Raw genomic sequence first — 57,671 nt, forward strand, 5'->3', positions numbered from 1 at the left:
ATAGCGTCGACGAGAGCGGCGTTGGATCGTGCCGCGGAGGAGGATCCCCGCAGCAGCGCGGCGTTACCGGACTTGAAGGCAAGACCGAAGGCGTCGACCGTCACGTTCGGCCGCGCTTCGTAGACCATTCCGACGACGCCCAGCGGAACGCGCTGTTGACGAATCTCCAGACCGTTCGGCAGCGTCGAGCCCCGAACGACCTCCCCGACCGGGTCCGGTAGGCCGGCGACCTGGCGCAGACCGGCGGCGATTCCGTCGATGCGAGCGTCGGTCAACCTGAGGCGATCGAGCAGACCCTCGTCGGTGCCGGCGGCACGTGCGGCCTCGACGTCCGCAGTGTTGGCTTCGATGACCTGTGGAGCTGCGGCGAGCACTGCGTCCGCCGCTGCATGGAGCGCAGCATCCTTCTCGGCGGTGGTGAGGAGGGCCAGGGTGCGGGAGGCGATCCTCGCTCGCTTGGCCGCGGCATGAACGAGTTCACGCTCGTCCACCTGTTCGTGGGTGGGTGCTGCAGTCATGCACTACACACTAACCGTCCTGCACGGACGTTCCTGCAGTCGGTGAGTCGGCGCAACGGAGTCGGGAATGACGACGCCGTCGCGTCGGTTGCCACGCTTCGAGGGTCTGCACTTCGACCGGCAGCCCGTCTCGTGAACGACGAAGGAGAAACCTTTGAGCGCCTTGTTCGAGCCCCTGACCCTGCGGGGCGTCACGTTCCCGAACCGTGTGTGGATGGCGCCGATGTGTCAGTACTCCGCGGCAAAGGAGGGTGGCGACGTCGGAGTCCCTCACGATTGGCACCGCACGCACCTGGTCAGTCGTGCCATCGGCGGCGTCGGGCTCGTCCTCACCGAAGCCTCCGCCGTGAGCCCGGAAGGCCGTATCAGCCCGGCCGACCTCGGGATCTGGAACGACCGCCAGGCCGACGCATTCGCGGACATCGTGTCGCAGATCCACTCCTTCGGATCGGTAGCCGGCATCCAGCTCGCGCACGCCGGGCGCAAGGCGTCGACGACCGAGCCGTGGGCCGGTGGCGAGTCGATCCCAGCCGACGAACCGCTCGGCTGGACGACAGTCGGGCCGAGTGCACTCGCCTTCGGCGACTACTCGACGCCGGTGGAAGCAACCACCGAGGACATCGCCGGCATCGTCGCGGACTTCGCCGCCGCTGCCGAGCGGAGCCTTCGCGCCGGATTCGAGGTCGTCGAAATCCACGCAGCGCACGGATACCTCATCCACCAATTCCTGTCTGCCGCCAGCAACAAGCGCACCGACGAGTACGGCGGCGACTTCGCCGGACGTACGCGCCTGCTCCTCGAGGTCGTCGACGCGGTACGCGCGGTGTGGCCGGCGGATCTGCCCGTGTTCGTTCGTGTGTCCGCTACCGACTGGCTCGGCGACGACGAAGGGCTGGAGGCTCCGAGCTGGACTGCGGATCAGACCGTCGCGCTCGTTCAGCTGCTGCAGGATCACGGCGTCGATTTGATCGACGTATCGAGCGGCGGAAACGTACGCGCTCACATTCCCGTCGGTCCGGGGTATCAGGTGCCTTTCGCGAAGCGGGTCCAGAACGAGACGACCATCCCGGCTGCTGCGGTGGGGCTCATCACCGAGCCGAAGCAGGCCGAGGACATCGTGTCCACCGGTGAAGCAACAGCGGTTCTGTTGGGCCGTGAGCTTCTGCGTGATCCGTACTGGCCTCGCCGTGCCGCCCGCGAGTTGGGTGCGGAGATGAGCCCACCGGTCCCGAATCAGTACGCGCGAAGCTGACCGGCACCGCACAACTTCCAACAGTGACGGGTAGAGAAGACGAGAAGTGGTGATTCAGCCTACGAAGCCCAATTTCTTGTCGACCACGTTGACGAGGTCCGCGGACCGGGAGTAGTTGTCGAAGTTGGCGACGAACAACTCGGACAGTCTTTCTCGCCACCCGCGCGCGTCACCGCTCATGTGCGGTGTGACCACGAGGTTCTCGGTGGTCCAGATCGGGCTGTCGGCCGGCAGCGGTTCGATCTCGAACACGTCCAACGCGGCCCCTGCTATGTGCCCTGCCCGGAGTTGCACCAGCAGCGCTTCGGTGTCGAGCAGTTCTCCCCTACCTACGTTGATCACTCGCACACCGGGTTTCGTGGCAGCCAACACGTCGGCGCTGACCAGACCTCGCGTCGAGTCGGTCAGCGGAGCAACGAGCACGAGGTAGTCCACGTCGGACACGACCTGGCCCAGGTCCGAACTGGCGTGCACCACACCGAAGTCCGCGTCGCTCGATCTGGCCGTACGACCCACACCGGACACCTTCATTCCGACGGCTCTCAGCACACGGCCGATCTCGCGACCGATGGCACCGGTGCCGACGACCATGGCATGAGCGTCGTCGATGCGTTCGGTTTCCCTGTGCCTCCACTCCTTTCGCTGCTGGAGCGCAGCGGAACCAGCTGCATCCTTCGCGAAGGCGAGCACCTGCCCGAGAACGTACTCGGCGATCGGTCGGTCGAAGATTCCGCGTGAGTTCGTCACCACGACGTCGGAATCGGCCAGATCGTCGAACATGAGCGAGTCGACTCCGGCGGCTGCGATGTGAATCCATTTCAGCGAGTCGCACCTGCTCCACACCTGCTCGACCGCGGACGAGAAGAAGTCCCACAGCAGCAGCACGTCCGCCCCGGGGACGGCATCCGCGAGAGTGTCGGCGGTGGCGTATCGGACTTCCGCCGCCGCGGACACCGTCTCCATGCCGACAGGCAGATCGTCGGCATGGAGAACGACGACAACAGGCTTGTCCACCACTACTTCTTGTACCCCACGAGTTCCACACCGGACGCCGCGACCTCGTCGTCGTTGTCACCCGGGCACTGACTGCCCCGCAGCGAACGTCCTGCTGTTTCCGGCATCAGCATGATCGGCACGAACGCAATGGCCGCGGCGAGCATCATGTACCAGCCGGGGATCAAGTTCGATCCGGTCCTGTCGATCAGGAACGTCAGGATCAGGGGTGCAGTACCACCGAACAGCGACGTCGAGACGTTGTAGCCGATGGCGAACGCGCCGTAACGCACCTGCGTCGGGAACAGTGCCGGCAGGGTCGAGGAGACGCACGAGCACATGATCACCAGCAGGATGCCGAGTCCGAGCAGTCCGATGGACTGACCGACGAGGCCGGTGTTGATGATGAGCAGGAACAGCGGAACGCTGAACACGAAATACCCGACGCATGCGGCCAGCAACAGCGGTTTCCGGCCGATTCGATCGGACAGAGATCCGATCGGGTTGATGATGGCCATCATGATCAACATGATGATCACGAGAGTGAAGTTGGACTGAGTTGTGCTGTGGCCCAGAGTGTCGCTGAGATAGGACGGCAGGAACGTCAGCACCGTGTAGTACGCGATGTTGAGCAGCAGCACGAATCCCATCAGGATGAGAATGCGCTGCCAGTACGTCATCGTCGTCTTCAGCGACGCGATGGCACCGCCGCCCGATGCACCCTCGGAGACCGTTTCGCCGTCTGCCTTCGCTTCGGAGAACACCGGAGAGTCCTCGAGCCGCGTCCGCAGCCACAGCGCGACGATGCCGAGCGGCAAGGTCAGAAGGAACGGAATGCGCCAGCCCCATGCCTCCATGGTGTCGTCGCCGAGACCGAGGTTGAGCAGGGTGCAGAGAGTAGCACCGGCGACAGTGCCTGCCAGAGTGCCGAATTCGAGGAACGAACCGAAGAATCCTCGGCGACGGTCCGGTGCGTACTCGGCCATGAACACGGCCGCGCCGCCGTACTCGCCACCGGTGGAGAAGCCCTGGACCAGTCGGCAGACGAGCAGCAGGATCGGGGCGAGGATTCCGATCGTGTCGAATGTGGGGAGAATGCCGATGGCCGCTGTGGCGATCGACATCATCGTCACCGTCAGGACCAGGACCTTCTGCCTGCCGATGCGGTCTCCCAGTGGGCCGAGCACGATGCCACCGATAGGCCGGATGATGAACGATGCCGCGAGCACTGCGAAAGTGGACAGCAGGCTCGCTCCCCCGTCCTCCGACGGGAAGAAGTTTGCCGCGATGTACACCGCGAGGTAGCCGTACACTGCGTAGTCGAACCATTCGACTGCGTTACCGAGTGCCGAACCGCCGATGGCACGGTGCAGGATTTTGGTCTCCTCCGGATTCAATTCGGAGGTGTCGGGCGGATAACCGGTAGGACTTCCGTGTCCCCCTGTTCTGGCTTTACTACTGTCGGACCCACTGCTGTCGGACCCACTGCTGGACGACTGTGTCACGGCCGGAATACCTCTCGCTTTGTGTACAAACGTGGAGCGTCGGGTTGGTACTTCGCAGCGTTTCACACTACGGAAGCTGATGTTCGCGTTTTCGCACTACCCCTTGGACCTGGACAAAACTGCAGGTAGCGCAACGATTCTGGACGCCATCAATGCGTACGCCCTTGCGCTGTCGCACAATTGCTGGACCGACACCGATTCGTCGGGTTGATGAGCCTGCGTTTCGATCTCACCCGGTCCCAACACGACGACCGGCGTACCCAGATCTCGGGCGACGAAACCTCCGTCGCACGATGCGGTCCACACGTCGGTCCCGCGAGAGCCGACGGCGTCGGTCACCGCAGCGACCGCCGCGACTGCTGTGTCACTGTTCTCGCTGGTCAGAAAGCCAGGCATCTCCATCGAAACGCCAACGGAGACTTCGATGCCGTCACCGGTGATACCGGCGTCGTCGATCGAGAGGCGCAGCTCGCGGGCGATCTCGTGTGCGTCTTCGCCGGGCAGAAGCCGCCGATCGACGGTGAGGACGCACCGATCGGCGACCATCGAGGTTCCGGTACCACCGTCGATCGTGCCGACGTTCCAGGTCGCGGGACCGAGGACAGGGTGCGGGTTCTGCCGCATCCGAACTGCGGACCTCTCGACGAGTCCGACGATCTTCGCCGCGGCCGCGATCGCGTTGCGACCGTTGCTCGGCCTCCCGGCGTGCGCGGATCTGCCCGTCACCACGATCTCCAGGTTCGCCGCACCCCGGCACCCGGTGATCGTCACGAGGTCTGTCGGCTCCGCGACAATGCAGTGCGAGTACCTCGGCGACGGTCGACTCGGTGCGTTGCCCCTCTGCACGAACGCTCTGATCCCGAGACCGGTGTCCTCCTCGTCGACGAGGCAAGCGAGCGAGATCGGTGCAGTGAGTTCGCTTGCACTGCGCTCGATCGCGGCCATCGCCACGACCACGGCGGCCAGACCACCCTTCATGTCGCACGCGCCGCGGCCGTACAGTCGACCGTCCCGTGTCGTTGCACGAAACGGGTCCGTCGACCAACCACCCCCGGCGGGAACGACGTCGGAGTGGCCGACGAACAGAACACCCGAATCCCCTGATTTCCCTGATTCTCCTGATTCCCCTATCGAGACAATCACATTCGGGCGACCTGGCGCTACCTCCACCATTTCCACTCGAAATCCCAGATCGCGACACCGTGAGGCAAGAACATGCGCGACGCCGCCCTCGGTACCACCTGGGTTCTCACCACCGGCATCGATCAACGCCGAAGCCAGAGAGACGATCTCGTCGGTGTCGATGGATCGGAGCAGAGAGTTCTCGAAGTCGGTGACTTCCTTCGTGGTCATCGAGTGGGATCGCTGGACATGGTGTCCACCGCCCGGTCCACTGCTGCGGCCAGTCTTTTCACACCTTCGTCGATCCGCTCGGGAGTCGAGGACGCGAAACACAACCTCAGCGAGTCGTGGAACTTGCCGCCGACGGACAACGCGGGACCGGGAATGTAGGCGACACCTTCAGCCAGAGCTACCTCGAACAGGTCCTGCGTGGACACGGCGGAGGCTGTGCCGCGCAACGTGGCCCAGAGGAAGAAACCACCCTCGGGATCCGTCGTCTCGATCCTGTCGCCGAAGTACTTCTCCAGGCTTCGCTGCATCGCGATCTTCCGCGGCCGATAGACCGCGGCGAGCGATCGTAGGTGTTCGGTCAACTGTCCCCTGCGGATGAACTCGGCGATCATTCGTTGGTTGGGCAGATTGGTGCACGTGTCCATTGCCTGCTTCGCATTGATGAGCAACTGCCTGGCCTGCGGTGCGGCGTCGACCCATCCGACCCGCAGACCGGGTGCGATCATCTTGGAGAACGTACGTACCGAGAAAACCAGCGGGTCCCCGGGACTCAGCGCGGCAAAACTCGGGATGTTCTCGCCCTCGAACCGAAGCAGCCCGTACGGATCGTCGTCGAGAATCACCGATCCCCACTTGTGCGCGAGCTCGAGCAGCAGAGTGCGTCGTGCCAGCGACATGGTGGTGCCGGACGGGTTCTGGAAGTTCGGAATGACGTAGATCATCTTCGGCGGGCGTCCCGCTCGGGCCACGAGTTCGGGCAACGCTTCGACTATCAACCCGTCGGAATCCATCGGCGCTTCGAGCACTTCGCCGCCGTAGCTCAGTACCGTCGCGGTTCCGTTCGTGTACGTCGGACTCTCGACGATGACGAGGTCACCGGGATCCACGAACAGCTTGCAGGCAAGATCGAGCCCCTGCATCCCGCCCGAGGTGATCACGATTCGGTCGGCCGACGTCGGCTCCCCTACCGAGTCGAGGTACTCCAGCAGGGCGTCGATCAGCCCGGGATCGCCTTCGGTGGCGGCGTAATCCATGGCGTCCGTCGTCATCACCTGCGCCGCGATCTCGGAGAACGCCGCCGCTGGAACCGTCTCTGCAGCAGGCGAACCCATCGCGAATCGAACGATGTCGTGCTTCTGCGCAGCGAGGAGGGAGGTGGACGAGTCGATGACCGATCCGACGAGTTTGTCGGTCCGCAGTGCCCACGGGATGGCAGGAGTGGAGCCTGCGGAATGACCCGGGGTGGCAGGAGTGGAGCCTGCGGAATGACCCGGGGTGGCAGGAGTGGAGCCTGGGGATTCAGGAGTGGAGCCTGCGGAATGGTTGAGCGAGGTGGCGTGCATGTTCACTCCTTCGTCAGTAGACGGCGGGGGTACGAGGTGAAGGTTTCCACTCCGCGGTCGGTGACTCTGACGGCTTCGGAGACTTCGTATCCGTAGTCGTCCATCCACATTCCGCCGATGATGTGGAAGGTCATGTTCTCGGCGAGGACGGTGTCGTCGTCGGTTCGGATGCTGACGGTGCGTTCGCCCCAGTCCGGTGCGTAGGCGATGCCGATGGAGTATCCGATGCGGGACGGTTTGTGCAGGCCGTGTTTCGCGAGGCCGACGTTCCAGATCTGCGCGAGTTCGGTTGTCGTCGTTCCCGGTCGAACTTCGGCGAGGACTCCGTCGAGCGCTTCTCCGGTGGATCGCGCGAGGTAGTCGAGTCGCTTGCTGGGCTTTCCGAGCACGATGGTGCGTGCCATGGGTACGTGGTATCGACGGAAGACGCCTGCGAGTTCGACGACCGTGGTCTCCCCTGCGATGAACCTCTGGTCGGACCACGTGAGGTGCGGTGTGTCCGCGCCGGCGCCGGTGGGAAGCATCGGGACGATCGCGGGGTGGTCGCCGCCGAAGTCGTCCGTTCCGCGTACCTGTGCGTTCATGATGGCCGCGGCTGCGTCGCACTGTCGTCCTCCGACGACCACTGCGTCGTAGGCTGCCGACATCGCGGACTCGCAGACCTTGGCGGCACCGCGCATCAGGTCGATCTCGGCGGGTGACTTGATCACGCGCACCCAGTTGATCAATTCGTAGGAGTCGGTGAATCGGTACTCGGGAAGGGATTTGACCAACGCTTCGAACGCTTTGGGGCTGAAGTAGTACGAGTCCATCTCCAGACCGACTTGGCCGTGCGAGAAGTTGTTCACCACACCGAGTTCCCGGAGGCGCTGCGCGACCCACACGAACGGGTGGGTGTCCTTGCGCTGCACGAAGGTCTCGGGATAGCCGAACGTCTGCTCCTGTGGAAGCCACGACGTCCGGAACGCTCCGTTCGCGTCCATTTCTCGGGCGAAGAAGTACAGTTCGCCTTCCAGCGGCACGTAGAGCATCTGTGGGGTGTAGAACGACAGGGCGTTGTAGCCGAGCAGGTAGTACAGATTGGACGGATCGGTGACGATGAGCGCCGTGAGGTTCTGTGACGCCATCGATGCCCGTACCGCGGCGAGGCGGGCGGAGTACTCGTCGTCGGTGAACGTGATGGGCGTGCTGTTGGGCAGGTCCGCGTATTCGGCGAGGCCCTCGGAGTGGTTCGGTCCGACCGCACTGGTGAGTTCGGCTGCGAAGTAGTCGTTCACTGGTACCCCCTTTCGAGGCATTGTCAGGTGTGTCCGTTCAACCGATCTGCAGTTTGCAGATTGTTGACAATCAGGCTAAATGCCAGGTCCACTCCGCCGCAAGGAAATCCGTGTTACTTCTTCGTTTCGGCTCGTGCACGCGGGCGATTCATCACCGATTCACCCGCGCGCACGTGCCTCGACCAGCTATTGAGCGATACCAGTTGCCTCGTCGGCCATCGCACGCGTCAGATCGTGGATTGCGGTGTCCATGTGCTCGTGCACGCCGGCCTCCAACGCAGACCAGTCCCCGCCGACCAGCAGGTTCACCAGCAACTGGTGCTCCTCGACCAATGCCTCCGGCCGGTAGTACGCGGTTTCGAGGTTGGCCATGCAGATGCGCGCCTCCGCCGCCAGCGTCGCGTACATCCGCGACATGCGACTGTTCGACGTCGCGGACACGAGGGCGGTGTGGAACGCGAGGTCACGCTCGGCCAGTCCGAACCAGTCCGCGCGATCGATGTAGGGCTGCATCTGGTCCACGATCGCCGACAACCGAGCAGCAGTTGTCGTCAATGTCGATTCGTCGCCGTGCACGAGAGTCCACGCGGCGCCCACCTCGATCGCCGCGCGAGCCTCGTAGATCTCCGCGACGTCGTCGCTGCTGAGTTCGACGACGAACACTCCGCGGTTGCGGTAGCTGACCAACAGCCCTTCCTGGTTGAGCCGTTGCAGCGCTTCTCGCACCGGTCCGCGGGAGATCTCCAACTCGGCAGCAACATTCGCCTCGTTGATCTGCTCACCGGGCGCGTAGGAGCCGTCGATGATGCGGTCGCGGATCTGATCGGCGATCACCATCGACGTGTTGCGCGCGTTGATCGGCGTCAGTCTTCTTGATCCTGGCACTGGTCTCTCCTCCGCTAGGACCTCGGGATGGCAAAATACTTGTACTCGAGGAACTCGTCGATACCGACCCTGCCGCCCTCGCGGCCCAACCCCGATTGCTTGACCCCGCCGAACGGCGCCGCCGGGTTGGACACGAGCCCCGTGTTCAACCCGACCATCCCTACTTCCAGCCGCTCCCCCATCCGGAGCGCTCGATCGATGTCCTGGGTGAACACGTATCCGACGAGTCCCCATTCGGTGTCGTTGGCCAACGCGATCACCTCGTCCTCGGTGTCGTACGGAACCACAGCGGCCACCGGCCCGAAGATCTCGGTCGACATCAGATCCGATGCGGGATCCACCGAATCGAGCACCGTCGGCGGGTAGAAGTACCCCGGGCCGTCGTCCGGCGCACCTCCGACGACTGCGCGGGCGCCTCGCTCCAGAGCGTCGTCGACGAGGCGCTGCACCTTGGCCCGGCCGTCCTCGTCGATGAGCGGCCCGACCTCCACTCCGTCACCGTCGCCGGGGCCGACGTTCAGTGCGTCCATTCGCGCGCCCAGCTTCTCGGCGAACTCGATTGCCACGGAACGATGTACGAAGAACCGGTTGGCCGCGGTGCATGCCTCGCCCATGTTGCGCATCTTCGCTACCATCGCGCCGTCCACGGCCCGATCGACGTCGGCTCCCTCGGCGACGACGAAGGGTGCATTGCCACCGAGTTCCATCGACGTACGCATCACCGTCGGTGCAGCCTGCGCCAGAAGAATCTTCCCTACTTCGGTCGAACCGGTGAAGCTGATCTTGCGCGCGTCTCCGCTCGCCATCCACGAACCGACGACGCTCGCAGCGTCGGTCGTCGGTACGACGTTGACGACTCCGTCCGGCACTCCCGCCTCGACCAGAATTGCGGCCAGGGCCAGAGCGGTCAGAGGTGTCTGTTCGGCCGGTTTGAACACCACGGTGCACCCGGCGGCCAATGCTGGGCCGATCTTTCGCGTACCCATGGCGAGCGGAAAGTTCCACGGGGTGACCAGGATGCACGGGCCGACGGGTTCGCGGGTGACGATGATGCGGTTCTTCCCGTCGCCGGTCAGGGTGTGATCACCTGAAATCCGCACCGCTTCTTCCGAGAACCAGCGAAAGAACTCGGCGCCGTAGGCGACCTCACCGCGCGCATCCGCCAGCGGCTTTCCCATCTCGGCGGTGATGATCGCGGCGAGTTCCTCGGTGCGCTCGACGATCAACTCGAAAGCCCGACGGAGGATGATGCTGCGTTCACGAGGAGCCGTCTGCGCCCACGACTTCTGGGCTTCCGATGCGGCTGCCATGGCCGCCTCCGCATCGGTGACGCCGCCGTCGGCGACGGTGGCGATGGTCTCACCTGTCGCAGGATCGACGACGTCGAACGTCTTTCCGCCGTGTGCGTCGCGCCAGTGGCCGCCGATGAACACCTGGGTCGGTGAATCGATCTCGGGTCGGGTCAGTGATGTGGTCATACGTCCCTCCTGGTGGTGCCTGGATCGAGAATGTGCGCGAGGTGCGTCGAGGCCCCGGCGCTGTGGTTGTCGGTGAGCTGGCGGACCTGCATGTGGCAGCTGAAACCGTCGGTGAGGATCGGTCGATCCCCCGCCCGACGCACGGCCGGAGCGAGGGCTTGTTCGGACACCTTCATGCTCATCTCGTAGTGATCGGGTTCGAAGCCGAAGTTTCCTGCCACGCCGCAGCATCCGGTTGCTTCGTCGATCGACTCGATTCCTGCAGCGGCCAACGCCTTCCGTTGGGTCGCTTCACCGAAGACGGCGTATTCGTGGCAGTGCGTCTGGACGGTCACGGCGTCCGGAACCGTCGCCGTCGGCGTCCACCCGCCTGCCGCCTGGTCGATCACTGCGCCCGCGAAGCTCTGCACGCGCGCTGCGACGCGTCGTGCGGCGTCGGTGTTCACCAGTTCCGGTAGGTCCTTCTTCAGTGCCGCCGCGCAACTCGGTTCGGTGACGACGATGGGACGGTCGGTGCCGTCGTCGAGCGCGTCCGCCGTCCGAGCAAGGTGCTTCCTGGCCGTCGCAAGCTGCCCGGTGGAGATCCAGGTGAGCCCGCAGCAGACGTCGCTGCGGCACTCGGCTGTTCGGCCGGCGTCGGCGAGGACTCGAACAGCAGCGCCGACGATCTCCGGCCGAAATCCCTTCGTGAACGAGTCGACGAACAGCACGACGTCACCGCCCTGGACCGAGTCGGTCGTCTGCGCCTTCAGTTCTGCACGTGATGCGAATCGCGGAAGCGCGCGCTCGGTCGTCAGTCCTCCGAGTTTCGCTGCCAGCACACCGATTCTGGGCGTCAGAACGGCATTGAGTGCCGGAGCGATCCGCGCGGTCACCTTCAGCCATCGCGGAAGCCATCCCAGCGAATAGTGCGCCATCGGACGCACCCGGCCAGCGTAGTGATGGTCGAGGAATTCCGCCTTGTAGGTCGCCATGTCCACGCCGACCGGACAGTCGGACGAGCACGCCTTGCAGGAGAGGCACAGATCGAGGGACTCCTTGACATCGGTGGATGCCCATCCCTCGGCGACGGTTCTCGAGCTGCGTACCATCTCCTGCAGCACTCGTGCCCGCCCGCGGGTGGAATCCTTCTCGTCACCGGTCGCCCGGAAACTGGGGCACATCACTCCGCCACTGCTCGATCGACAGCGGCCGACTCCGACACAGGACTGTGTGGCGTGGACGAACGGGTCGAGGTGCGGGACCGGTCGAGGATCCGGGCCCGATCCGATCTGGTGCAGATCGAAGGTCGTCTTCCACTCCCGCTTCGGGATGTTCGCCAGCGCAAGGTCGTTCATCATCGGCGCCGGGTCGGTGATACTGCCCGGGTTGAGCAGTCCGGCAGGGTCCCAGATGCCTTTGAAGCGCTCGAACGCCCTCAGCATCGTGGTCGAGTACATCACCGGCAGCAGCTCCGAACGAGCGCGCCCGTCACCGTGTTCGCCGGACAGCGACCCGCCGTGACGGACCACGAGGGCTGCCGCATCCCGCAGGAACGCGTTCATGATCGCGCGGCCTTCGTCCGTCCGCTGGTCGAACGTTATGCGCACGTGCATGCATCCGGCACCGAAATGCCCGTACATCACTCCGGTCAAGCCGTGGTGTGCCAGCAGGTCGCGAAAGTCGGCCAGATACGCCGCGAGTTTCTCCGGGGCCACCGCCGAATCCTCCCAGCCGGGCCAGGATTCGGTGATACCGCTCGCGCCGTCCGACAGTCGCGCCGACAGTCCAGCGCCGTCCTCACGCACTCGCCACAACGACTTCCGCTCGGACGGGTCGGCGACGACGCGACCGTCCTTCAACCGTCCCAGTTCTCGGAGTCGCTCGAGCAGACGCTCGGCCTTGTCCTCCACCTCGGTGGGGTCATCGCCGTCGAGGTCGACGTACAGCCAGGCGTTGCCGGACGGGAGGCCGCGCACCGAGTCCGCGCCGCGACGCATCCGCATGGTGTCGACGATCTTCTCGTCGATGCCTTCGATCGCGGCGGGAGAGAATTCGAGAATCGTCATGACGTCCTCGGCTGCTTCGACGACGTCCTCGTATCCCAGACTGAGCAACAGGGCAGCCGGAGGTACCTCCACGAGAGACACCGTCACGGCGACGACGATCGCGCAGGTGCCCTCGCTACCCACGAGCGCACGCGCCACGTCGAATCCGTTCTCGGGCAACAGGGTCGACAGGTGAAATCCCGACACCTGACGCGGAATGAGACCGAGCTCGAGACGGAGATCCGCCATGTGGTCCGAGACGAGCGACCGCAGGTCCGCAGTGATCCGAGTGGCGGCCTCGACCGACCGGGAATCGGAAGGATCCACGGCGGCGAGTCCGTCCCGTGTGGCCCGTAGAAGATGACCGTCCGAAGTGACGACATCGAGGGCGATCGTGTGATCGGCCGTCCGTCCGTAGCGCACCGAGTGGTTGCCGCAGGCATCGTTGCCCACCGCGCCGCCGACGGTGGCACGAGACTTGCTCGACGGATCGGGTGCGTACGTCAGCGCTCCTGCCGTCTCCGCCGACACGGCGGCGGCGAGTTCGGAGATGACGATTCCCGGCTCGACGACAGCGGATTTCCCCTGCTGATCGATCGACACGACCCGGTTCATGTGACGGGAGAAATCCAGAACGATTCCAGCGCCGATCGCGTTGCCCGCCATGGAGGTGCCGCCTCCCCGGCTGACTATGGGTACGCAGGCATTCGTGCACGCTCGGACCACCGTCCGGACCTCGTCCGCGGTTGCCGGAAACACGACAGCGAGAGGTGGCACGCGGTAGTTCGAGGCGTCGTAGGAGTACTCGGCACGCCGTCGAGGTGAGTCGTCCACCTCGATGTCCGTCCTCCGCAGAACATCGAGCACGCGCGCGGCGGCTTCGGGTTCGGGATCGAGAACGGTCACAATGCTCGCTTCAGGGTCCGGGCGATCGCGTCGAGTCCTTCGGCGACTTCGTCGTCGGTGACCACGAGCGCGGGAATGATGCGGACGACGTTTCCGAATCCCCCGCAGGTGAGGAGCAGCAGACCTTCGGAAATTGCGGTCTGCTGCACACGGGTTGCCGCCGCGGCGTCGGGAGCTCCGTTCTCGTCGACGAATTCGAGAGCTTGCATCAGACCGAGGCCGCGAGCATCGCCGATGGCCGAGTACTGCCCCTTCAGCTCGTTCAGTCCATCGAGAAGAACAGCGCCCTGCTCGGCTGCGTTGTCGACGAGGCCCTCGTCCCGCACCACGTCGAGTGTGGCCACTGCGGCGGCTGCGGCAACGGCGTTGCCGCCGTATGTCCCTCCCTGCGAACCCGGCCACGCCTTGGACATGAGTTCCTCGGACGCAGCGATTGCCGAGATCGGGAAGCCCGAGGCGAGTCCCTTCGCGGTGACGACGATGTCGGGGCGCGCAGCCGAGTGCTCGTGCCCCCAGAACTTGCCGGTGCGCCCGACACCTGCCTGAACTTCGTCGAAGACCAGGACGATGTCGTGTCGATCCGCGCGCTCGCGCAGTCCTTCGAGGAAGGCGGGCGGGGTCGGCAGGTAGCCACCGTCGCCGAGCACAGGTTCGATGATGAACGCGGCAGTGTCGGCGGGGCTGGACACCGTCGCCAGAAGGTAGTCGAGCTCCTTCAGAGCGAACGCGACGGCCGTCTCGGTGTCCCAGCCGTAGCGGAATGCGTACGGGAACGGCGCGATGTGCACGCCTCCCATGATGGGCGAGAAACCGGAACGGAACTTGGTGCCCGCCGTCGTCAGCGACGCCGCCGCGACCGTTCGGCCGTGGAACCCTCCGTGGAACGCGATGATGTTGGGACGCCCGGTGGCCATTCGTGCGAGGCGGATCGACGCCTCGACGGCTTCGGAGCCGGAGTTGGCGTAGAAGACGCTGTTCAGTCCGGCGGGCAGCACGTCACCCAGTTTCTCGGTCAATTCCAGGAGCGGCTTGTGCATCACGGTCGTGTACTGCGCGTGAATGATCTTGCCGACCTGTTCCCGCGCGGCCTCGACGACCTTCGGATGGCAGTGCCCGGTACTGGTGACGCCGATTCCGGTGGTGAAGTCCAGGTACTTGTTTCCGTCGGTTCCGTAGATCCAGCTGCCCGACGCGTAGTCGACGACAACCGGTGTGGCCTGCTTGAGTGCGGGGCTGAGGTGTGTGCGAGCTGGAGCTGTCATGCGAGCTATCGTGGTTCAGGATTTGCAGATTGTCAACAATCTGCAACCAATTGCCTCGTCGGGCTTCGGACGTCGCGGATATCGTCGGCTCATGCCAACGACCCGTGTTGCCGTCCTCGGCAGCATCAACATGGACCTCACGACGTTCACGCCGCGGCTGCCTCAGCCGGGTGAGACCCTGCTCGGCACCACCTTCGCAGCCTCGCAAGGAGGCAAGGGCGCAAACCAGGCGTTGGCGGCCGCACGCTCGGGTGCCGACACGACCTTCCTCGGGGCCGTCGGCTCCGACGCGTTCGGCCAGGATCTGATCGACACTCTGACCGAGGCCGGCATCGACATATCCCTGGTCCGCCACGTCGACGGACCGAGCGGCGTCGCCTCGATATCCGTGGACGGTGACGGCGAGAACACGATCGTCGTCGTCGCGGGCGCCAACTCGTCACTGCTCACCCTGTCCGACGCCGAGCGTGACGCCATCGCGGGGGCCGACATCCTCATGTGTCAACTCGAGATCCCGCTGGAGACCGTCGTCGAGGGTGCTGCACACGCGCGCGACCACGGCACTCTCGTTCTACTCAATCCCTCCCCTGCGCAGGACCTGCCGGACGAGCTCGTCGAGGCCGTCGACGTTCTCGTCGTCAACGAAGCCGAGGCACGGGAGTTGGCCCACGTCGTCTCCCGAGTGCCGCACGTCGTCACCACGCTCGGCGCGCGAGGCGCCCACTACCGCGGCCCCGAGTCGGCATCGGACTTCCGCTCGCCCACGGTCGACGCGATCGACACCACGGGAGCAGGCGACGCGTTCACTGGGGCGCTCGCCGCCGAGTGGTCCTCAGGCCCCGACGACGCAATCCGGTGGGCCTGTGCGGCAGGCGCTTTCGCAGCCACGCGACGGGGCGCCGGTTCCTCGTCGGGAACACGCACGGACATTCGAGGCGTCGGACAGGAATGAGCCTGGCTACGGGCCGTCAGGCAAGCCCGGCGAGCCCGAATCCCGCGGCACACGCCGCAACCGACAGCACGAGCGTGCCGACGGCGTAGCCGATGGCCTTCGCGTGCTTCCCGGATCGGACGAGCCGGACGGTATCGACACTCGCGGTGCTGAACGTGGTGTATCCGCCGCAGAACCCGGTTCCGATCACAGCTTGAAGATCCGTCGAACCATCCTGCAACACAACGAGTCCCGCGAGAAGGCCGAGCACGAGAGAACCCGAGACGTTGATGGCCGCAATCGCCCACGGAATCCCCGATCGCGGAAATCGACTCCTGAACCACGAATCGACGGCGAACCGCGTCACCGCACCGAGTGCGCCCGCAAGAGCGACGAGGACGACGATCACCGAGCACTCCTTCGGCGGTGACCGGCTGCTCCGGCGACGATGCCCGCCCAGGCAGCGACGCCGCCGAGGACCACGGTCCCGGCCCCGTAAGCCGATGCGGTGGACCAGTGTCCGTCACGAGTCAGCAGCACCGCTTCCAGCGCGAACGTGCTGTAGGTGGTGAACGCCCCGCAGAACCCCGTCCCCGCGAGCAGACGTACTCGTTGCCGCACACCGATATCCGGTCCACGCCTCGCCAAGTTCTCCAGCACGAGGCCGAGGACGAACGCTCCGACGATGTTGATCACGAAGGTTGCCACCGGCCACCCGGAAGGCCGGTGCGGCAGCGCCTCCTCCACACCGACACGGGCGAGTGTTCCCACGACGCCGCCGACGAAGACCGACGCCAGCGCCGACATGCTCGAATGCAACGGACGCGTCGACGTCGTTTCGCGCTCTCCAGGATCCCCGCCGGAATCGCGGCCTCCGCCGTCGCCCATGTCGCCTCCTCGTACCACCTTCTGCAGAAGAGTATCGACCCTCGTCCGGTCGTTCCTTGTCACACCGGTGCGGCACGATGGTGCCATGACAACCGCATCGCACACGCCGACAGACCTGCGCGCCGACGCCGAGCGCCTGCTCCGCGAGCTCGCGGGGGACGGTGCGAGCCTGCGCGAGGATCAGTGGGTCGCCATCGAGGCACTCGTGGTCGGTCGACGCCGCGCACTGGTCGTCCAGCGAACCGGGTGGGGAAAGTCGGCGGTGTACTTCATCGCAGCGAAGTTGCTTCGGGAACAAGGCCTCGGCCCGACGGTCATCGTCTCGCCGTTGCTGGCACTGATGCGCAACCAGGTCGCCTCGGCGGAGCGTGCGGGAGTGAAGGCCGCGACCATCAACTCCGGAAACATGACCGAGTGGGAAGACATCCACGCCGACGTCGCAGCGGGCAGACTGGACGTTCTGCTGGTCAGCCCGGAGCGCCTGAACAACCCGGACTTCCGCGATCAGGTTCTACCGTCGCTGGCCGGCGACGCGGGCCTGGTCGTCGTCGACGAGGCCCACTGCGTGTCGGACTGGGGTCATGATTTCCGGCCGGACTACCGTCGCATCAGGACCTTGATCTCCGAACTGAGAGAAGGAATTCCGGTTCTGGCCACCACCGCGACCGCCAACGACAGAGTGGTGTCGGACGTCGCCGCACAGTTGGGAGTCGGCGGCGGTGACACCCTCGTGCTGCGCGGAGGCCTCGAACGGGAATCACTGCATCTGTCGGTCGTGCAGATCGAGAACTCGACCGAGCGAGCGGCGTGGCTCGCGTCGCATCTCGCGCAACTGCCCGGTTCCGGGATCATCTACACCCTGACGGTCTCCGCAGCCAAGGACCTCGCCGCGTTGCTGTCCGATCAGGGCCTCGCCGTTGCCGCGTACACCGGCCAGACCGACACGACGGAACGCGAGTCGCTCGAGACCGACCTGCTGAACAACGACGTCAAAGCTCTGATCGCGACCTCGGCCCTCGGGATGGGATTCGACAAACCGGACCTCGGTTTCGTCGTGCACATGGGCGCCCCTTCATCTCCTATCTCGTACTACCAGCAGGTCGGGCGTGCAGGCCGCGGCACCGATCGCGCCGAGGTGATCCTGCTTCCCGGTCACGAGGACAAGCAGATCTGGAGTTACTTCGCGTCGGTTGCGTTTCCGCGGGAACACGTCGTCAGGCAGGTGATCGAGACTCTCGATCCGGTGAAGCCTCAATCGACACCGGCCCTCGAACCGTTGGTCGACTTGAATCGCAGTCGATTGGAGATGGTCCTCAAGGTCCTCGACGTCGACGGCGCGGTGCAGCGTGTTCGTGGTGGATGGATCGCGACCGGCGAGCCGTGGACGTACGACGCCGAGCGCTACGAGCGGCTCGAACAGGCTCGCGACTCCGAACAGCAGGCCATGGTCGACTACCAACGCACCGACGGCTGTCGCATGGATTTCCTCCGGCGCCAACTCGACGACCCGGACCTGACGGACACTCCGTCCCGATGTGGCCGATGCGACAATTGCACAGGCCAGTCTTACTCTGCACAGGTCGAACAGGCTGCTGTCGATCAGGCTCGCAGCAGGTTGGACCGCCCGGGACTCGACCTTCCCCCGCGCAAGCAGTGGCCGAGCGGAATGAAGAAGCTCGGCGTCTCACTGTCGGGAAAGATCACCGACGGGCACGAACCCGGTCGCGTCCTGGGAAGGTTGACCGACCTCGTCTGGGGAAACCGCCTGCGTTCCGTCCTCGACGGTCCGGACGAGGCAGCGCCGTCGTCGTTGGTCGATGGATGCATCAAGGTCCTCGCATCGTGGGATTGGAAGGTCCGCCCGACGGCTGTCCTGGCCCTCGAATCCGCGTCGCACCCGGTACTCGTCAGGTCCGTGGCGAGCGAGCTCGCACGGATCGGCCGGCTCACCGACCTGGGAGTTCTCGGTCAACGGCCAGATCATCCGGTGGTGACGGCCTCCAACTCGGCCTTTCGGGTCGCGGGGCTCGTGGACTCCTGGGACATCCCGGACCTCGACAGCGTCGACGGGCCGATACTGCTGGTCGACCTCGTGACCGACACCGGATGGACGTTCACCTGCGCCGCCGACGCCCTGCGTAGGGCCGGAGCGGACGCCGTGCTCCCGTTCGCTCTTGCCACCCCCAAGTAGACGCCCCGAGGACACTAAGTCCAGACTGTGGATCGGCGGCAGGTTATCGGAGCCGAAACTGCTCGCCGTTACCCTGAATCACACATTTGTGACCAGCGTCACAATCACCCTCTAACCTGGGGAAGCAAGGTGGTTTAGAGGGTCAATTTCCCGGGGTACATGAAATGCCATGGCTACCTTGTTACGTTTGTATTTCCTATGAAGCCCGCACAGCTGAGAGCGACCTCAATCACTGCGCCGGACGCAGTGAAGTTTCGTAGTCCAAAGATTTCCGACGGAGTCCGGCTCTGGGAGATCGCAAGAGATTCGAGGGTGCTCGATCTCAACTCGAGCTACTCGTACATCCTGTGGTGCAGGGACTTTGCTGCAACATCCGTCGTGTCGGATGTCGGCGGCAGAGCAGTTGGTTTCGTCACCGGCTACATCCGGCAAGACTCCCCCACAACGTTTTTCGTGTGGCAGGTTGCGGTCGATGCCGATCAACGAGGCAAAGGTCTCGCCGGTCGTATGTTGAACGAACTGCTCGATCGCCTCACCCCCCAGGGCATCACACACCTGGAAACCACGATCAGCCCCGACAACGAGGCCTCGATCGCACTGTTCACGGCCCTCGCTCGAACACGAGGGACCGACATTGGAAAATCAGATCTGTTCGCGCCCAATGATTTCCCTGATAGCCACGAGGCCGAGGAGCTCTACACCGTAGGCCCCGCCGCCGTGCGCACAAACGAAAGGAACAAGCAGAACATGACCGAAAAGATTGTTACCACAGAGAAGCCCGACGTCTTCGAGACAGTCGAGTCCGCGGTCCGCAGCTACAGCCGTCAGTGGCCCGCTGTGTTCAAGACCGCGAAGAACTCGACCCTCGTGGACGAGAACGGCCGCGAGTACCTCGACTTCTTCGGTGGCGCAGGCGCACTGAACTACGGCCACAACAACCAGATCCTCAAGGACGCTCTGGTGGATTACATCCAGAGTGACGGCATCACGCACGGGCTGGACATGTCCACCGTCGCCAAGCGCGAGTTCCTCGAGTCGTTCAAGAAGAACATCCTTGACCCGCGCGGACTCGACTACAAGGTTCAGTTCCCCGGCCCCACAGGCGCCAACACCGTCGAGGCAGCTCTGAAGCTCGCCCGCAAGGTGACCGGACGTGAGTCGATCATCAACTTCACCAACGCTTTCCACGGCATGACACTCGGCGCGTTGTCGGTCACCGGCAACTCGATGAAGCGAGCCGGCGCCGGAATTCCGCTGGTGCACACCACCCCGATGCCGTACGACAACTACTTCGGCGGTGTCACCGAGGACTTCCAGTGGTTCGAGCGTGTCCTCGACGACTCCGGCAGCGGATTCAACCGTCCGGCAGCAGTCATCGTCGAAACCATCCAGGGTGAAGGCGGCATCAACGTCGCTCGTCCGGAATGGCTTCGTGCACTGGCCGAGCTGTGCTCGCGCCGCGAGATCCTGCTGATCGTCGACGACGTCCAGATGGGGTGCGGCCGCACCGGCCAGTTCTTCTCCTTCGAAGAGGCGGGCATCGTCCCGGACATCGTCACGCTGTCGAAGTCCATCGGCGGCTACGGAATGCCCATGGCACTCACCCTCTTCAAGCCTGAGCTCGACGTGTGGGCGCCGGGTGAGCACAACGGCACCTTCCGTGGTTTCAACCCGTCGTTCGTCACCTCGAAGACGGCCATCGACACTTACTGGTCCGACGACAAGTTCGAGAAGGAAGTTCTCGCCAAGGGCGAGCACATCCAGGACAACTTCATCAAGCTGTGCGCCAAGTACGACGGGGTGTCCACCCGCGGTCGCGGCATGGTCCAAGCGCTCGTGTTCGACGAGCCGGAGAAGGCAGGCAAGGTCGCTGCACTCTGCTACGACGAAGGACTGCTCGTCGAGACCGCAGGTCCGTCCGACGAGGTCGTCAAGCTGCTTCCGCCGCTGACCACGACCGTCGAAGAACTCGATCGCGGACTGGACATCATCGCAGGTGCTACTGCCAAGGTGTGCTCCTGATCCAGCAGGATCCGATCCTGCTGCACACCATCGAGCTGCACATTCGTCGAAGGGAGACAACACATGATCGTGCGTACCACCGAGGAAATCACCGGGACCGATCGCGACATCTCGAGCGAGGACGGCAACTGGCGCAGCAAGCGCATCGTCCTGGGCGGCGACAAGGTCGGTTTCTCGTTCCACGAGACCACCATTCAGGCCGGCACGGTGAACAACTTCCACTACGCCAACCACATCGAGGCCGTCTGGCTCATCGAGGGTGAAGGCACGTTGACCGATCGCGAGACCGGCGAGACGTACGAACTCGGTCCGGGATCGATGTACCTGCTGAACGGCAACGAGCGCCACACCGTCGAGCCGCGCACCCAGATGCGCATGTTGTGTGTGTTCAACCCGCCGGTAGTCGGCAACGAGACCCACGACGAGAACGGTGTCTACCCGCTCGTGGAAGTTCCCGCATAAAGTTTGTTCTCATGACTCCACCCCGCTCGAATGCTGTTGCCGTCGGACCTGAAGAGGACCGCATCACGGTTTCTGCGATCGAGCGGGGTGGAGCCGTTGTTGCGCCTCTGGCCGACGCGTCGGGCCTAGTCTGGACCGAGGGGCCGTCGAGGTTTCCGACGGCTCTGCCGTCGACCGTCGAGTGGGTGCAGCTGCCGTCCGCGGGTGTCGAAGCGTGGTTCGAGGCCGGAGTGTTCGACGCCCATTCTTCGGTTCTGTTCACCTCCGCTGCGGGCGCCTACGCTGCCACCGTCGCCGAACACGCTCTTGCACTGCTGCTCGCGGGCGTGCGTGCTCTGCCCGAGCACCTCGAAGCCCGCTCCTGGCAGCAGGAGCGATTTCTGAGCAAGGTCGGCACGCTGCGCGGGTCGACGGTCACGATCCTCGGAGCAGGCGGAATCGGCCGGGCGTTGATCCCGCCGCTCACCGCGCTCGGGGCGGAGGTCGTCGCGGTGAACCGCTCGGGCCGACCCGTGCCGGGTGCAGTGCGCACGTTGCCCGTCACCGCTCTGGCCGATGTGTGGCCCGGCACCGACCACGTCGTGATCGCTGCACCGGCGACACCGGCCACCCGCCACCTCGTCGGCGCGCAGGAACTGGCTCGGCTGCAGAAGCATTCCTGGCTGATCAACGTGGCACGTGGGTCACTCGTGGACACCGATGCTCTGGTCGACGCCCTCACTGCCCGGACCATCGGTGGCGCAGGCCTCGATGTCACCGACCCCGAGCCGCTGCCCGACGGCCATCCTCTGTGGACGTTGCCGAACGCGATCGTCACTCCGCACGACTCGAACCCGACCGCGCTACGTCACGCTGCCTACGCCGACCACGTCGCATCCAACGTCGCGCGCTTCGTCGCAGGTGAGACGCTTGCCGCGCGCATCGACTCGACGCAGGGATACTGAGCGCTAACCTGGAGAACGTGGCAACGACAGTCCGCGCAGCCCCCTCTGCCAGCCGGCTCGACGACATCGTCGAGCTGCTGACCGGCAAGCGGGTCGCCGTCGTGTCGGGCGCAGGTATGTCCACCGATTCCGGGATTCCCGATTACCGGGGCCCGGACTCTCCGCCGCGCAACCCGATGACCTTCCAGCAGTTCGTCGGCGACGACGAGTTTCGCCGTCACTACTGGGCACGCAACCACGTCGGCTGGCGACACATGGACGCTGCGCAACCCAACCGCGGCCACCGAGCTCTCGCGGCCCTGGAGCGTCGCGGAAACGTTTCCGGCGTCATCACCCAGAACGTGGACATGCTGCACACCAAGGCAGGCAGCCGACGGGTCATCGACCTACATGGTGTCTACGCCCGCGTGACGTGCCTCGACTGCGGACGGCTCGTGTCCAGGTACACACTGGCCCGTCGCCTCGAAACGCGAAACCCCGGCTTTCTCGCCAGCGTCGCGCCGGCCGACGGCGTGGAAATCGCCCCCGACGCCGATGCTGTCATCTCCAGCACCGCCCACTTCCGCATGGTGGACTGCGAGGCGTGCGGTGGTGTGCTGAAACCGGACATCGTGTACTTCGGGGAGAGTGTCCCCAAGCCTCGAGTCGCGGAAGCGTTCGACCTCGTCGACTCGGCGGACGCACTTCTCGTACTCGGGTCGTCTCTCACGGTGATGTCGGGCCTGCGGTTCGTCCGCCGCGCCGCGAAAGCAGGCATCCCCATCGTCGTGGTCAACCGTGGATCCACCCGCGGCGACGAATTCGCATCGATCGTCAGCGCTGCCGGGTGCTCGGAAACTCTCACCGGACTGCTCGACGCGCTGCCGCCAGTGCACTGACCACAACCACAACCGGCCCCTGGCGCTCCTCACCGCTCGAATGAATCCCCGAGTCCGCTACAGCTCCACGGACACCAGGTCGTCGGCGTGAACCACTGGCCGCTGGAGTTCGGGAGCCAGGTCGGAGCTCGACTTCCCGAGCATGCCGGACAACTCTGACGCGTCGTACGCCACTACTCCCCTGGCGACGACGGCTCCAGCGGGATTGCGCAGTGCAACGACGTCGCCTCCGTGGAAGTTGCCGGTGATACCGACGATGCCGGCGGACAGCAGCGAGCGCCTGAGTTCGACGACGGCACGCACGGCGCCCGCGTCGAGGTGCAGGTCGCCGTCGACATCCGCGGCGTGCCGGACCCAGAACTTCCGTGACGACAGTCGGATCGGCCGGGCAGCGAAGGCCGTTCCGACTCCCGCATCGGTGAGTGCGTCGTTCGCGTCGGACGCAGCGGCAAGCAGGACCGGCACACCAGCATCGGCTGCGAGTCGCGCAGCGGACAATTTGGAGGCCATTCCGCCCGTGCCGAGTGCTCCTCCGGATCCTGCAACCACTCCGTCCAGGTCTTCCGGGCTGTCGACCTCGGGGATGAGCGTCGCGTCGCCCTTGCGCGGGTCGCCGTCGTACAGACCGTCGACGTCGGACAGCAGAACCAGTGCGTCTGCTCCCGACAGGTGCGCGACGAGGGCTGCCAGCCGATCGTTGTCACCGAATCGGATCTCGGCGGTGGCGACCGTGTCGTTCTCGTTCACCACGGCGACCGCTCCGAGCGAGCGCAACCGGTCCAACGTACGTTGCGCGTTTCGGTGATTGGTGCGTCTGGCGATGTCCTCGGCCGTCAGCAGTACCTGCCCGACGGTACGACCGAAACGTCCGAACGACGTGCCCCACGCATGCGCCAACGCGAGCTGGCCGACACTGGCCGCAGCCTGTTTGGTCGCGAGGTCTCGTGGCCGCTTGGTCAATCCGAGCGGCGCAATTCCGGCGCCGATGGCACCGGACGACACGACGATCACGTCGGTCCCGGCACGCATACGAGTCTCGACGGCTTCCGCCAACGCATCGAGACGCGTGACGTCGAGGCCGCCGACCAGGGACGTCAGCGCCGAGGATCCGATCTTGACGACGATGCGCTTGGCGCCCGCGATGGTGCTTCTCGTCGCCGATACCCTTGACGCAGAATCGGATTCAGCGCTCACGTTCCCTCACTCTTCGGGGTCGAGCCCACGCCGGACTCGACGAGCGTGCTTACGTTCGTCCGCGCTGATGCGCTCGACCTGATCGAGCCGTGCGTCGGTGCCACGTCCGGTGCGGACGATGTCGACGCCGGCGGAAGTCTGCGGTTCCCAGTCGAACGTGACGTCACCGATGGTGACCGATGCGCCCGGCTCCGCTCCGAGTTTGATCAACGCGTCCTCGACGCCGAGACGTGCCAACCTGTCGGCGAGGTAGCCCACGGCCTCGTCGTTGCTGAACTGTGTCTGCGCGACCCACCGTTCGGGTCGTGTACCGAGCACCAGGAAACCGCCGGGCACGTCGGGATCCTTGACGACCTCGAAGCCGTCCTCGTTGCGTGCCACCGGACGGATCACTGCACGACGAGGCTCTGCAGGCGGGTGCGCCACCCGGTACTCCTCGACCATCTTCGCCAGAGCGAAGATCAAGGGCTTCAATCCTTCTCGGCTCACAGCCGAGATCGTGAACACCGGCCAACCGCGCGCCTCGAACTCGGGGGTCACCATCTCGGCGAGCTCGGCAGCCTCCGGGATGTCGGCCTTGTTGAGCACGACGATGCGGGGACGGTCGGCCAGGTCACCCAGGCTCGCATCACCGAGCAGCGCAGGCTTGTAGGCAGCGAGTTCGGCTTCCAGCGCGTCGACGTCCGAGACCGGATCGCGACCGGGATCCAGTGTCGCGCAGTCGACCACGTGAGCGAGCACCGCTGTCCGCTCCAGGTGCCGGAGGAAGTCGAGACCGAGCCCCTTGCCCTGGCTGGCTCCGGGAATCAGACCAGGAACGTCGGCGACGGTGTAGGTCGTGTCACCGCTGGACACGACACCCAGGTTCGGCACGAGTGTCGTGAACGGGTAGTCCGCGATCTTCGGCTTGGCGGCCGACAGCACCGACACGAGAGATGATTTACCGGCGGACGGAAAGCCGACGAGTCCGATGTCCGCGACGGATTTGAGCTCGAGCACCAGGTCGCGCTCGACGCCTTCCTCACCGAGGAGGGCGAAGCCGGGAGCCTTACGGGCTTTGGACGACAGCGCTGCGTTGCCGAGTCCGCCCCGGCCGCCGGGCGCAGCGTCGAATCGAGTGCCCTCACCGATCATGTCCGCGAGAATGCGGCCGTCCTTGTCCAGGACGACGGTACCGTCGGGCACCTTCAGAATCAGATCCTCGCCGTTGGCGCCCTCTCGGTTGCCACCCATGCCCTGGGTTCCGTTGCTGGCCTTGGCGTGCGAGTGGAAGTGGAAGTCGAGCAGCGTGTGCACACTGCTGTCCACGACGAAGATAACTCCGCCGCCGCGTCCACCGTTGCCGCCGTCGGGTCCGCCGAGCGGTTTGAACTTCTCGCGATGAACCGAAGCGCAGCCGTTGCCGCCTTTACCGGCGCTGACGTGCAGCACCACGCGGTCTATGAATCGTGACATGGCTGCCTTCGATCCTTCCTCGGTCAGGTGACCGAATGTCTGTGCCCCACGAACGCGATAAGGGCGGACCGGGTGTCTTAGACCCTGGTCCGCCCTCGTCGTAGATCGTGGAGTGCGCCGTGCGGATCGCGTGCGATCCCCGGGCGCGGATGGTGCAGCGGAGACTAGGCCTCGACTGCGACCGGAACGATGTTCACGGTCTTGCGTCCACGCTTGGCGCCGAACTCGACGGCACCTGCGGACAGTGCGAACAGTGTGTCGTCGCCACCACGGCCGACTCCGACACCGGGGTGGAAGTGCGTGCCGCGCTGACGAACCAGGATCTCGCCTGCGCTGACCGTCTGGCCACCGAAACGCTTGACGCCGAGGCGCTGTGCATTCGAGTCGCGACCGTTACGGGAGCTGGATGCACCCTTCTTATGTGCCATGTTGCGTACCCTCCTCGGGTAAGAAGATCGCCGGTGCCCTGTGAGAAACCGGCTGAGAAGAACTGGTTACTTGATACCGGTGACCTTGAGGACGGTCAGCTTCTGCCTGTGTCCCTGACGCTTGTGGTATCCGGTCTTGTTCTTGAACTTGTGGATGCGGATCTTCGGGCCCTTGGTGTGCTCGACGATCTCGCCGGCGACGGAGATCTTCGCCAGCTTCTCTGCATCTGTGGTCAGGTCGGAACCGTCAACGACGAGGACCGGAGCAAGCGAGACAGCAGTGCCGGGCGCTCCCTCGATCTTCTCGACCTTGACGAGGTCACCAACAGCGACCTTGTACTGCTTTCCGCCGGTCTTGACGATCGCGTACGTTGCCATCGGAGGGCTACCCCTTGCTTCTTCGAACTTGCTCGCGCTGCCCACGGCAACACGACTGGTCTGATCTTGCTTTGTTCTTGCTTTCAAACATCCCGGCATCTATCCCGATCAACGCTCCTGCCTTCCGCGAACGGAGCCAGGGCACAGCAGAACGGTGTCGCCGGGAGCGACTTATCAAGGTTACGGCAGACGGGCGGCCATGGTCAAACCGCCCGTCCCCTGTTCCCTATGCGTCTACGGGAGGACCCGCCGGTCGTGCTGCACTGCGGCGGCGCCGCGGCCGAGCCACCGGCAGTTCTTCCGGCACGTCCCCTGCATCCACCTGGGCGAATGCAGGCGTCGTCACCGGTTCCGGCGCAGGCTCGTCCGCAGCGTCCGTGCCGTCCGACGTTGCCGAGATCACGAAGACTGCTCCCGCGTCCGGTCCGGTCTCGGTCGGTGCTGCAGCCTTGCGAGCCACTCGCCGTCCGCGCTTGGCCTTGACCGGAGCCTCGGACGCTGCGGGTTCGTCCGCTGCACCCGACTCGGCGACAGCAGGTTCGGGCGCAGCCTCTTCGGCAGCGGGACGATCCGTTGCCGCTTCCGATGACGGAGTCTCGGCATCCACGTGCGTGGTCGACTCTGCTGCTTCGGCTGCGCCTGTGTCTTCGACTACTGCCGATGCAGTGGGACGCGACGCCTTTCGGCGTGCACCGCGTCCACCTCGACGGGACGAGCCGGTGGGTGCCGCTTCCGTGCCGTTCGACTGGGACTCCTGCAGAGCCCCTGCGTCCGACACCGATGCGTCCGACACCGCCACGTCCGACACCGCTACGTCCGACACCGCTACGTCCGATACCGATGCGTCGTCGTTGCCCTGTACGGCGGCGACGTCCGAGGCGTCGATGACCTTGTTCTCCGTCGACGCCGATGCGTCGTGTTCCACCACGTCGGCGGGTGTGACGTCGGCGACGACTTCGTCGTGGTGCGCTGCCATTGCCAGGGCGACCGGATGGGCTCGCTTGACGGCAGGCTCAGCCGTGGGTTCGGAGTGATCGGAGCCGTGGGAGTGGCCATTCCCCGTGCCGTTGCCGTTGGAACCGGCGTTGCCGTTGGAACCGGAGTTGTCGGACTTGTCGCGTCCACGACGCTTGCGCTGCGAACCGGAGTCCCCTCGTGAGGAGCCCGAGCGTGCACCGTCGTCGGGCTTGGCCTCCACCGGGAACGGATGCACGATGATTCCGCGACCCTGGCAGTGCTCACAGGTCGTCGAGAAAGCCTCGACCAGACCGGTTCCGAGCTTCTTGCGTGTCATCTGGACGAGACCCAGCGACGTCACCTCGGACACCTGATGGCGTGTTCGGTCGCGACCGAGAGCTTCGGTCAGTCGACGCAGAACGAGGTCACGGTTCTGTTCGAGCACCATGTCGATGAAGTCGACGACGATCATGCCGCCGATGTCACGGAGGCGCATCTGCCGGACGACTTCCTCGGCTGCTTCGAGGTTGTTGCGGGTGACCGTCTCTTCGAGGTTTCCGCCCGCGCCGGTGAACTTGCCGGTGTTGACGTCCACCACGGTCATCGCTTCGGTGCGGTCGATCACCAGGGTGCCGCCGGACGGGAGCCACACCTTGCGATCGAGTGCCTTCGCGAGCTGCTCGTCGATTCGGTGGGCCTCGAACACGTCGGGCTGACCTGGTTCGGCGACGTGGCGCTCGAGCTTGGGCAGCATGTCGGCGGCGACGGTTTCGATGTAGGTCGACGTTGTCGACCATGCCTTGTCACCTTCGATGACGAGCTTGACGAAGTCCTCGTTGAACAAGTCGCGGATGACCTTCACCAGCAGATCGGGCTCTTCGTAGAGCGTCTGCGGCTGGCTGCCCTTGCCGGACTCGGCCTTCGCCGATGCTTCCTCGATGGATGCCCACTGCGCCTGCAGCCGCGACACGTCGCGGGCCAACTCTTCCTCGCTGACACCCTCCGCAGCCGTGCGGATGATGACGCCTGCCTCGGACGGGACGATGTCGCGGAGAATTTCCTTCAGACGCTTGCGTTCGGTGTCCGGAAGCTTGCGGCTGATGCCGGTCGAGCTGCCGCCGGGCACGTACACGAGGTAGCGACCGGCCAGCGACAGCTGCGTCGTGAGCCGGGCACCCTTGTGCCCCACCGGGTCCTTGCTGACCTGCACCAGGACTTGATCGCCCGGCTTGAGTGCCTGCTCGATCTTGCGGGAGTTGCCTCCCAGACCGGCGGCGTCCCAGTTGACCTCGCCTGCGTAGAGCACACCGTTGCGGCCACGGCCGATGTCGATGAACGCGGCTTCCATGCTCGGCAGCACGTTCTGGACGCGTCCGAGGTACACGTTGCCGACCATCGACGCCGACGCACTGCTGGTGACGAAGTGCTCCACCAGCACGCCGTCCTCGAGAACGGCCACCTGTGTGGTGTCGCCGTGATCCGGGAAGGACTTCTCGCGAACCACCATCACGCGGTCCACGGATTCGCGACGAGCCAGGAATTCGGATTCGGTCAGGATCGGCGGACGGCGACGGCCGGCGTCGCGTCCGTCGCGTCGACGCTGGCGCTTCGCTTCGAGCCGCGTCGATCCGGTGATGCCCTGAACTTCGTCCTTGTTGCGGGACTTGGTGCGCGGCTCACGCTCGTGAACGACGGTGTTGGGCGGGTCGTCCTCGGACGATGCAGTGTCCGACGACGCGTCACCGGAACTGCGGCGACGACGGCGACGACGCCTGCGGCGGCTCGAACCGTCGGCTGCATCCTGCTCGTCGTCCGAATCGTCGGAGTCGGACTCGGCCGACGCGTCGCCGTTGTCCTGCACATCGTCGTCACCCGACTCGGCCGATGCGTCGTCGGCGGACTTGGCGCCGCCACGTGACCTGCTACGCCGACGCGAGCGCCGTTCACCGGTCGGCTTCGAGTCCTCGGCGGTGTCATCCTCGGTGGATTCGTCCTCCGAGTCACTGCTGTCGGTGTCACTGTCCGACCCCGAGGGCTCGGACGGAGCCGCGACGTCATCGGCATCCGAGTCGGCGCCCTGATCGCCGGCACCCTGGTCATCGGCGTCGTTCGAGCTGGAGTCGTCCGGGCTGCTGTCGCCGGCCTGGTCACCACGTCCACGGCCGCGACCTCGGCGTCCACGACGGCGGCGACGCGGCTGAGAGTTGTCGTCGTCGGCATCCCCGTCGTCGGAACCGTCCTCCGACGAGGTGTCCACGGAGGAGGTCGCGTCGGACGGCGTTTCGTCGATGCCTGCGTCTGCGGAAGCGGGCTTGCTGTCCGGCGAGTCGGTTGCCTGGGGGCGGGTGCCCTCGGACTCCTCGGTCGAGGCGTCTGCAGTCGCGGTCACTGCCTGCGTGTCCGCTGCGTTCGGGTTCGCGTCTGCTGCCGACGAGTCCGCCGCGGGGCCAGCTGCCTTCTTGCTCCGACGCCGCGCACGAGGAGGTTCGGCTACGGCCTCGGGCTGGAGGAAGAGAGGTCCGGAGAAAGTCGGACGTGCCACCGGAGCCGCAGTGTCGGTTGCAGCAGCGTCGGCCGCAGCGCTCTCGGCGGGCACGTCGGTCGAGAACAAGGTCTGCGCGGGCTGAGGCTCAGCGACGTCCGGCTCAGCGACGTCCGGCTCAGCGACGTCCGGCTCTGCGACGTCCGGCTCTGCGACGTCCGGCTCGGCGACCTGCGCCTCTACCGCCTCGGGTGCTACAGCAGCCGGTTCCACAGCAGCGGGTTCCACAGCAGCGGGTTCCACAGCAGCGGGTTCCACAGCAGCGGGCGTCACCGCTTCCGGCTCTGCGAACGAGGCGTGGACCGTCTGGGCGACGTCGCGGCCGAGGCTGGACTGTGCGCTGCGGGCCTCGATACCGAGTTCGCCGAGCTTGGCCAGCACTTGCTTGCTGGTCACCCCGATGATCTTCGCCAGCGCGTGCACGCGCAGGCGGTCCGGGAACGTCGGGGCTACCTCGGCGCCACCTTCTGCACTTCCCGTGTTCGAATTCTGTACATCTTCCGGCGGGGCTTGATCGGCCACGTATGTCTCCTCGGGCCCCCGGGCGCGTCCACCTTCGACTGCTGGGTGTGACGCGGCCACGCGAGGGCAATCCTTGTGTCCTGACGAAAGGTTTGACGTCAGTGTTGTCTTGTCACGCTCTTGGTCTCGCTCCGTGTCCGAGGCACCGCCACGGTCTGTGGTCGGTGCACCGAGCACGGTGCCTGGCTGGATGGCTGTGGTGTCCTCCGGTACGAGCGCCTGATCATCAAGCTTGCCTGTGACGGCGGAGGCTTCCGCTCGCCGTCGGCAGCGATGACGGGCATCGCACGCGAAGGTGTCATCCGGTTGCTGACACGAGAACACCGATGTGTCGGCGTTCGATCGTCCTGCTGGTACTGAAAATTTCTCGAATGCTGGTGGTCGGTGAAACTGAAACTGTGTAAGCAACCTTCGCCAGTATCCCACACCGAGGGTCGCCTGCCCGCCACACCGCCGAGAATGCGTCCTCAGCGGCGTGGCGAAGGGCCGGTTCGTGCTGCGGTATCGAGCGGGTCAGGACAGTCCGGGGAACCACAGTGCGATCTCGCGCTCGGCGGATTCCACCGAGTCGGAGCCGTGCACGAGGTTCTGCTGCCCGTCGAGGGCGAGGTCCGCGCGGATGGTACCGGGGACGGCCTTGGCGACCGGGTCGGTTCCTCCGGCGATCTGACGGAACGCCGCGATCGCGCGTGGCCCTTCGAGGACAGCGGCGACGACGGGTCCCGAGGTGATGAACTCGAGCAGGTCGGGGAAGAACGGCTTGCCTTCGTGCTCGGCATAGTGGGCACTGGCCAGCGCGGTCGGAACGGTCTTGAGCTCGAGGGCTGCGATGCTCAATCCCTTCTTCTCGATGCGGCCGAGTATCTCTCCCACGTATCGGCGGGCTACTCCGTCGGGCTTGATCAGTACAAGGGTGCGCTCAGTCACGATCACAGACAGTAGTGGACAGTGCTCGCGCACTCATCCCTGGCGTCGACCTTCGGCGTCGACTTCCCCCGCGTGAGACGTCAGTCCCGCTGGCCGTACAGCATTCCGCGTTCGATTCGGCGCGTGATGTCTCGGCGGAGATACAGCAGGTAGGCCCACACTGCCGCGAAGATCAGCCCGACGATTCCGATCGACAGGTGGATGAACACTCCGAGGATCACGAGAACCTGGAGAACGAGGTTGATCTGCATCCCCTGCGGGCGGCGCTGCATTCCGCTCGCGAGGATCATCAGGACGGCGAGTCCGACGATGTAGAGCGTCGAGAACCACGTGAGCCCGCCTCCGACCGTCGCGACCACCGGCAGTGCCAGCAGGATCACGATCATTTCGAGGATCAGGGTTCCCGCGCAGACTCCCCGGAAGCCCTTCCACGGATCGTTGGTGGGCGGTTTGAACCCACCGGTCGCCTCGGTCATACCGGTTCCTTTCCGAACAGGGTTCTGGCGGCACCTGCGGTCACGACCGAACCGGTGACGACGACGCCCGCTCCGGACACTGCTTCACCAGGGTCAGCGACCTCTTCGGCCAGGCCGATGGCGGTTTCCAACGCGTCGGCCAGGGTCGGCGACACCACCACACGTTCGTCACCGAATTTGGCGACGGCGATGTTGGCGAGTTCTTCCACGTCCATTGCGCGCGGAGAACCGTTGTGGGTGACGACGATCTCGTCGAACACGGGCTCGAGCGCGGTCAACATCGCGTCGACATCCTTGTCGCCCATGACGCTGACGACACCCACCAATTTGCGGAAGTCGAACTCGTCGGCCAGCGTGGCCGCGAGTGCGCGCACACCGTGCGGATTGTGCGCGGCGTCGAGGAAGACCGTCGGTGCATTGCGCACCCGCTCGAGTCGTCCTGGGTTCACGATGGAGCCGAAGGCCGCGCGGACGATCTCGACGTCGAGTTGCCTGTCCGCTCCCGCACCGAAGAAGGCTTCCACCGCGGCCAGGGCGAGAGATGCGTTGTGCGCTTGATGTTCGCCGTGCAGGGGAAGAAAGATGTCGGTGTAGACGCCGCCGAGGCCTTGCAGTTCGAGTTGCTGACCGCCGACGGCGATCCGGCGGGCAAGTACACGGAACTCAGACCCTTGACGGGCGACGGCTGCGTCCGCCTCGACCGCGGCGCGGAGGACGACGTCGAGAGCCTCCGGCTTCTGCTCCGCGATGACGGCGACCGTGTCTCTCGGCACGAGCCGTTCCGGCGCCTTCTTGATGATGCCCGCCTTCTCCCCCGCAATTCCTGCGAGGTCGGAGCCGAGAAACTCCGTGTGGTCGAGGTCGATCGGCGTGATGACCGCGACTTCACCGTCGACGACGTTGGTCGCATCCCACCGGCCGCCCAATCCGACTTCCACGACGGCGACTTCGACGGGTGCCTCCGCGAACGCGGCGAATGCCATCGCGGTGGTCACCTCGAACTTGCTCATTCTCGGACCACCGGCAGCCTGCGACTGCGCGTCGATCATCTCCACGAAAGGTGCGATCTCGTTGTAGGTGTCGACGTAGAGTCGCGGCGAGATCGGTGCGCCGTCGATACTGATACGTTCCGTGGCCACCTGTAGGTGAGGGCTCGTCGTCCGACCGGTGCGCCGATGGAAATGCGTCAGCAACGCGTCGATCATCCGGGTGACCGATGTCTTCCCGTTCGTCCCCGCGACGTGGATGGACGGATACGCCTTCTGCGGCGAGCCCAGAAGGTCCATCAGCGCCGCGATCCTTGCGGTGCTCGGCTCGATCTTCGTCTCGGGCCAGCGCTTGTCGAGCTCGGCCTCGACGAGAGCCAACTCGGCGAGATCGACTGGCCCTGGGTCGCCCTGGCTCGCGGGCTGATCGAATTCGGTCACTACTCACCCGTCGTTTCGAGTCGCGCCGAGATGCGCGCGATCTCCTCGGTGGCGATCTGCTGTCGGGTGCGGATCTTGTCGACGACGGCATCCGGCGCCTTGGCGAGGAACGCCTCGTTGCCGAGTTTCGCGGTGGTCTGGGCGAGTTCCTTCTCCGCGGCCGCGAGATCCTTGACCAATCGCGCTCGTTCGGCGACCAGATCGACCGTTCCCGACGTGTCGAGCTCCACGGTGACCGTCGCCTGCGACAGCCGGACCTCGACGGAGGCGGTGGCGCTGAAGCTGTCGTCCGGTTCGGTCAGTTTGGCCAACGAACGGGTCGCGGCCACTTGGTCGGTGATGTCGGCGTCCTCGACGCCGACAATCCTCGCCGCGACCTTCTGCGACGGCTTCAGTCCCTGATCGCTCCGGAACCGGCGAACCTCGGTGATCAGCTTCTGCATGTCCGAGACACGCCGTGCGGCAACCGGATCGGCGTCCACTCCGCTGTCGGTCGGCCAGGACGCGATCACGACGGACTCGCCGCCGGTGAGCACCTTCCACAGCGTCTCCGTCACGAAGGGCACGACCGGATGGAGCAGGCGAAGAACGGCGTCGAGCACGTTGCCGAGCACGCCTCGCGTCGACTCCGCATGCGCGGTGTCCGCGAACTGAACCTTCGCGATCTCGAGGTACCAGTCGCAGACCTCGTCCCACGCGAAGTGGTACAGCGCCTCGCATGCCTTGCTGAACTCGTACCGCTCGAACGCGGCGTCGACCTCGCCGCGGACCTGCTCGAGCCGATCGAGAATCCACCGGTCGGCGTCGGTGAGGTCGGTGCGAGCCGGCAGCTCGTCGGGCGCAGCGCCGTTCATCAGTGCGAATTTCGTCGCGTTGAAGAGCTTGTTGGCGAAGTTGCGCGAGGACTGCGCGTGGTCCTCGCCCACCGACAGGTCGGCCCCGGGATTGGCGCCTCGTGCAAGCGTGAAGCGCAGTGCATCCGCACCGAAGCGGTCGACCCAGTCCAGCGGGTCGATTCCGTTGCCGCGGGATTTGGACATCTTCTTGCCGAACTGGTCCCGGACGAGACCGTGCAGGAAGACGTCCTTGAACGGAACGTTGCCCGGCTCTGCGCCTGCATTCACCGACGCATCGCCGGAGACGTAGGTGCCGAACATCATCATGCGAGCGACCCAGAAGAACAGAATGTCGTAGCCGGTGACCAGCACGCTCGTCGGATAGAACTTGGCCAGGTCGGCGGTCTCGTCCGGCCATCCCATCGTCGAGAACGGCCAGAGGCCGGACGAGAACCAGGTGTCGAGAACATCCGGGTCCTGCACCCAGCCTTCGGGGGCGGTCTCGCCCGGGCCCAGGCACACGGTCTCGCCGTCGGGGCCGTACCAGATCGGGATGCGATGACCCCACCAGAGCTGACGGGAGATGCACCAGTCGTGCATGTTGTCGACCCAGGCGAACCAACGCGGTTCCTGGCTTGCGGGATGAATGACGGTGTCGCCGTTGCGGACTGCGTCGCCTGCCGCTTTCGCCAGGCCGTCGACCTTGACCCACCACTGCAGGGAGAGGCGTGGTTCGATGGATTCACCACTGCGCTCGGAGTGTCCGACGCTGTGGAGGTAGGGCCGCTTCTCGGCGACGACACGTCCCTGCTCGGCCAATGCCTCGCGCACCTTCACCCGGGCTTCGAACCGGTCGAGACCGTCGAATTGCGTACCGGTGTCGGCGATTCGGCCGGTCTTGTCCATGATGGTCGGCATCGGCAGGTTATGCCTCAGCCCCATCTCGAAGTCGTTGGGATCGTGCGCGGGCGTGATCTTGACCGCGCCGGTACCGAATTCGGGATCGACGTAGTCGTCGGCGATGATCGGGATGTCGCGGCCGGTGAACGGGTGCGGCAGCGTCGTGCCGACGAGGTGCTTGTACCGCTCGTCCTCGGGGTGGACGGCCACCGCGGTGTCACCGAGCATCGTTTCGACACGCGTGGTCGCGACGATCACGTGTGGTTCGTCGTCGTTCAGCGACCCGTATCGCAGCGACACGAGTTCGCCCTCGACGTCCTCGAACTTGACCTCGATGTCGGAGATCGCCGTCTGCAGCACCGGTGACCAGTTGACGAGACGTTCGGCGCGGTAGATCAGACCGTCGTCGTACATGCGCTTGAAGATGGTCTGCACGGCCTCGGACAGGCCGTCGTCCATCGTGAATCGTTCGCGGTTCCAGTCGACACCGTCGCCGATGCGCCGCATCTGGCCGAGGATGGTGCCGCCCGATTCGCGCTTCCAGTCCCAGACCTTGTCGACGAACAGTTCGCGACCGAACTCTTCCTTGGTCTTGCCGTCGGCCGCAAGTTGCTTCTCGACGATGGTCTGCGTGGCGATACCGGCGTGGTCCATGCCCGGCAGCCACAGCACCTCGTAGCCGAGCATCCGCTTGCGACGACTGAGTGCGTCCATCAACGTGTGATCGAGCGCGTGGCCCATGTGCAGGCTGCCCGTCACGTTCGGTGGCGGCAGAACGATCGAGTAGGCAGGCTTGTCGGTGCTCGGGTCGGCCTCGAAGTATCCGGCGTCGACCCACCCCTGATACAGCTCGGCCTCGACCTCACCCGGGTTCCAACTCTTGGGCAACGCCTCGCTCGGGTTGCTCCGCGGGCTGTCGTCTTGCCCCGCTGCGTTGTCCGGGGTCTCAGGCACTGAACTGGTCACCCGACGATTCTAGTGGTCGCGCCGGGGCGCTCCCACGCGCCCTTTCACCCCAACGTCTCGGGAAGCTCGATTCGCTCACCCAGCACGTGGTCCGCCAGGAACGCCGTGACCACCTCGTACCAGATCTTGGCGTGCTGGGGCGTGAGAACCCAGTGGTTCTCGGACGGGAAATACAGTAGGCGGTGATCGGTCCTGCCTTCGTCGTCGGCGGGCAGTCCGGACTCACTGAGCAGTTCGTACCACAGGCGTAGCCCTTCACCGACCGGCACTCGATAGTCCTTGTCCCCGTGGATCACGAGCATCGGTGTGGAGATGTCCGCGACGAACAGGTGCGGCGAGTTCTCGACGGCCATCTCCGGGGACATCTCGCGCTGCCAGTAGTACGCGACGTCGGTGGTGGGACCGAACTGGTCGAGCGCCCACAGACTCGCGTGGGTGACGATGGCGTCGAACCTGTCGGTGTGGCCGGCGATCCAGTTGGCCATGTATCCGCCGAAGGAACCGCCCATCGCCGCGGTTCTGGACTCGTCGATGTCGGGGCGCGAGGTGGCCGCGTCCGTGATGGCCATGAGGTCCGTGAACGGCTCCTTGCCCCATCGTCCCCAGCCTCGCTGCACGAACGCCTGCCCGTAGCCCGTCGACAGAGCCGGATCCGGAAGCAGGACCGCGTATCCCCGAGCGACGAGGAGCCACGGATTCCACCGCCACGACCATGTGTTCCACGATCCGAGGGGCCCGCCGTGCACCCAGAGCAGGAGTGGGGCTTTCTCGGCGTCGGACGCGCCGTGCGGCAGAGCCACGTAGCCACGGAGCCGGTGGCCGTCGTCCGCGGTGGTCTCGATCTCGGCCAGAGTTCCGGGCAGGTCCGGGGCGTCCAGTCCCGAGCGCAGCCGGGTGATCTCGCCCGTCGCGACGTCGATGCGCACGGGATGCGCTGGTTCGAGATACGACGCCTCCAACGCGAACACGACACCGTCCGCGGCGGCATGGACATGCGTGTAGGCGGAATCGGTGTCGGTCACCCGGCGCGCCGCGCCACCCGACACCAGGAAGATCGGCGCTCGTCCGTTCTCGTCGGCGACCACGAGAACGCCGCTACCGTCGGCGAGCCACACCGGTTCGGACGGCCACAGATCCCACCCGGGTGCGGATTCGGTCACGGTTCCGTCGGCGAAGGCGTACTCGTGCAACGACACTCGCGGTGCATCCTCGGGGGTCGACAGAGATTCGCGCACGAACGCGACCCTCGTACCGTCCGGGGAGATCGCAGGCGACGAGAGGTCGGCATCGCTGTCGTCGACGATGATTCGCTGCTCCCCCGTGTCGAGGTCGATGCGAATCAGGACGGTGCGCGACGTCGCGAGGGCGCCGGCGATCGTCCACGTCGACACCAGAAACCTTCCGTCGTCACTGATGTCGTACGACGCTTCCTGCAACGCGCCGGCCGCCGCGTCGGTGAGTCGACGCACGGGCGAGCCGTCCTCGGAGGCGAACAGGTGCGGCGTTGCCGGGCCGAGGTCGTGGTCCCAGTACCGCACCGGATAACCGGTGTGCAGGACAGCGTCGATCTTGCCGTCCTTGCGCAACAACCGGATTCGATCGTCGTCCGCGTCGGTTCGAGCCGACGGGTGCACGGCGGAGACCGCCACGAACGTCGGTGCGGCCGTTGCCGTGACGACGCCGGAGAAGCCGGCGCCGCGTGAGGCGACGACGTACGCTTCACCTCCGCCGGAAGGCAGCGACCATATCGCCGACGATTCGTCGTCCTTCGACGCCCGACGAGTGAACAGGAGATCACCCGAGGCGGTGAATGTCGGGCCGCTCGAGCCGTCGTCGTTCCAGGTGAGGCGCCGCGCGTCGGACTCACCGGTCGCGTCGACCTCCCAGAGGGCACCGACGTACTTCGACCCGGCGGAATCGGGCCGCGAGATCGTGACCACGACGCGACGACCGTCGCGTGCGACGGCGAGATCGGTGACCCGCGGTTCGGCGACGTACCGATCCAGGTCGTCGAAGATTCCGGTCGGTCGCTGTGGCACGGGCGCGCTCCTCGGTGATCGAAGTCCAGGCATGCCCGGCCGATGTTACGGACCGGACACGCGTGGGATCACCTCGGTCCGAGCTCTTCCCTCAACTGCGTGAGAGTCCGGGCCAGGATACGAGAGACGTGCATTTGCGAGATGCCCATCCGCTCGGCGATCTGTGTCTGCGTCATGGACCCGAAGAACCGGAGGATCACGATCTGCCGCTCACGCTCCGGCAGTTTCTCGAGCGCGGGCCGGACGGTCAGGTAACTTTCCATCTTCTCGAGCTCGGGATCGTTGGAGCCCAACGTGTCCATCAGCGGCAGGCGGTCGTCGCTGACGACGGAGTCGACGGAGACGGTCTGGTAGGCACTGCGCGCAAGCAGGGCCTGCGTTGCTTCCTTGACGTCGATGTCCAGTTCCGCGGCGATTTCACTCGCGGTCGGGGCTCGTCCCAACTTCTGCGACAGCGTGCCGACAGCGCCGGAGATCATCGAGTTGAGTTCTTTCATGCGCCGTGGCACACGAACCGACCATCCCGCGTCGCGGAAATAGCGTCGAGCCTCACCCATGATCGTGGGGACGGCGAAGGAGACGAAGTCGGATCCGCGCTCGATGTCGAATCTGTCGACGGCGTTGACCAGACCCAGCCGGGCGACCTGGAGCAGATCCTCGTGCGCTTCGCCTCGACCACCGAAGCGCCTCGCAATGTGCTCGGCGAGCGGTAGGCAGCGAGTGATGATGCGGTCGCGGAGCACTTGCTTCTGAGGAGAATCCTCCATCGCCTGCATCTGCTGGATGAGAGGAACGACTTCGCTGTAGTCGTCCGACTGACGCCGCGTAGATTTTTCGTACGGCACGGGCACTAGGAGCTGCTCCTCCGCTTGACCACGTCGACTACGACCGACGAGCCGCCCTCGACCGAGGACGCGGCAAGCGAGATCGAGTCGGTGAGGGTCTGAAGCACGTGCCAGCCGAAGCTGTCTCCTCGCGGAATGCGGTCGGAGTCCACCACCGACGTCGTGGAGATTCGAATGCCACCGTCGCTGACGAGAAACGAACACGACAATTCCGCACCCGGCAGCGCGCCGGAGATCAACTCCGAACACACCTCGTCGACGACGAGCTTGATGTCGGCGATGTCGTCGAGGGTGAAGTCCCCCAGTACCGCAAGTGTTTCGGCCACCGCGCGCACCACTGGAAGCTGATCGGCGTCCGCGACCACCCTCAGCTCGACCGGTGCGCCGGAATTTCGTTCCAGCTCTTCGATCTTGCCGACGCCAGTCATTCGCGCTCCCTATCCATCGTTTCGCAACAATCGCTGTCGTTTCCCTCGGGCTGAACATAGAGGCCACACAGCTCGAGTGCGCGCCGCGATCAGAGTACCCGGGGCCGTCACGTTCAATCCTGCGAGATCCTCCCCGCGAATGTGCGCCGTCCGTTCGGACATGACGACGGCGGTGGATGCTGGCACGATCGGGAGCGTGACCTACACAGCGCTGCTGCGCGATCTTGCCCGTGAGTGTGGAGTGTCGACGGCCTACCGAGGCTGGGATCGCCGAGAGCACGAGGTATCCGAGGACACACTGCGCAGAATTCTCGCTGCGCGCGGAATCTCGGCGTCCGACGAGGCGGAGGTTCGGCAGGCGATGGCCGACCTCGAGCAGTTGCCGTGGCGTCGCATGCTTCCTCCGGTCGTCGTCACCGTGGAGGGTGACGGTGACGCGACGATCGCCGTACACGTTCCACACGGTGATCCGGTGGACGTGCACCTCGAGACGGAGTTCGGGGAGCGCAGATCGCTCGTCCAGCGCCAGGTCTGGGTGGAGCCTCGCGAGATCGACGGATCACTCGTCGGGCGAGCGACCTTCGAGATTCCCGCCGACCTCCCACTCGGCTGGCACACCGTGGTGGCGGTCAGCTCGCCGGACGGCCGAGAACAGCGGACCGCGAGCGGCGTGGTCGTGACGACGCCGCAGCGGCTGTCGCCCAACGACGCCCTTCTCGGTCGGAGCGGGAGTGGAGCCGGCAGGAACGACCCAGAAGGCGGGAGTGGAGCCGGCAGGAACGACCCAGAAGGCGGGAGTGGAGCCGGCAGGAACGATGCTGGGTTCAGGCAGCGGCTCGGATCGATGACGCAGTTGTACTCGCTCCGATCCGATCGATCCTGGGGTGTCGGGGACTACGGCGATCTCGCCGACCTCGCGTCCATCACCGGCCGTCACCATGATTTCGATTACGTCCTGGTCAATCCGCTGCACGCGCAGAGGCCGGTTCCGCCTGTCGAGGCGTCGCCGTACCTCCCCACTACTCGACGCTTCTTCGATCCGATGTACATCCGAATCGAGGACATTCCGGAAACTGCGTACCTCCCTCGGGATCAGTACGCGAAGGTCAGGGAAGCCGCTCGGTCGTTCGCGCGGGCCAACAAGCGGACCGGCCGCATCGATCGTGACCCGTCGTTCCGGGCGAAACTGAAATCGGCCAAAAGAATCTTCGCGGTTCCGCGATCCGCGGCCCGGCAGGCGGAGTTCGACGCGTTCTGCGAACGTGAGGGAGGCGGCCTCGACGACTTCGCCCTGTGGTGCGCGCTCGCGGAGAAGTACGGACCCGAGCACGCTGTGTGGGCGGACAAGGCGTCGCACCCGGGGACCTCGTTCGCGTCGGAGTTCCGCACGACTGCCGCCGAGAAGATCCTGTTCCACAAGTGGCTTCAGTGGATCTGCGACGAGCAACTGGCACGCGCGCAGCGCACCGCGACGGCCGCGGGGATGGACATCGGGATCATGCACGATCTGGCCGTCGGTGTGCACCGTCAGGGGGCGGACGCCTGGACCTTGGGGTCGGCCTTGACCACGGGGGTGACCGTCGGCGCACCGCCGGACAATTTCAATCAGCAGGGACAGAACTGGAACCAACCGCCGTGGAATCCGGACGAGCTCGAAGAGCGGGCGTACGGGCCGTATCGGGACATGTTGCGGACGGTTCTTCGGCATGCGGGCGGTATTCGAGTGGACCACATCCTCGGCCTGTTTCGACTGTGGTGGATCCCGGAGGAGTCGTCGAGCGCTGCGGACGGGGCGTACGTCGAGTACGACCACGAAGCGTTGATCGGAATCCTCGTGCTCGAAGCGGAGCGGGCCGGGGCGGTCGTCGTCGGGGAGGATCTCGGGGTGTTCGAGCCGCGGGTGCAGGAGTATCTGGGCAGGCGTGGACTGTTCGGCACCTCGATCCTGTGGTTCGAGAACGACGGCGATGCCCCCATTCCGCCCGAGGACTACCGGGAACTCTGCCTGACGACGGTGACCACACACGACCTGCCGCCGACGGTGGGATACCTACGCGGGGAACATATTGCGCTCCGCTCGCGTCTCGGGTTGCTCGAGCGCGATCTGGAGGCCGAGATCGAGCAGGATGCCGCCGGGCGAGAGGCGGTGCTCGACCTTGCTCGGACCCGAGGACTTCTCGCCGCGGACGCGTCGGAGAAGGAGACGGTGGAGGCGCTGTACCGGCTGCTGCAGCGCAGTCCATCGACCCTGCTCGGGATAGCGCTCGTGGATCTCGTGGGCGAGAACCGGATTCAGAACCAACCCGGCACCGACGAGACGCAGTACAAGAATTGGCGGATTCCACTCGCCGATCACAAGGGCAAGGCGGTATGGGTGGACGATCTGGTCGACCACCCCAGGCTGGTGTCACTGGTTCGGGCGCTTCGCGAGTGAGGCGCATAATCGACTCATGGGACGTATAACCGCTCGCCGTCCGGTCGTCCGGATTCGCGGCTCTCACGAGTCATCCCGTCCCGACACCCTCGTCGTGGAGGAACCGCTGGAGATCAGGGTGAACGGGTCCGCGCTCGCGGTCACGATGCGCACCCCCGGCCACGACGTGGAACTCGCGCACGGGTTCCTGTTGACCGAAGGCGTGATCTCGGGCCGAGACGACATCGCTGTCGCGCGGTACTGCGACGGTGTCGACGACGAGGGGCAGAACACCTACAACGTCCTCGACGTCACACTGGCCGAGGGCGTCGCACCGCCCGAACCCGGTGTGGAACGCAACTTCTACACCACGTCGTCGTGCGGGGTGTGCGGCAAGGGGTCGCTCGACGCGGTCCGACTGAAGAGCCGTTTCTCCCCCGCCGGCGACGACGTCCGCGTGAAGGCGTCCGTCCTGGCCACGATGCCGGGGACCCTGCGTGAATCTCAGAAGGTGTTCGACTCCACCGGCGGACTGCACGCGGCCGGTCTCTTCGACGCGGACGGCACCATGCTCGCGCTGCGCGAGGACGTCGGCCGTCACAACGCCGTCGACAAGGTCGTCGGTTGGGCTGCGTCGCAGGATCGGATCCCGGCCGCAGGCACGGTGTTGATGGTGAGTGGCCGCGCATCGTTCGAACTCGCCCAGAAGGCAGTGATGGCGGGCATACCCGTCCTGGCCGCGGTGTCGGCGCCGTCGTCGCTGGCGGTGGATCTCGCCGACGAGTCGGGCCTGACGGTGGTCGGGTTCCTACGTGGCGAGAACATGAACCTGTACTCGCACACGCACCGCATCACACGCTGAGTGTTGCTCCCGTCGCCGCGCGCACCTCGTCCTCGGTGATCCCGGGGGCCGTCTCGACGAGCCTCAAGCCGTCGGCCGTCACGTCGAGCACGGCCATGTCGGTGATGATTCGCTGAACGCACCCGACGCCGGTGAGCGGAAGAGTGCAGGAGTCGAGGATCTTGGGCTCGCCCTTCTTCGACACGTGCTCCATCATGACGATGACTCGACGAGCTCCGTGCACCAGATCCATCGCCCCGCCCATGCCTTTGACCATGTGGCCGGGGATCATCCAGTTCGCGAGGTCTCCCGTGGCGCTGACCTGCATCGCGCCCAGTACGGCGACGTCCACCTGACCGCCGCGGATCATCCCGAACGATTGCGAGGAATCGAAGTACGACGCACCGGGGAGAACGGTGATGGTCTCCTTGCCCGCATTGATGATCTCGGGGTCGAGTTCGTCCTCGGTCGGGTACGGCCCGACTCCGAGAACCCCGTTCTCGGAGTGCAGGATCACGGTGATGTCGGTCGGTAGGTAGTTCGGCACGAGGGTGGGCATACCGATGCCGAGGTTGACGTATTCACCGTCGTTCAGTTCCTGGGCCACACGAGCAGCCATCTGCTCACGCGTCAGTTTCGGGGAAGTCATGATCGCACCGTCCGCTGCTCGATTCCTACGTGTACCGGCCCGACGTGCACCACTCGTTGGACGTGGATCCCGGGCGTGTGGACGTCGTCGGGGGCGATCTCGCCCGGCTCGACGAGGTGCTCGACCTGCGCGATGGTGACGCGACCCGAGGCCGCGGCCGGAGGATTGAAGTTTCTGGCGCTGGCGTGGAAGACCAGGTTGCCGTGCCGGTCGCCCTTCCACGCGTGGACCAGCGCGTAGTCGGCGACGATGCCGCGTTCCATGACGTAGGTGACCCCGTCGAACTCGCGCGTCTCCTTGGGCGGACTCGCCACCGCGATTCCGCCGCTGCCGTCGTACCGGAGTGGCAGACCACCGTCGGCGACCTGCGTTCCGACGCCGGCGGGCGTGAAAAACGCCGGGATGCCCGCTCCCCCGGCCCGCAACCTTTCCGCGAGCGTTCCCTGCGGCGTCAGTTCGACCTCGAGTTCACCGGCCAGATACTGGCGGGCGAACTCCTTGTTGGAGCCGACGTAGGAGCTGATCGTTCGACGGATGCGTCGTTTCTCCAGCAGGATTCCCAGACCGAATCCGTCTGTGCCGCAGTTGTTGCTGACGACCTCGAGGTCGGTTGCTCCCTGCTGCAGCACCGCGTCGATCAAAATCTCCGGGACCCCGACCAGTCCGAATCCTCCGACGGCGACGGACGCCCCGTCGGGCATGTCGGCAACGGCTTCGGAGGCACTCGCCACCACTTTGTCCATCATGCCGCCGACCATACCCAAAAATGTGCGCTGTGTGAACACCTCGCCACCATGCGAACATTTGTGGCTGTTTTTGTTGCCTGGCCCACTACCGGCGGTCTACGATCGTTCGCATAGCGGCGAGAAGTCCACATCACGAACATGCGGTCGCCGCGCACCGTCACGTAACTTTCCCGTGAGGAACCACCGATGCTCCCTCTACCGCCGAACCACTCGATCACCGTCGACCCGGCCGGCCCGTACCGCGACCAGACCGGCGTCAACGCGCCGCGTGATTTCGCCGAGTACCGCACCACCGCACTGCGTCACCCCAAGCAACCATTGATCCTTCTGCCCCAACGCCTCACCGAGATCACCGGACCGGTGCTCGGCGAAGGACGGGTCACGGCCGCGGACGCCGACCTGACCCTCGTGAACGGCGGTGAGGCGCAAGGACAACGCATCATCGTGCACGGCCGAGTGCTCGACAGTGACGGGAAAGCCGTGCCTGACACACTCGTCGAGGTATGGCAGGCCAACGCAGGCGGCCGATATCGTCACGCCGGTGACACCTGGCCCGCTCCACTCGACCCCCATTTCGACGGCGTCGGCCGAGTGCTGACCGACTCGGCAGGCAACTACCGCTTCACGACGATCAAGCCGGGCGCCTACCCGTGGGGCAACCACCACAACGCGTGGCGACCGGCGCACATTCACTTCTCGCTGTTCGGCCAGGCGTTCACGCAGCGCCTCGTCACGCAGATGTACTTCCCGGACGATCCGATGTTCTTCCAGGACCCGATCTTCAACTCGGCGCCCGAGGATGCCAGGGCCCGCATGATCAGCGCGTTCGATTACGAAGCGACGCAGGACAACTGGGCATTGGGTTTCCGATTCGACATCGTTCTTCGCGGACGCAATGCCACTCCGTTCGAAGGGGACGACCACGATGACTGAGCCTGTGTCCGACAGCGGCGCCCTTGCCCCTCGATACCCGGTTGCGCCGGGCAGCAACTTCACGACGGTCCCGTTCGGCCAGACACCCTCGCAGACCGTCGGACCCTACCTGCACATCGGGTTGCCGTGGCCGGACGGGCCAGACGTGGTTCCGGCGGGCACCGCAGGCTCCGTGGACATCTCGGTGACCGTCCTCGACGGCAATCGCACGCCGCTGGCCGACGCGATGATCGAGACGTGGCAGGCGGATGCGTCGGGCCGGTTCGATCACGCCGACGACCCGCGTGGCCGCCGGACACCGACTCCGGCGGGTTTCCGCGGGTTCGGCCGAGCTGTCGCGGACGCGACCGGCACCGCAACTGTCCACACCGTCAAACCTGGCGCCCTCCCCGCCGAGAACGACATGATCGAGGCCCCGCACATCGACGTCGGCATCTTTGCTCGCGGCGTGCTCGAGCGACTCGTCACCCGCCTCTACTTCCCCGACGAGACCGAGGCCAACGCGTCGGATCCGGTGTTGTCGGGGTTGGACGCGCGCCAGGCCGCGAAGCTCGTCGCGACGGCGACTCCCACCGGATATCACCTGAATGTGGTACTTCAAGACGAGAACCCGAACGGCGACGAAACTCCGTTCTTCGAGCTGTGACGAACGAAAGCGAGTCATGACCACCACGCGAGGACCGTTGTTCGATCCCACGTTCGGTGCTGCCGCCGCTGCTGCGTTGGTATCGGACCAGGCCTGGGTGACGGCGATGCTGGACACCGAGGCAGCGCTGTCACGTGCGGCCGCCGAGCACGGCGTCGTCGAGTCGGCGCATGCCGCACAGGTGACCGAGGTCGCGTCCGAGCTTAGGCGACCAGGAGCAGTGGACATCGTGCACCTCGGTGCGCTGTCCGCCGCCGGGGGCAACCCGGTCATCCCGCTGGTGAAACTGCTGCGCGCGGCGGCGGCCGAGCACGGCGTCCCCGGCAGCGCGGTTCATCCCGGAGCAACCAGCCAGGACATCGTCGACACCGCTCTCATGCTTCTCACCTCACGCGTTCTCGCTGCAGTGCGTGAATCCCTCGCCGACGCCGTCGCCGCGGGGGCAGCTCTCGCGCGTCGACATCGCGACACGCCGGTTGCAGCGAGAACTCTCGGCCAACAGGCACTTCCGACGACGTTCGGTGCCGTTGCCGCGAGTTGGACGGCAGGCCTCCTGCGAGCCGACGACGATCTGGCCCGGGTCGAGGCGTCCGCGTCGGTCCAGTTCGGCGGTGCTGCAGGCACGTCGGCGGCCGTGTTCCCTCACGGCTTCGAGGTGGCCGACTCTCTCGCCGACCAGTTGGGCCTCGCTCGGCAGACCATTCCCTGGCACACCGACCGGACCCGGATCGGCGAGATCGCGTCCGCCCTCGGGATCGCGGCGGGGGCCATCGGCAAGCCTGCTCTCGACATCACGCTCCTCGCGTCCACCGAGGTCGCCGAGGTCTCCGAAGCCGCCCCTGGCGCCTCTTCGGCCATGCCGCACAAGCAGAACCCCGTCGCCGCCGTCGCCGCACGGGCAGCATCCGTTCGGGTGCCGGGCCTCGTGTCGACGATTCTGTCCGCGATGGCGCACGATCACCAACGTGCATCGGGGGCGTGGCATGCGGAATGGGAGACACTGACGGACTTGCTTCGACTGACTGCGGGTGCCGCCGACCGATTGGCGGTGAGCATGTCCGGTCTACGCGCGAATCCCGACGCGATGGCCCGTAACCTCGCCGCCACGCACGGACTTCTGCTCGCCGAACGAGTCACCACGGCACTCGCGGCCCACACCGACGACGCACGATCCATCGTCACCGCCGCATGCGCGTCCGGCCTTCCCCTCGAATCCGATTCCTCCATCACCGCATTCCTCGAACCCGCCGAAGTACGTGAACTGCTGGACCCGGCAGGCTATCTCGGCCATGCCGGCGACATCGTCGATCGTGTACTCGACCTGGTCCGAGCTCGACACGAAGGAACAGCATGACCGTCGACCTGTCCTACGACCTCGTACCCGGACCCGAGAACCGCGGCACCACAGTGGTGCTCGTCGGATCGCTCGGGTCGGACCGCTCGATGTGGGACACGCAGGTGGCGGGTCTGGTCGAGTTCGCCGACGTCATCGCCGTCGACCTTCGCGGTCACGGTTCGTCACCTGTACCCGACGGCCCCTACTCGGTCGGCGACATGGCAGAGGACGTTCTGGCCGTGATGGATTCGCTCGGGCGGGACCGAGTGCATCTGGTCGGCCTCTCGCTCGGCGGCGCGATCGCACAGTGGATCGCCGTGCACCGCCCGGCGCGGGTCCTCGGCCTCACCCTGCTGTGCACGTCTGCTCGCTTCGGAGACCCGCAGTCCTGGATCGACCGCGCAGCAACTGCGCGCGCGACGGGGACCGATTCGCTGGCGGACACCGTACTGGCCCGGTGGTTCACCGCTGAACTGATCGCTCGCGACGGTGAACTCGCCGCGCATCACCGAACGATGATCTCGTCCACGTCCGACGAAGGCTATGCCGCAGCGTGTGAAGCGTTGTCGCAGTGGGACAACCGCGCAGACCTCGGCCGAATCAGTGCGCCCACCCTGGTGGTGGCAGGTGAGCAGGACCCGGCAACGACGCCGTCGGACATGCAGGTGCTCGCCGACGGTATCGCCCGCTCGGACTTCCATGTCCTCCCCGGCGCCGCGCATCTGGCGAACGTCGAACAAGCGGGACACATCACGCGATTGATCGTGCGACACATCGTCGGCGACACGTACGACGCAGGCCGTGCAGCAGCGCATCGAGCGGGAATGCACGTGCGGCGAGCGGTACTCGGCGACGCACACGTGGATGCCAGCATCGAGCGCACCACGGCGTTCACTGCGCCGTTCCAGGATTTCATCACCCGCACCGCGTGGGGCGACGTCTGGACCCGCGACGGTCTCGACCACCGCACCCGACGTCTGCTGACACTCGCCATTCTGACCGCCGTGGGCAATCAGCACGAGTTGGACATGCACATCAAGGCGGCCCTGCGGGCAGGATTGGATCCCGACGAGATGGCCGAGGTCTTCCTCCACACTGCGGTGTACGCGGGGGTACCGAACAGCAATGCGGCGTTCGCGCTGGCCAACACGGCACTGGCCGAACACACGGGATCGGAGACGACATGACCCAACCCGGTTCGAGCGAGCAGCAGGGTCCGTCGCCGGACTACGTGCAATCTCTCGCCCGTGGACTCGCCGTGATCCGTGCCTTCGATGCCGAGCATCCGCGCCGTACGTTGTCGGACGTCGCGAAGACGACCGATCTGACCAGGGCGACGGCGCGAAGGTTTCTGCTCACGCTCGTGGAACTGGGGTACGTGCGCAGCGACGGCTCGATGTTCTGGCTCACTCCTCGCGTCCTCGAGTTGGGGTACAGCTACCTGTCCTCGCTCTCGTTGCCGGACGTCGCAGGCCCACACCTCGAAGCTCTCGCCGAGCAGGTCCGCGAGTCCTCGTCGGTGTCGATCCTCGACGGCGACGACGTCGTGTACGTCGCCCGTGTTCCGGTCAGCCGAATCATGACCGTTGCCATCACCATCGGCACTCGCTTCCCGGCGTTCGCGACGTCGATGGGGCGCGTCCTGCTCGCCGGGTTGCCCGAGGACAAACTCGACGCCTACTTGCGCCGGGTGGAGCTGAGCCCTCTCACCGGCCGCACCATCACCGATGTTTCGTCGTTGCGCGCAGAGCTCGATTCCGTACGCGCGCAGGGGTACTGCCTCGTCGACCAGGAACTGGAGGAAGGTCTGCGGTCGATCGCGGCCCCGGTACGGGATCACGCCGGCGACGTCGTCGCGGCTGCGAACGTCTCCACTCAAGCTGCCCGCCACAGCGCGGACGCCGTACGCGAACATCTGTTGCCCGCTCTGCTGCGCGCGACGGCGGCGATCGAAACAGATCTCTACCGCGTGCAATCACAGTCCACCGATCACAAAGGAAGTCGTCATGCCTGACGCCGTCGTCTGCGAACCTCTCCGCACCCCCATCGGCCGATTCGGCGGTGTCTTTCGCGATGTCACGCCCGAATCGCTGGCGGCAACGGTGATCACCGAACTCGTCACGCGCACCGGCATATCGGGATCGGACGTCGACGACGTCATCCTCGGCCAGGCATCGCCCAACGGTGACGCCCCCGCAATCGGACGGGTTGCCGCGCTGGACGCCGGACTGGGAATCGAGGTCCCCGGTCAGCAGATCGACCGTCGATGCGGGTCCGGGTTGCAGGCCGTTCTCCAGGCGTGCATGCAGGTACAGTCCGGCGGCAGTGACCTCGTCCTCGCGGGCGGGGTGGAAAGCATGAGCCAAGCGGAGTTCTACGCAACGGGGATGCGGTGGGGCGTCAAGGCAGAAGCCGTGGCCCTGTCCGATCGACTCGCCCGCGCACGTGTCACCGCAGGCGGAAAGAACTTTCCGGTTCCGGGCGGCATGATCGAAACGGCCGAGAATCTTCGTGCCGAGTTCTCGATCAGTCGACGCGACCAGGACGAACTGGCCGTGCTGTCGCATCACAAGGCCGTCGCCGCGCAGAAGAACGGCGTCTTCGCCGAGGAGATCGTCGGGGTCTCGGTACCGAAGCGCACAGGTGACGCGCTGGTCGTCGACACCGACGAACACCCCCGCGCGGACACCAGCGTCGAGACGCTGTCCACACTGCGCCCCATCCGAGGAAAGATCGACCCGGACTCGACGGTGACCGCGGGCAACGCCAGCGGGCAGAACGACGGGGCAGCGCTCGCCATCGTCACGACACCGGAGAAGGCCGCGGCACTGGGTCTGCGGCCCATGGCCAAGCTCGTCAGCTGGGCCGTGGCCGGCGTGCCACCGCGCACCATGGGCATCGGGCCGGTGCCCGCCACCGAGAAGGCACTCGGCCGTGTCGGACTCACCCTCGCCGACATGGACGTCGTCGAACTCAACGAAGCGTTCGCCGCACAAACCCTCGCGGTACTGCGCACGTGGGGAATCGAGCCCGACGATCCCCGGCTCAACCCCAACGGTTCGGGGATCTCGCTGGGCCACCCCGTCGGTGCGACCGGCGGACGGATCCTCGCCACCCTGCTGCGCGAGATGAACCGTCGACAAGCGCGGTACGGTCTCGAAACAATGTGCATCGGTGGCGGTCAAGGCCTCGCCGCAGTATTCGAACGCATCGGTTGACCGACCTCGGACGTGGGATGGGAGCGTCCATCCCACGTCCGTCACCTCACCTCTGCAGCTGGGCCGCGAGCCGCACTGCCGAGTTGACCTCGCCGTAACCGTCGTACCCACCTCGGCGTTCGCACACCTCGAAGAAGAGATCCTCCCCCACCACGGGGGTGAAGAAGTGGAAGAACTCGCCGCCCGAACCGTCTGCGTCGTAGAGGATTCCGTGCTTCTCGAGCTGCGCCAGCAGTTCGTGATCCAGATCGAACCGTGCAGCGAGGTCGAGGTAGTAGTTCGGCGATATTCGCAGCGATCCGAACCCGCGCGCCGTCATCTGCTCGGCGGCGCTCAGCACATCGGCACACGCGAATCCCACGTGGCTCACTCCGCCTCGCCGTGCCGCCGGGAGCGTGTCCGTCGACGACGACCGACCGGGAACCATGTTCAGCGAGAGCCGAACAGTACCGTTCTGCGTGGGCAGCGTCAGAGCTTGGCTACGGACGGTGCCGACGGCGTCGACCACATCCTGGCCCTCGTGCGGAGTCATGCCGAACACCGACCTCAGCAACAGCATGATGCCGTCCCAACTGTCTGCCGGTACGGCAAGGGCGATGTGGTCGACCGACTCGACGATAGGAGCGGCGGGGGAATTCGGCTGTCGTGGAACGAGATCGAATGCGGACTGCCACGCCCCCGCGCTGGCGCGACTGCGAAGATCGAGTGATGTCGCGTCGGTGACGCTCATTCTGACAACATCGTGATCGGTTCCGGCGACGCCGGGCATCGAGACCGAGTCGGCGGAGACACCGAATGCTCGGGCCCGCGTCTGCCACTGGGCCGGGTCGTCGCTGCGCACCCCGATCTGGGCCACCGCGGGCAGATGTGCGGGCACCCCCGGCGACGTCCAGAGACTGTCGACGGTGGTGTCCACGGCGACGGCGAGCGGGCCCTGCGTGAACAACTGCAGGCCGTGACGACTGTGCGCGGCGGTCATGTCGAACCCGAGATGACGCAGGGTCCGGCCGAGTCCACCCGCCTCGACGGGACCTGCGGCAACGCGCAAGGACACGATGTTCTCGATCGGTCCCGCTGCCGGCGCCTCGAACAGCGCCGACGAGGTCGGCGATCGGCGCTCGGCCACTTTCTCCTGCAGATACAACAGCGATCGGTGAGCGTCGGCGGCAGTGCGGCCGGTGGCGGATTCCCGGAACACGTCGTTGAAGATCTCCAGGGACCACGGGCCGGCATACCCGGAATCGACCACCCGGGAGCCGAATTCGGGGAGGTCGAAGTTGCCCTGCCCCGGGAAGCACCGGTGATGCCTCGACCACTGCAGCACATCCATCTTCAACCGCGGCGCGTCGGCCAGCTGCAGGAAGAAGATCTTCTCCCCCGGAATGTCGGAGATGCCGGCCGGGTCGTCACCGCGGGACAGGACGTGGAAGCTGTCCAGGCACGTGCCGAGCGCGTCGTGATCGGCGCGCCGCACGACGTCCCAGGCATGGCGGTAGGTGTTGACGTGGGTTCCCCACGCCAATGCCTCGTACGCCAGCCGCATTCCGCGTTCCTGCGCGATGTCCGCGGCCCCCAGCAGTTGTTCGACGAGGCGCTCGTCCTCGGTCACCGCGCCGGGCAGCGGCGACGAGCAGACCAGAAGCAGATTGCACCCGAGTTGCTCCATCACGTCGAACTTGCGCTGCAGCCGACCGAGATTGCGCTGATATCGACGGTCGTCGGCGCTGTCCAGGTCGCGGAACGGTTGGTACAGATCGACGCTCAACCCGAGATCTGCTGCCTGCTTCGCAATGTCGGACGGTGAGAACGGCGACGCGATCAAGTCGGCCTCGAAGACCTCGAATCCGTCGAATCCCGCGTCGGCGATGGCCGTCATCTTCTCTCGCAACGACCCGCTGAGCGACACCGTGGCCACGGACGTGCGCGGGGCGGTCACGACGACACTCCGGTCAGTGCCGACTCTTCCTCCAGCAAGATCAGCTCACGCATGTGCGCGGACATGCGGTCGGCGTCGGCCGCTCTGCCGGTGAAGATCTCGAACGCGTCGGCTGCCTGGTGCACTGCCATACCCGTCCCCGCCAGCGTCCGGCATCCACGTGCCGCGGCGGCGGCCAACAGTTCGGTCTCCGCAGGGCGGTAGACGACCTCGGCCACCCAGTGGTCCGGTCGCAGCAGCGTCGGATCGAACGCGATACCGGGATGTGCGGCCATCCCGACCGGTGTCGCGTGCACGATTCCGTCGGCAGCGGACAGCAGCCGCGAAAGGTCGGCCGGCACAGCCGCGGCGAACGTTGTTCCGGGGAACACTGCCTGCATCGACGACAACAGGGCGCGCGCCCTCTCTCCGTCGGCGTCGACCACGGTGACCTGCCCAGCGCCTGCTTCGGCCATCGCGTACGCCACCGCCGCTCCCGCACCGCCTGCTCCGAGCAGGACCACGTCCCGGGTCGACGCCCCGGCCAGACCGAGTTCGAAGCTTCGACCGAACCCCGACCAGTCGGTGTTGTGACCGATCTTCTTGCCACCGTCGAACAGAACCGTGTTCACTGCCCCGAGCCTGGCCGCATCGTCGGACAGTTCGTCGAGGTGATCGATGACGATCTGCTTGCACGGATGGGTGATGTTGAGGCCACGGAAACCGAGGTCGGCAGCTGTGTCGACCAGACGTGCCAGGTCGTCGGGGGTCGCGCCGACGGCGTCGAGGTCGACGATGCGGTAGACGTAGCGCAGGCCGTGCGCGGCACCCTCTCGTTCGTGCATCGCCGGGGTCAGCGACCTGCCGATGCCCGTGCCGATCAGACCGCAGACCAGTGAATCGTCCACTTCCGGACTCCCTCGATTGTGCGTGTGTTCGTAATGTACGAACTAGTGAGTTATTCGAGAGTACTACGAGAATGTCCGCTACCCCACACTTCCTGAACGATTTTTTGCAGGGATAGAGTTTCGGATCATGACGTCCACGCGCCCGGGAAGCGACTCCGCTCCAGCAAGAACGAGCGCGGAGGGCCCCAAACGCAGGCGAAACAGCGATCTGACGCGCAGCAACATCCTCGACGTCGCCACCAGCGAATTCGCGGACAAGGGATACGCGGGAGCACGTGTCGACGAGATCGCCGAGCGGACGCACACGACGAAGCGGATGATCTACTACTACTTCACCGACAAAGAGCGCCTCTACCAGGCGGTACTCGAACGTTCCTACAGCGCGATCCGCGCCCGCGAACGTGAGCTCGACACCGAGGGACTCTCCCCCACCGACGCGATTCGGGCGATCGCGTCGCTCACGTTCGATCACCACGAACACAATCCGGATTTCATCCGATTGGTGTCCACCGAGAACATTCTTCGCGGTGAGCACATCAGCAAATCCGAAGCACTGAGTAACTTGGGCAACCCTGCGGCCGAGCTGCTCGAGAGCATCCTGACGCGAGGCCAGGCCGATGGATTGTTCCGAACCGACGTCGATGCTCTCGACGTGCACATGGCCATCAGCAGCTTCTGCGTGTTCAGACTCTCCAACCGGTACACCTTCGAAGCACTGTTCGGGCGCGACCTCACCGCCCCCGCGCACCGTGAGCATCTGCGGAGAATGTTGGGCGACATGATCATTGCTTTTCTGACCTCGACCGAGGTCTAGTTTCGACCTCTCTGCCGGTGTTCGTATCACGAACATGTAGGCCATACCGCATCAGGGCTTGACACGTGGCCCGGGTCACGTTCAGTATCTAGTGACGCCCAGTTTTAACCGTTTAGTACATTACGGTCCGATCGGGATGAACCCGGCTCCGTCGACCTTGTGTACTCCCCCTTCACGCGAAGAGAGACCGAAGATGAGCGATCCCGTGACGCAGCATCCCGACCCCGCCGGTGGGCGGGCCACGGCCAACCCGAAGCGCGCGGCCACCGCAGCCTGGGTGGGCAGCGCACTCGAGTACTACGACTTCTTCATCTACGGCACCGCCGCCGCATTGGTGTTCGGTCGAGTGTTCTTCCCCAGCTCGAGCGCTGCCACCGGTACGCTGCTCGCCCTGGCGACGTTCGGCGTCGGCTACCTCGCCCGCCCACTCGGCGCACTCGTCCTCGGGCACATCGGAGATCAGTACGGCCGAAAACGAGTGCTCGTTGCCACCGTCCTGCTGATGGGCGTCGCTACCCTCGGCGTCGGCCTGCTCCCCTCCTACGAGACCATCGGCATCGCGGCCCCGATCATCCTCGTCGTTCTCCGTCTGTGCCAGGGCTTCTCGGCCGGCGGTGAGCAAGCAGGCGCGAACTCCATGACTCTCGAGCACAGCCCGGACAACCGCCGCGCGTTCTTCACCAGCTTCACCCTGAGCGGCACCCAGGGTGGACAGATCCTCGCAACGGCCGTCTTCCTCCCCGTCGCCATGCTTCCCGAGGACCAGCTCCTGTCCTGGGGTTGGCGAATCCCGTTCTTCCTCAGCGCATTCGTTGTTCTCGCCGCATTCCTCATCCGCCGCTCGCTCGACGAGACCCCGGTGTTCGAAGAGGAGGTCGCCACCGGCGAACAGCCGAAGATGCCGCTCTCGGTTCTGCTCACCGATCACTGGCGTGCAGTGCTGCGCGTCGTGTTCGCTGCCGTGATCGCCTCTGTCAGTACCATTTTCAGCGTCTACGCGCTGTCCTACGCGGTGAACACGGTAGGGCTGGAACGCACGCCGATGCTCTGGGTCGGAGTGCTCGCCAATGTTGCTGCGCTGTTCGCCCTTCCGTTCTTCGGTGCCCTTTCCGACCGTATCGGACGCAAGCCCGTCTTCATCTTCGGTTCCACCGGCTGCGCGGTTCTGATGTTCGGGTACCTCTGGTCCATCTCGACCGGAAACTACCTCCTGATCTTCGCATTCGGCATCGTGATGTTCGGCATCGTCCACAGTGCCACCGGCGGCGTCTGGCCCGCGTTCTACGGCGAGATGTTCCCCGCCAAGGTCCGACTGTCCGGAACGGCGATCGGCACCCAGATCGGCTTCGCCATTGCAGGTTTCGCACCCACCATCGCCAGCGCGATCGCCGGCGACGGAATCGGAGCGTGGTTCCCGGTGGCTGTGGTGACGGCGGTCTTCTGTGCCATCAACATCACCATCGTCGCAACCTCGCGCGAAACGTTCCGAGTCCCCACCGAAAAGCTCGGACTCACCAAGAGAGAGGCAGCGGCCGTCCCGACGACGGTGTGACCTCTCATGACGAGCTTCCACCACACCTCCCCGACGGCGGCCGCGATCCGGCCGTCGTCGGACGAGCACTTCCGTCTCTACGCGGTGCAGTACGCATCGCGAACCGGTACACGCGAGCAACATTTCCACTACTGCGACGGGCGAGGGCAGGAACCACACCCGACGGCGTACTACGTGTGGCTGGCCGTCTCCGCATCGCACACGATCCTCATCGATGCCGGAATCTCGCCCGAGACCGCCGCAGGGATGGACGGCCTGAACTACCACGGTTCGCCGCTGGAACTCGTTGCAGCACTGGGCATTGCCGCCGATCGGATCGACCTGTCGATCCTCACGCACCTGCACTACGACCACACCGGAATCGTCGCGGACCTCCCCGAGGCACGATACGTCCTTCAAGCCGACGAGCTCGAGTACTGGACCGGCCCATGGGCACGTCGGATCGTTCGCGAACAGTGGCTGAACTCGGAAAAGGATGTTGCACACCTGCGTTCGGTCGGCGACCGGCTGCAACTCGTCGACGGTGACGCGGAGCTCCTACCGGGCATATCCGTACACCGCGTCGGTGGTCACACGGCCGGAATGCAGGTGGTGCGCGTCAAGACAGCCGACGGATACGCTGTCGTCGCCTCGGACGCGAGCCACTTCTACGAGAACATCGAGAACGACTCACCGTTCGCGATCCTTCACGACGTTCCAGGCATGTACTACGCGTTCGACCGAATCAACGAACTCGCGGATTCTCCGAGCCTGGTGGTTCCAGGACACGATCCCGAGGTGGCCGAGCGCCACGCCCTGCTCGACGCATATCCCGACGCGCACGCGTTCATGATCGGCTGAGCGACAGAATCCACGAAGAAGGCCCGGTCGGATTCGACCGGGCCTTTCTCGTCTGTCGCTTGTTCCGCGCTACGCGGACTTGTCGCGGCGCTCGGGACGTTCCGGCTTGCGCGGAACGATAGTCGGGAGCACGTTGTCGTTCACTGTCTCGGACGTGACGACGACCTTCGCCACGTCGTCACGGCTCGGGATGTCGAACATCACGGGGTTGAGCACCTCTTCGAGGATGGCGCGCAGGCCACGAGCACCGGTGCCGCGCAGGATCGCCTGGTCCGCTATGGCTTCGAGTGCGTCCTTCGTGAACTCCAACTCCACGTTGTCCATGTCGAACAAGCGGCTGTACTGCTTGACCAGAGCGTTCTTCGGCTCGGACAGGATGGTGACGAGCGAGTCCTTGTCCAGGTTGGTCACCGACGCCACGACGGGGAGGCGTCCGATGAACTCCGGGATCAACCCGAACTTGATCAGATCCTCCGGCATCACCTCGGCGAAGTGATCCTGCGTGTCGATCTCTGCCTTCGAGCGGACCTCGGCGCCGAAGCCGAGTCCACGCTTGCCGACACGATCCGACACGATCTTCTCCAACCCAGCGAAAGCGCCGGCCACGATGAAGAGCACATTGGTGGTGTCGATCTGAATGAATTCCTGATGGGGGTGCTTGCGGCCACCCTGGGGCGGGACGCTTGCCTGCGTACCCTCGAGAATCTTCAGCAGCGCCTGCTGAACACCCTCGCCGGACACGTCGCGGGTGATGGACGGGTTCTCGCTCTTGCGGGCGATCTTGTCGACCTCGTCGATGTAGATGATGCCCGTCTCGGCGCGCTTGACGTCGTAGTCGGCGGCCTGGATGAGCTTCAGCAGGATGTTCTCGACGTCTTCACCGACGTACCCTGCCTCCGTCAACGCGGTGGCGTCGGCGATCGCGAACGGGACGTTGAGCATCTTCGCCAGCGTCTGGGCGAGATAGGTCTTGCCGCACCCGGTGGGGCCGAGCATCAGAATGTTCGACTTCGCCAGTTCGACGCTCTCGCCGCGGCCGTCGCGCGCTTTGTCTCCGGCCTGGATGCGCTTGTAGTGGTTGTAGACGGCCACAGCAAGCGTGCGCTTGGCCGTGTCCTGTCCGATCACGTAGTTCTCGAGGAAGTCACGGATCTCGGAGGGCTTGGGCAGGTCGTCGAGCTTGACCTCGCTCGACTCCGCGAGCTCCTCCTCGATGATCTCGTTGCACAGGTCGATGCACTCGTCGCAGATGTACACCCCAGGACCTGCGATGAGCTTCTTGACCTGCTTTTGGCTCTTTCCGCAGAACGAGCATTTCAGCAGATCGCCACCGTCACCGATGCGTGCCATGTTCGAGGTTCCTACTTCCTTGTCCGCGTCTGGCCGTGCGACACCCAACGGATGCCGACCCGACCGTGAGCAACT

Annotated in this window: 47 protein-coding genes and 1 pseudogene (1 of these 48 cut by a window edge); 19 read left to right on the forward strand and 29 right to left on the reverse strand. The window is 65.4% G+C overall.

Annotation, left to right across the window (positions count from 1 at the left end):
• On the reverse strand, positions 1-518 hold the start of the coding sequence (locus BH95_RS02720; protein ID WP_019664701.1) for a glutamate-5-semialdehyde dehydrogenase. The gene continues 751 nt to the left of window position 1, outside the view; the window shows 518 of its 1,269 coding nt (coding positions 1-518); it begins with the start codon at positions 516-518; its stop codon lies beyond the left edge, outside the window.
• A gap of 154 nt (positions 519-672) precedes the next feature.
• On the opposite strand from BH95_RS02720, the gene BH95_RS02725 reads away from it, so the two are divergent.
• A complete protein-coding gene (locus BH95_RS02725; protein ID WP_026347726.1) occupies positions 673-1,770 on the forward strand; it encodes an NADH:flavin oxidoreductase/NADH oxidase in 1,098 nt (365 codons plus the stop codon).
• A 54-nt stretch (positions 1,771-1,824) separates the two neighbouring features.
• Here the strand turns inward: BH95_RS02725 and BH95_RS02730 are convergent, their stop codons facing one another.
• From BH95_RS02730 to BH95_RS02770, 9 genes are all read right to left on the reverse strand, one after another.
• Positions 1,825-2,787 carry a D-2-hydroxyacid dehydrogenase gene (locus BH95_RS02730; RefSeq protein WP_019664703.1) on the reverse strand — a complete coding sequence of 321 codons (963 nt, stop codon included), beginning with the start codon at positions 2,785-2,787 and terminating at the stop codon, positions 1,825-1,827.
• Positions 2,787-4,160: an MFS transporter gene (locus tag BH95_RS02735; protein WP_019664704.1), complete on the reverse strand. Its 1,374-nt coding sequence runs from the start codon at positions 4,158-4,160 to the stop codon at positions 2,787-2,789. The genes BH95_RS02730 and BH95_RS02735 overlap by 1 nt, the downstream gene beginning before the upstream one ends.
• A gap of 204 nt (positions 4,161-4,364) precedes the next feature.
• Positions 4,365-5,621, reverse strand: a complete 1,257-nt coding sequence (locus BH95_RS02740; RefSeq protein WP_037158268.1) for a M20 family metallopeptidase — start codon at positions 5,619-5,621, stop codon at positions 4,365-4,367.
• Positions 5,618-6,970 carry an aminotransferase-like domain-containing protein gene (locus tag BH95_RS02745; protein ID WP_037180898.1) on the reverse strand — a complete coding sequence of 451 codons (1,353 nt, stop codon included), beginning with the start codon at positions 6,968-6,970 and terminating at the stop codon, positions 5,618-5,620. Before BH95_RS02745 ends, BH95_RS02740 begins: the two co-directional genes overlap by 4 nt.
• A complete protein-coding gene (locus tag BH95_RS02750) occupies positions 6,967-8,145 on the reverse strand; it encodes a M24 family metallopeptidase (RefSeq protein ID WP_026347727.1) in 1,179 nt (392 codons plus the stop codon). Before BH95_RS02750 ends, BH95_RS02745 begins: the two co-directional genes overlap by 4 nt.
• A 282-nt stretch (positions 8,146-8,427) precedes the next feature.
• Positions 8,428-9,126, reverse strand: coding sequence for a GntR family transcriptional regulator (locus BH95_RS02755; protein ID WP_230593910.1), 699 nt, complete (start codon positions 9,124-9,126; stop codon positions 8,428-8,430).
• 14 nt (positions 9,127-9,140) lie between these two features.
• A complete protein-coding gene (locus tag BH95_RS02760; protein ID WP_019664709.1) occupies positions 9,141-10,604 on the reverse strand; it encodes an NAD-dependent succinate-semialdehyde dehydrogenase in 1,464 nt (487 codons plus the stop codon).
• Positions 10,601-13,537: an FAD-binding and (Fe-S)-binding domain-containing protein gene (locus BH95_RS02765; protein WP_037158262.1), complete on the reverse strand. Its 2,937-nt coding sequence runs from the start codon at positions 13,535-13,537 to the stop codon at positions 10,601-10,603. Before BH95_RS02765 ends, BH95_RS02760 begins: the two co-directional genes overlap by 4 nt.
• A complete protein-coding gene (locus tag BH95_RS02770; protein WP_037180901.1) occupies positions 13,534-14,799 on the reverse strand; it encodes an aspartate aminotransferase family protein in 1,266 nt (421 codons plus the stop codon). The genes BH95_RS02765 and BH95_RS02770 overlap by 4 nt, the downstream gene beginning before the upstream one ends.
• Before the next feature lie 91 nt (positions 14,800-14,890).
• Between BH95_RS02770 and BH95_RS02775 the strand changes: the two genes are divergently transcribed.
• Positions 14,891-15,751, forward strand: coding sequence for a ribokinase (locus BH95_RS02775; protein ID WP_037181063.1), 861 nt, complete (start codon positions 14,891-14,893; stop codon positions 15,749-15,751).
• Between the two features lie 16 nt (positions 15,752-15,767).
• Here BH95_RS02775 and crcB read toward each other — a convergent pair whose 3' ends face one another.
• Entirely contained in the window at positions 15,768-16,139 is a 372-nt protein-coding gene (gene crcB / locus BH95_RS02780; RefSeq protein ID WP_033190443.1) for a fluoride efflux transporter CrcB, read from the reverse strand.
• On the reverse strand, positions 16,136-16,618 hold the full coding sequence (locus tag BH95_RS02785) for a fluoride efflux transporter FluC (RefSeq protein ID WP_033190442.1): 483 nt from the start codon (positions 16,616-16,618) through the stop codon (positions 16,136-16,138). Before BH95_RS02785 ends, crcB begins: the two co-directional genes overlap by 4 nt.
• 85 nt (positions 16,619-16,703) lie before the next feature.
• On the opposite strand from BH95_RS02785, the gene BH95_RS02790 reads away from it, so the two are divergent.
• The 6 genes and pseudogenes from BH95_RS02790 (at position 16,704) to BH95_RS02810 (ending at position 23,115) form a co-directional block, all read left to right on the forward strand.
• Positions 16,704-18,809, forward strand: coding sequence for a RecQ family ATP-dependent DNA helicase (locus BH95_RS02790; RefSeq protein ID WP_026347730.1), 2,106 nt, complete (start codon positions 16,704-16,706; stop codon positions 18,807-18,809).
• A gap of 198 nt (positions 18,810-19,007) precedes the next feature.
• Positions 19,008-19,508 (forward strand): annotated as a pseudogene (gene ectA, locus BH95_RS29360) (diaminobutyrate acetyltransferase); the annotation flags it as partial.
• A 48-nt stretch (positions 19,509-19,556) separates the two neighbouring features.
• The gene (gene ectB / locus BH95_RS02795) at positions 19,557-20,831 is read left to right on the forward strand and encodes a diaminobutyrate--2-oxoglutarate transaminase (RefSeq protein WP_230593924.1); all 1,275 of its coding nucleotides are present in this window, start codon (positions 19,557-19,559) and stop codon (positions 20,829-20,831) included.
• Between the two features lie 63 nt (positions 20,832-20,894).
• Positions 20,895-21,293 (forward strand): ectoine synthase, encoded by a 399-nt coding sequence (locus tag BH95_RS02800; RefSeq protein WP_019664717.1) that lies wholly within the window; start codon positions 20,895-20,897, stop codon positions 21,291-21,293.
• A gap of 11 nt (positions 21,294-21,304) precedes the next feature.
• Positions 21,305-22,237 (forward strand): D-isomer specific 2-hydroxyacid dehydrogenase family protein, encoded by a 933-nt coding sequence (locus BH95_RS02805; protein ID WP_019664718.1) that lies wholly within the window; start codon positions 21,305-21,307, stop codon positions 22,235-22,237.
• A gap of 17 nt (positions 22,238-22,254) precedes the next feature.
• The gene (locus BH95_RS02810; protein ID WP_019664719.1) at positions 22,255-23,115 is read left to right on the forward strand and encodes an NAD-dependent protein deacetylase; all 861 of its coding nucleotides are present in this window, start codon (positions 22,255-22,257) and stop codon (positions 23,113-23,115) included.
• Positions 23,116-23,172: 57 nt separating this feature from the next.
• Here BH95_RS02810 and proB read toward each other — a convergent pair whose 3' ends face one another.
• The 12 genes from proB to BH95_RS02875 form a co-directional block, all read right to left on the reverse strand.
• On the reverse strand, positions 23,173-24,309 hold the full coding sequence (gene proB / locus BH95_RS02815; protein WP_019664720.1) for a glutamate 5-kinase: 1,137 nt from the start codon (positions 24,307-24,309) through the stop codon (positions 23,173-23,175).
• A gap of 6 nt (positions 24,310-24,315) precedes the next feature.
• Entirely contained in the window at positions 24,316-25,764 is a 1,449-nt protein-coding gene (gene obgE, locus BH95_RS02820; RefSeq protein WP_033190439.1) for a GTPase ObgE, read from the reverse strand.
• 164 nt (positions 25,765-25,928) lie between these two features.
• The gene (gene rpmA / locus BH95_RS02825; protein WP_019664722.1) at positions 25,929-26,192 is read right to left on the reverse strand and encodes a 50S ribosomal protein L27; all 264 of its coding nucleotides are present in this window, start codon (positions 26,190-26,192) and stop codon (positions 25,929-25,931) included.
• A 66-nt stretch (positions 26,193-26,258) separates the two neighbouring features.
• Entirely contained in the window at positions 26,259-26,570 is a 312-nt protein-coding gene (gene rplU / locus BH95_RS02830) for a 50S ribosomal protein L21 (protein WP_019664723.1), read from the reverse strand.
• A gap of 226 nt (positions 26,571-26,796) precedes the next feature.
• Positions 26,797-30,591 carry a translation initiation factor IF-2 N-terminal domain-containing protein gene (locus tag BH95_RS02835; RefSeq protein ID WP_037180903.1) on the reverse strand — a complete coding sequence of 1,265 codons (3,795 nt, stop codon included), beginning with the start codon at positions 30,589-30,591 and terminating at the stop codon, positions 26,797-26,799.
• 513 nt (positions 30,592-31,104) lie between these two features.
• Positions 31,105-31,518 carry a nucleoside-diphosphate kinase gene (gene ndk, locus BH95_RS02845; RefSeq protein WP_026347734.1) on the reverse strand — a complete coding sequence of 138 codons (414 nt, stop codon included), beginning with the start codon at positions 31,516-31,518 and terminating at the stop codon, positions 31,105-31,107.
• Positions 31,519-31,598: 80 nt separating this feature from the next.
• Positions 31,599-31,994, reverse strand: coding sequence for a DUF4233 domain-containing protein (locus tag BH95_RS02850; protein ID WP_020111666.1), 396 nt, complete (start codon positions 31,992-31,994; stop codon positions 31,599-31,601).
• A complete protein-coding gene (folC, locus tag BH95_RS02855) occupies positions 31,991-33,421 on the reverse strand; it encodes a bifunctional tetrahydrofolate synthase/dihydrofolate synthase (protein ID WP_019664728.1) in 1,431 nt (476 codons plus the stop codon). Before folC ends, BH95_RS02850 begins: the two co-directional genes overlap by 4 nt.
• On the reverse strand, positions 33,421-36,123 hold the full coding sequence (locus BH95_RS02860; protein ID WP_371828301.1) for a valine--tRNA ligase: 2,703 nt from the start codon (positions 36,121-36,123) through the stop codon (positions 33,421-33,423). The genes folC and BH95_RS02860 overlap by 1 nt, the downstream gene beginning before the upstream one ends.
• 44 nt (positions 36,124-36,167) lie before the next feature.
• A complete protein-coding gene (locus BH95_RS02865; protein ID WP_052059945.1) occupies positions 36,168-38,195 on the reverse strand; it encodes a S9 family peptidase in 2,028 nt (675 codons plus the stop codon).
• Between the two features lie 35 nt (positions 38,196-38,230).
• On the reverse strand, positions 38,231-38,938 hold the full coding sequence (locus BH95_RS02870; protein ID WP_230593920.1) for a SigB/SigF/SigG family RNA polymerase sigma factor: 708 nt from the start codon (positions 38,936-38,938) through the stop codon (positions 38,231-38,233).
• 74 nt (positions 38,939-39,012) lie between these two features.
• Positions 39,013-39,435, reverse strand: a complete 423-nt coding sequence (locus BH95_RS02875; RefSeq protein ID WP_019664732.1) for an ATP-binding protein — start codon at positions 39,433-39,435, stop codon at positions 39,013-39,015.
• A 160-nt stretch (positions 39,436-39,595) separates the two neighbouring features.
• Between BH95_RS02875 and malQ the strand changes: the two genes are divergently transcribed.
• Together malQ and fdhD are read left to right on the forward strand one after the other, a co-directional pair.
• On the forward strand, positions 39,596-41,869 hold the full coding sequence (malQ, locus tag BH95_RS02880; RefSeq protein ID WP_080737938.1) for a 4-alpha-glucanotransferase: 2,274 nt from the start codon (positions 39,596-39,598) through the stop codon (positions 41,867-41,869).
• A 16-nt stretch (positions 41,870-41,885) separates the two neighbouring features.
• Positions 41,886-42,710: a formate dehydrogenase accessory sulfurtransferase FdhD gene (gene fdhD / locus BH95_RS02885; protein ID WP_033190434.1), complete on the forward strand. Its 825-nt coding sequence runs from the start codon at positions 41,886-41,888 to the stop codon at positions 42,708-42,710.
• Here the strand turns inward: fdhD and BH95_RS02890 are convergent.
• Both BH95_RS02890 and BH95_RS02895 read right to left on the reverse strand, forming a co-directional pair.
• The gene (locus tag BH95_RS02890) at positions 42,700-43,338 is read right to left on the reverse strand and encodes a CoA transferase subunit B (RefSeq protein ID WP_019664735.1); all 639 of its coding nucleotides are present in this window, start codon (positions 43,336-43,338) and stop codon (positions 42,700-42,702) included. The genes fdhD and BH95_RS02890 overlap by 11 nt on opposite strands.
• Positions 43,335-44,081 carry a CoA transferase subunit A gene (locus BH95_RS02895; RefSeq protein ID WP_026347735.1) on the reverse strand — a complete coding sequence of 249 codons (747 nt, stop codon included), beginning with the start codon at positions 44,079-44,081 and terminating at the stop codon, positions 43,335-43,337. Before BH95_RS02895 ends, BH95_RS02890 begins: the two co-directional genes overlap by 4 nt.
• A 189-nt stretch (positions 44,082-44,270) precedes the next feature.
• Between BH95_RS02895 and pcaH the strand changes: the two genes are divergently transcribed.
• Genes pcaH through BH95_RS02925 form a run of 6 tightly spaced genes read left to right on the forward strand, consistent with a single transcriptional unit; the run spans position 44,271 to position 50,217 of the window.
• On the forward strand, positions 44,271-45,017 hold the full coding sequence (pcaH, locus tag BH95_RS02900; RefSeq protein ID WP_019664737.1) for a protocatechuate 3,4-dioxygenase subunit beta: 747 nt from the start codon (positions 44,271-44,273) through the stop codon (positions 45,015-45,017).
• Positions 45,010-45,663 (forward strand): protocatechuate 3,4-dioxygenase subunit alpha, encoded by a 654-nt coding sequence (gene pcaG, locus BH95_RS02905; protein WP_033190431.1) that lies wholly within the window; start codon positions 45,010-45,012, stop codon positions 45,661-45,663. The genes pcaH and pcaG overlap by 8 nt, the downstream gene beginning before the upstream one ends.
• A gap of 16 nt (positions 45,664-45,679) precedes the next feature.
• Positions 45,680-47,017 (forward strand): lyase family protein, encoded by a 1,338-nt coding sequence (locus BH95_RS02910; protein WP_037180909.1) that lies wholly within the window; start codon positions 45,680-45,682, stop codon positions 47,015-47,017.
• Positions 47,014-48,186: a bifunctional 3-oxoadipate enol-lactonase/4-carboxymuconolactone decarboxylase PcaDC gene (pcaDC, locus tag BH95_RS02915; RefSeq protein ID WP_037180911.1), complete on the forward strand. Its 1,173-nt coding sequence runs from the start codon at positions 47,014-47,016 to the stop codon at positions 48,184-48,186. Before BH95_RS02910 ends, pcaDC begins: the two co-directional genes overlap by 4 nt.
• Complete coding sequence (locus BH95_RS02920) at positions 48,183-49,013, forward strand: IclR family transcriptional regulator (RefSeq protein ID WP_019664741.1); 831 nt, start codon at positions 48,183-48,185, stop codon at positions 49,011-49,013. Before pcaDC ends, BH95_RS02920 begins: the two co-directional genes overlap by 4 nt.
• Positions 49,006-50,217, forward strand: coding sequence for an acetyl-CoA C-acetyltransferase (locus tag BH95_RS02925; protein ID WP_019664742.1), 1,212 nt, complete (start codon positions 49,006-49,008; stop codon positions 50,215-50,217). Before BH95_RS02920 ends, BH95_RS02925 begins: the two co-directional genes overlap by 8 nt.
• A 46-nt stretch (positions 50,218-50,263) precedes the next feature.
• Here BH95_RS02925 and BH95_RS02930 read toward each other — a convergent pair whose 3' ends face one another.
• Both BH95_RS02930 and BH95_RS02935 read right to left on the reverse strand, forming a co-directional pair.
• A complete protein-coding gene (locus tag BH95_RS02930; RefSeq protein WP_037180913.1) occupies positions 50,264-52,153 on the reverse strand; it encodes a sugar phosphate isomerase/epimerase and 4-hydroxyphenylpyruvate domain-containing protein in 1,890 nt (629 codons plus the stop codon).
• Positions 52,150-53,040 (reverse strand): shikimate dehydrogenase, encoded by an 891-nt coding sequence (locus BH95_RS02935; RefSeq protein ID WP_037180916.1) that lies wholly within the window; start codon positions 53,038-53,040, stop codon positions 52,150-52,152. The genes BH95_RS02930 and BH95_RS02935 overlap by 4 nt, the downstream gene beginning before the upstream one ends.
• Positions 53,041-53,167: 127 nt before the next feature.
• Between BH95_RS02935 and BH95_RS02940 the strand changes: the two genes are divergently transcribed.
• The 3 genes from BH95_RS02940 (at position 53,168) to BH95_RS02950 (ending at position 56,246) form a co-directional block, all read left to right on the forward strand.
• On the forward strand, positions 53,168-53,854 hold the full coding sequence (locus tag BH95_RS02940; RefSeq protein WP_019664745.1) for a TetR/AcrR family transcriptional regulator: 687 nt from the start codon (positions 53,168-53,170) through the stop codon (positions 53,852-53,854).
• Between the two features lie 193 nt (positions 53,855-54,047).
• The gene (locus tag BH95_RS02945) at positions 54,048-55,406 is read left to right on the forward strand and encodes an MFS transporter (protein WP_019664746.1); all 1,359 of its coding nucleotides are present in this window, start codon (positions 54,048-54,050) and stop codon (positions 55,404-55,406) included.
• Positions 55,407-55,412: 6 nt separating this feature from the next.
• Positions 55,413-56,246, forward strand: coding sequence for an N-acyl homoserine lactonase family protein (locus tag BH95_RS02950; protein WP_033190425.1), 834 nt, complete (start codon positions 55,413-55,415; stop codon positions 56,244-56,246).
• 69 nt (positions 56,247-56,315) lie between these two features.
• Here BH95_RS02950 and clpX read toward each other — a convergent pair whose 3' ends face one another.
• Positions 56,316-57,596 (reverse strand): ATP-dependent Clp protease ATP-binding subunit ClpX, encoded by a 1,281-nt coding sequence (gene clpX / locus BH95_RS02955; protein WP_026347736.1) that lies wholly within the window; start codon positions 57,594-57,596, stop codon positions 56,316-56,318.
• Positions 57,597-57,671 lie beyond the last annotated feature (75 nt).

This window comes from Rhodococcoides fascians A44A, assembly GCF_000760735.1.
Lineage (GTDB): Bacteria > Actinomycetota > Actinomycetes > Mycobacteriales > Mycobacteriaceae > Rhodococcoides > Rhodococcoides fascians_E.

Excerpts from the sequence above, each read along its gene's own strand:
- BH95_RS02865 (WP_052059945.1), bottom strand. The coding sequence starts at position 38,195 with ATGCCTGGACTTCGATCACCGAGGAGCGCGCCCGTGCCACAGCGACCG.
- pcaG (WP_033190431.1), top strand. The coding sequence starts at position 45,010 with ATGACTGAGCCTGTGTCCGACAGCGGCGCCCTTGCCCCTCGATACCCG.
- BH95_RS02760 (WP_019664709.1), bottom strand. The coding sequence starts at position 10,604 with ATGACCACATCACTGACCCGACCCGAGATCGATTCACCGACCCAGGTG.
- BH95_RS02800 (WP_019664717.1), top strand. The coding sequence starts at position 20,895 with ATGATCGTGCGTACCACCGAGGAAATCACCGGGACCGATCGCGACATC.
- BH95_RS02890 (WP_019664735.1), bottom strand. The coding sequence starts at position 43,338 with ATGACTTCCCCGAAACTGACGCGTGAGCAGATGGCTGCTCGTGTGGCC.
- BH95_RS02850 (WP_020111666.1), bottom strand. The coding sequence starts at position 31,994 with ATGACCGAGGCGACCGGTGGGTTCAAACCGCCCACCAACGATCCGTGG.
- rpmA (WP_019664722.1), bottom strand. The coding sequence starts at position 26,192 with ATGGCACATAAGAAGGGTGCATCCAGCTCCCGTAACGGTCGCGACTCG.
- BH95_RS02925 (WP_019664742.1), top strand. The coding sequence starts at position 49,006 with ATGCCTGACGCCGTCGTCTGCGAACCTCTCCGCACCCCCATCGGCCGA.
- malQ (WP_080737938.1), top strand. The coding sequence starts at position 39,596 with ATGACGACGGCGGTGGATGCTGGCACGATCGGGAGCGTGACCTACACA.
- clpX (WP_026347736.1), bottom strand. The coding sequence starts at position 57,596 with ATGGCACGCATCGGTGACGGTGGCGATCTGCTGAAATGCTCGTTCTGC.
- ectB (WP_230593924.1), top strand. The coding sequence starts at position 19,557 with ATGACCGAAAAGATTGTTACCACAGAGAAGCCCGACGTCTTCGAGACA.
- BH95_RS02770 (WP_037180901.1), bottom strand. The coding sequence starts at position 14,799 with ATGACAGCTCCAGCTCGCACACACCTCAGCCCCGCACTCAAGCAGGCC.
- obgE (WP_033190439.1), bottom strand. The coding sequence starts at position 25,764 with ATGTCACGATTCATAGACCGCGTGGTGCTGCACGTCAGCGCCGGTAAA.
- BH95_RS02950 (WP_033190425.1), top strand. The coding sequence starts at position 55,413 with ATGACGAGCTTCCACCACACCTCCCCGACGGCGGCCGCGATCCGGCCG.
- pcaDC (WP_037180911.1), top strand. The coding sequence starts at position 47,014 with ATGACCGTCGACCTGTCCTACGACCTCGTACCCGGACCCGAGAACCGC.
- BH95_RS02740 (WP_037158268.1), bottom strand. The coding sequence starts at position 5,621 with ATGACCACGAAGGAAGTCACCGACTTCGAGAACTCTCTGCTCCGATCC.
- BH95_RS02785 (WP_033190442.1), bottom strand. The coding sequence starts at position 16,618 with ATGGGCGACGGCGGAGGCCGCGATTCCGGCGGGGATCCTGGAGAGCGC.
- BH95_RS02940 (WP_019664745.1), top strand. The coding sequence starts at position 53,168 with ATGACGTCCACGCGCCCGGGAAGCGACTCCGCTCCAGCAAGAACGAGC.
- BH95_RS02805 (WP_019664718.1), top strand. The coding sequence starts at position 21,305 with ATGACTCCACCCCGCTCGAATGCTGTTGCCGTCGGACCTGAAGAGGAC.
- fdhD (WP_033190434.1), top strand. The coding sequence starts at position 41,886 with ATGGGACGTATAACCGCTCGCCGTCCGGTCGTCCGGATTCGCGGCTCT.
- BH95_RS02945 (WP_019664746.1), top strand. The coding sequence starts at position 54,048 with ATGAGCGATCCCGTGACGCAGCATCCCGACCCCGCCGGTGGGCGGGCC.
- rplU (WP_019664723.1), bottom strand. The coding sequence starts at position 26,570 with ATGGCAACGTACGCGATCGTCAAGACCGGCGGAAAGCAGTACAAGGTC.
- BH95_RS02910 (WP_037180909.1), top strand. The coding sequence starts at position 45,680 with ATGACCACCACGCGAGGACCGTTGTTCGATCCCACGTTCGGTGCTGCC.
- BH95_RS02775 (WP_037181063.1), top strand. The coding sequence starts at position 14,891 with ATGCCAACGACCCGTGTTGCCGTCCTCGGCAGCATCAACATGGACCTC.
- pcaH (WP_019664737.1), top strand. The coding sequence starts at position 44,271 with ATGCTCCCTCTACCGCCGAACCACTCGATCACCGTCGACCCGGCCGGC.
- BH95_RS02920 (WP_019664741.1), top strand. The coding sequence starts at position 48,183 with ATGACCCAACCCGGTTCGAGCGAGCAGCAGGGTCCGTCGCCGGACTAC.
- BH95_RS02895 (WP_026347735.1), bottom strand. The coding sequence starts at position 44,081 with ATGGACAAAGTGGTGGCGAGTGCCTCCGAAGCCGTTGCCGACATGCCC.
- BH95_RS02790 (WP_026347730.1), top strand. The coding sequence starts at position 16,704 with ATGACAACCGCATCGCACACGCCGACAGACCTGCGCGCCGACGCCGAG.
- BH95_RS02870 (WP_230593920.1), bottom strand. The coding sequence starts at position 38,938 with ATGCAGGCGATGGAGGATTCTCCTCAGAAGCAAGTGCTCCGCGACCGC.
- BH95_RS02875 (WP_019664732.1), bottom strand. The coding sequence starts at position 39,435 with ATGACTGGCGTCGGCAAGATCGAAGAGCTGGAACGAAATTCCGGCGCA.